The organism is Neisseria sp. 74A18 (assembly GCF_001308005.1).
GTDB classification, from domain to species: domain Bacteria; phylum Pseudomonadota; class Gammaproteobacteria; order Burkholderiales; family Neisseriaceae; genus Neisseria; species Neisseria dumasiana.
This window is the reverse complement of record NZ_LGZA01000015.1, coordinates 1-53,750: the sequence shown is the minus strand read 5'-3', so window position 1 is coordinate 53,750 and position 53,750 is coordinate 1. Positions and strand designations below refer to the sequence as shown.

General features: G+C 49.9%; 44 protein-coding genes and 1 pseudogene. 30 read left to right on the top strand and 15 right to left on the bottom strand.

Annotation, left to right across the window (positions count from 1 at the left end; all coding sequences use genetic code 11):
• The coding region (locus tag AKG43_RS06270; protein WP_054599707.1) for an IS5 family transposase at positions 1-670 on the bottom strand (670 nt) is incomplete at its 3' end.
• Positions 671-814: 144 nt separating this feature from the next.
• Between AKG43_RS06270 and AKG43_RS06265 the strand changes: the two genes are divergently transcribed.
• From AKG43_RS06265 to AKG43_RS06255, 3 genes are all read left to right on the top strand, one after another.
• The gene (locus AKG43_RS06265) at positions 815-1,189 is read left to right on the top strand and encodes a hypothetical protein (RefSeq protein WP_054599706.1); all 375 of its coding nucleotides are present in this window, start codon (positions 815-817) and stop codon (positions 1,187-1,189) included.
• A gap of 17 nt (positions 1,190-1,206) precedes the next feature.
• Positions 1,207-2,217 carry a restriction endonuclease subunit S gene (locus tag AKG43_RS06260; protein ID WP_197273127.1) on the top strand — a complete coding sequence of 337 codons (1,011 nt, stop codon included), beginning with the start codon at positions 1,207-1,209 and terminating at the stop codon, positions 2,215-2,217.
• Between the two features lie 115 nt (positions 2,218-2,332).
• Positions 2,333-3,349 carry a virulence RhuM family protein gene (locus AKG43_RS06255; RefSeq protein ID WP_054599705.1) on the top strand — a complete coding sequence of 339 codons (1,017 nt, stop codon included), beginning with the start codon at positions 2,333-2,335 and terminating at the stop codon, positions 3,347-3,349.
• A 126-nt stretch (positions 3,350-3,475) separates the two neighbouring features.
• Here AKG43_RS06255 and AKG43_RS06250 read toward each other — a convergent pair whose 3' ends face one another.
• On the bottom strand, positions 3,476-5,464 hold the full coding sequence (locus tag AKG43_RS06250) for a transglycosylase SLT domain-containing protein (protein ID WP_054599704.1): 1,989 nt from the start codon (positions 5,462-5,464) through the stop codon (positions 3,476-3,478).
• Positions 5,465-5,655: 191 nt separating this feature from the next.
• Here AKG43_RS06250 and AKG43_RS06245 point away from each other — a divergent pair, with 191 nt between their 5' ends.
• The 3 genes from AKG43_RS06245 (at position 5,656) to AKG43_RS06235 (ending at position 8,884) form a co-directional block, all read left to right on the top strand.
• Positions 5,656-6,339, top strand: coding sequence for a class I SAM-dependent methyltransferase (locus AKG43_RS06245; protein ID WP_054599703.1), 684 nt, complete (start codon positions 5,656-5,658; stop codon positions 6,337-6,339).
• Positions 6,340-6,554: 215 nt separating this feature from the next.
• Positions 6,555-7,145: a LemA family protein gene (locus AKG43_RS06240; RefSeq protein ID WP_054599702.1), complete on the top strand. Its 591-nt coding sequence runs from the start codon at positions 6,555-6,557 to the stop codon at positions 7,143-7,145.
• Positions 7,146-7,624: 479 nt separating this feature from the next.
• Entirely contained in the window at positions 7,625-8,884 is a 1,260-nt protein-coding gene (locus AKG43_RS06235) for a glutamate-5-semialdehyde dehydrogenase (RefSeq protein WP_054599712.1), read from the top strand.
• 183 nt (positions 8,885-9,067) lie between these two features.
• Here the strand turns inward: AKG43_RS06235 and tkt are convergent, their stop codons facing one another.
• Positions 9,068-11,059 (bottom strand): transketolase, encoded by a 1,992-nt coding sequence (gene tkt, locus AKG43_RS06230; protein WP_054599701.1) that lies wholly within the window; start codon positions 11,057-11,059, stop codon positions 9,068-9,070.
• Positions 11,060-11,371: 312 nt separating this feature from the next.
• Between tkt and tadA the strand changes: the two genes are divergently transcribed.
• Positions 11,372-12,088, top strand: a complete 717-nt coding sequence (tadA, locus tag AKG43_RS06225; RefSeq protein WP_054599711.1) for a tRNA adenosine(34) deaminase TadA — start codon at positions 11,372-11,374, stop codon at positions 12,086-12,088.
• Positions 12,089-12,281: 193 nt separating this feature from the next.
• Here the strand turns inward: tadA and AKG43_RS06220 are convergent, their stop codons facing one another.
• The 3 genes from AKG43_RS06220 to AKG43_RS06210 are packed head-to-tail and all read right to left on the bottom strand — an operon-like array spanning position 12,282 to position 15,391.
• Positions 12,282-14,453 (bottom strand): cation-translocating P-type ATPase, encoded by a 2,172-nt coding sequence (locus AKG43_RS06220; protein WP_054599700.1) that lies wholly within the window; start codon positions 14,451-14,453, stop codon positions 12,282-12,284.
• Between the two features lie 50 nt (positions 14,454-14,503).
• The gene (locus AKG43_RS06215; RefSeq protein ID WP_054599699.1) at positions 14,504-15,157 is read right to left on the bottom strand and encodes a YitT family protein; all 654 of its coding nucleotides are present in this window, start codon (positions 15,155-15,157) and stop codon (positions 14,504-14,506) included.
• An 18-nt stretch (positions 15,158-15,175) separates the two neighbouring features.
• Entirely contained in the window at positions 15,176-15,391 is a 216-nt protein-coding gene (locus AKG43_RS06210) for a heavy-metal-associated domain-containing protein (protein ID WP_054599698.1), read from the bottom strand.
• Between the two features lie 84 nt (positions 15,392-15,475).
• Between AKG43_RS06210 and cueR the strand changes: the two genes are divergently transcribed.
• Positions 15,476-15,862 carry a Cu(I)-responsive transcriptional regulator gene (gene cueR, locus AKG43_RS06205; protein WP_054599697.1) on the top strand — a complete coding sequence of 129 codons (387 nt, stop codon included), beginning with the start codon at positions 15,476-15,478 and terminating at the stop codon, positions 15,860-15,862.
• A 141-nt stretch (positions 15,863-16,003) separates the two neighbouring features.
• The gene (locus AKG43_RS06200; protein ID WP_054599696.1) at positions 16,004-16,648 is read left to right on the top strand and encodes a tellurite resistance TerB family protein; all 645 of its coding nucleotides are present in this window, start codon (positions 16,004-16,006) and stop codon (positions 16,646-16,648) included.
• Between the two features lie 301 nt (positions 16,649-16,949).
• On the opposite strand, the gene AKG43_RS06195 is transcribed toward AKG43_RS06200, so the two are convergent.
• Both AKG43_RS06195 and AKG43_RS06190 read right to left on the bottom strand, forming a co-directional pair.
• Positions 16,950-17,648, bottom strand: a complete 699-nt coding sequence (locus tag AKG43_RS06195) for a Sir2 family NAD-dependent protein deacetylase (RefSeq protein ID WP_054599695.1) — start codon at positions 17,646-17,648, stop codon at positions 16,950-16,952.
• Between the two features lie 136 nt (positions 17,649-17,784).
• Positions 17,785-19,317 (bottom strand): phospholipase D family protein, encoded by a 1,533-nt coding sequence (locus AKG43_RS06190; RefSeq protein ID WP_054599694.1) that lies wholly within the window; start codon positions 19,315-19,317, stop codon positions 17,785-17,787.
• Between the two features lie 497 nt (positions 19,318-19,814).
• On the opposite strand from AKG43_RS06190, the gene AKG43_RS06180 reads away from it, so the two are divergent.
• Complete coding sequence (locus AKG43_RS06180; protein ID WP_054599692.1) at positions 19,815-20,960, top strand: 5-(carboxyamino)imidazole ribonucleotide synthase; 1,146 nt, start codon at positions 19,815-19,817, stop codon at positions 20,958-20,960.
• Between the two features lie 179 nt (positions 20,961-21,139).
• Here AKG43_RS06180 and ppsA read toward each other — a convergent pair whose 3' ends face one another.
• Positions 21,140-23,527, bottom strand: coding sequence for a phosphoenolpyruvate synthase (gene ppsA, locus AKG43_RS06175; protein ID WP_054599691.1), 2,388 nt, complete (start codon positions 23,525-23,527; stop codon positions 21,140-21,142).
• A gap of 528 nt (positions 23,528-24,055) precedes the next feature.
• Between ppsA and AKG43_RS06170 the strand changes: the two genes are divergently transcribed.
• From AKG43_RS06170 to AKG43_RS06160, 3 genes are all read left to right on the top strand, one after another.
• Complete coding sequence (locus AKG43_RS06170) at positions 24,056-24,874, top strand: pyruvate, water dikinase regulatory protein (RefSeq protein ID WP_054599690.1); 819 nt, start codon at positions 24,056-24,058, stop codon at positions 24,872-24,874.
• 127 nt (positions 24,875-25,001) lie between these two features.
• Entirely contained in the window at positions 25,002-25,787 is a 786-nt protein-coding gene (locus AKG43_RS06165; RefSeq protein ID WP_054599689.1) for a basic amino acid ABC transporter substrate-binding protein, read from the top strand.
• Positions 25,788-26,018: 231 nt separating this feature from the next.
• The gene (locus tag AKG43_RS06160) at positions 26,019-27,617 is read left to right on the top strand and encodes a peptide chain release factor 3 (RefSeq protein WP_054599688.1); all 1,599 of its coding nucleotides are present in this window, start codon (positions 26,019-26,021) and stop codon (positions 27,615-27,617) included.
• Positions 27,618-27,753: 136 nt separating this feature from the next.
• Here AKG43_RS06160 and AKG43_RS06155 read toward each other — a convergent pair whose 3' ends face one another.
• Positions 27,754-28,926, bottom strand: coding sequence for a polyamine ABC transporter substrate-binding protein (locus AKG43_RS06155; RefSeq protein WP_054599687.1), 1,173 nt, complete (start codon positions 28,924-28,926; stop codon positions 27,754-27,756).
• A 241-nt stretch (positions 28,927-29,167) separates the two neighbouring features.
• Here AKG43_RS06155 and alaS point away from each other — a divergent pair, with 241 nt between their 5' ends.
• From alaS to hemF, 6 genes are all read left to right on the top strand, one after another.
• Positions 29,168-31,792: an alanine--tRNA ligase gene (gene alaS, locus AKG43_RS06150; protein WP_054599686.1), complete on the top strand. Its 2,625-nt coding sequence runs from the start codon at positions 29,168-29,170 to the stop codon at positions 31,790-31,792.
• 55 nt (positions 31,793-31,847) lie between these two features.
• On the top strand, positions 31,848-32,903 hold the full coding sequence (locus AKG43_RS06145; protein ID WP_054599710.1) for a DUF262 domain-containing protein: 1,056 nt from the start codon (positions 31,848-31,850) through the stop codon (positions 32,901-32,903).
• The gene (locus tag AKG43_RS06140) at positions 32,896-33,576 is read left to right on the top strand and encodes a hypothetical protein (protein ID WP_054599685.1); all 681 of its coding nucleotides are present in this window, start codon (positions 32,896-32,898) and stop codon (positions 33,574-33,576) included. The genes AKG43_RS06145 and AKG43_RS06140 overlap by 8 nt, the downstream gene beginning before the upstream one ends.
• Positions 33,577-33,739: 163 nt before the next feature.
• Positions 33,740-33,898, top strand: a complete 159-nt coding sequence (locus tag AKG43_RS12750; protein ID WP_156300629.1) for a hypothetical protein — start codon at positions 33,740-33,742, stop codon at positions 33,896-33,898.
• Between the two features lie 160 nt (positions 33,899-34,058).
• Positions 34,059-36,194 (top strand): polyribonucleotide nucleotidyltransferase, encoded by a 2,136-nt coding sequence (gene pnp / locus AKG43_RS06135; RefSeq protein WP_054599684.1) that lies wholly within the window; start codon positions 34,059-34,061, stop codon positions 36,192-36,194.
• 103 nt (positions 36,195-36,297) lie between these two features.
• Positions 36,298-37,203 (top strand): oxygen-dependent coproporphyrinogen oxidase, encoded by a 906-nt coding sequence (gene hemF, locus AKG43_RS06130; RefSeq protein WP_054599683.1) that lies wholly within the window; start codon positions 36,298-36,300, stop codon positions 37,201-37,203.
• Positions 37,204-37,278: 75 nt separating this feature from the next.
• On the opposite strand, the gene AKG43_RS06125 is transcribed toward hemF, so the two are convergent.
• Positions 37,279-38,154, bottom strand: coding sequence for a DMT family transporter (locus tag AKG43_RS06125; protein WP_054599682.1), 876 nt, complete (start codon positions 38,152-38,154; stop codon positions 37,279-37,281).
• Between the two features lie 131 nt (positions 38,155-38,285).
• Between AKG43_RS06125 and AKG43_RS06120 the strand changes: the two genes are divergently transcribed.
• Both AKG43_RS06120 and AKG43_RS06115 read left to right on the top strand, forming a co-directional pair.
• A complete protein-coding gene (locus AKG43_RS06120) occupies positions 38,286-39,851 on the top strand; it encodes a murein hydrolase activator EnvC (RefSeq protein ID WP_231718120.1) in 1,566 nt (521 codons plus the stop codon).
• A gap of 439 nt (positions 39,852-40,290) precedes the next feature.
• Entirely contained in the window at positions 40,291-41,754 is a 1,464-nt protein-coding gene (locus AKG43_RS06115) for a S41 family peptidase (protein WP_054599708.1), read from the top strand.
• Between the two features lie 45 nt (positions 41,755-41,799).
• Here AKG43_RS06115 and AKG43_RS13265 read toward each other — a convergent pair.
• A pseudogene (locus tag AKG43_RS13265) lies at positions 41,800-42,016 on the bottom strand (lipoprotein signal peptidase).
• Positions 42,017-42,179: 163 nt separating this feature from the next.
• On the opposite strand from AKG43_RS13265, the gene AKG43_RS12745 reads away from it, so the two are divergent.
• The 9 genes from AKG43_RS12745 to AKG43_RS06060 all read left to right on the top strand — a co-directional run bounded on the left by AKG43_RS12745 (position 42,180) and on the right by AKG43_RS06060 (position 49,994).
• Positions 42,180-42,722, top strand: coding sequence for a DUF2062 domain-containing protein (locus AKG43_RS12745; RefSeq protein ID WP_054599680.1), 543 nt, complete (start codon positions 42,180-42,182; stop codon positions 42,720-42,722).
• A complete protein-coding gene (locus AKG43_RS12740; RefSeq protein ID WP_231718119.1) occupies positions 42,712-43,308 on the top strand; it encodes a type IV secretion protein Rhs in 597 nt (198 codons plus the stop codon). Before AKG43_RS12745 ends, AKG43_RS12740 begins: the two co-directional genes overlap by 11 nt.
• 109 nt (positions 43,309-43,417) lie before the next feature.
• Positions 43,418-44,482, top strand: a complete 1,065-nt coding sequence (gene corA, locus AKG43_RS06095) for a magnesium/cobalt transporter CorA (protein ID WP_054599679.1) — start codon at positions 43,418-43,420, stop codon at positions 44,480-44,482.
• A gap of 103 nt (positions 44,483-44,585) precedes the next feature.
• Positions 44,586-45,083, top strand: coding sequence for an acyl-CoA thioesterase (locus AKG43_RS06090; RefSeq protein ID WP_054599678.1), 498 nt, complete (start codon positions 44,586-44,588; stop codon positions 45,081-45,083).
• A 93-nt stretch (positions 45,084-45,176) separates the two neighbouring features.
• A complete protein-coding gene (locus AKG43_RS06085) occupies positions 45,177-45,968 on the top strand; it encodes a polyamine aminopropyltransferase (RefSeq protein ID WP_054599677.1) in 792 nt (263 codons plus the stop codon).
• Between the two features lie 42 nt (positions 45,969-46,010).
• A complete protein-coding gene (locus tag AKG43_RS06080; RefSeq protein WP_054599676.1) occupies positions 46,011-46,343 on the top strand; it encodes a ferredoxin in 333 nt (110 codons plus the stop codon).
• 71 nt (positions 46,344-46,414) lie between these two features.
• Positions 46,415-47,059, top strand: coding sequence for an alpha/beta hydrolase (locus tag AKG43_RS06075; protein ID WP_054599675.1), 645 nt, complete (start codon positions 46,415-46,417; stop codon positions 47,057-47,059).
• 712 nt (positions 47,060-47,771) lie between these two features.
• Positions 47,772-48,593 (top strand): bifunctional hydroxymethylpyrimidine kinase/phosphomethylpyrimidine kinase, encoded by an 822-nt coding sequence (gene thiD, locus AKG43_RS06065; protein ID WP_054599673.1) that lies wholly within the window; start codon positions 47,772-47,774, stop codon positions 48,591-48,593.
• 201 nt (positions 48,594-48,794) lie between these two features.
• Positions 48,795-49,994 carry an amino acid aminotransferase gene (locus AKG43_RS06060; protein ID WP_054599672.1) on the top strand — a complete coding sequence of 400 codons (1,200 nt, stop codon included), beginning with the start codon at positions 48,795-48,797 and terminating at the stop codon, positions 49,992-49,994.
• A 443-nt stretch (positions 49,995-50,437) separates the two neighbouring features.
• Here AKG43_RS06060 and AKG43_RS06055 read toward each other — a convergent pair whose 3' ends face one another.
• From AKG43_RS06055 to AKG43_RS06045, 3 genes are all read right to left on the bottom strand, one after another.
• Positions 50,438-51,547, bottom strand: a complete 1,110-nt coding sequence (locus AKG43_RS06055) for a PoNe immunity protein domain-containing protein (protein WP_082402999.1) — start codon at positions 51,545-51,547, stop codon at positions 50,438-50,440.
• Positions 51,548-51,566: 19 nt separating this feature from the next.
• Entirely contained in the window at positions 51,567-52,994 is a 1,428-nt protein-coding gene (locus tag AKG43_RS06050) for a hypothetical protein (RefSeq protein ID WP_054599671.1), read from the bottom strand.
• Position 52,995: 1 nt separating this feature from the next.
• Positions 52,996-53,750, bottom strand: a 755-nt coding sequence (locus tag AKG43_RS06045) for a DUF2345 domain-containing protein (protein WP_156300628.1), incomplete at its 5' end; no start/stop codon positions are given.

Below are 53,750 nucleotides of genomic sequence, written 5' to 3'. Positions count from 1 at the left end.
GTAATGGCAGCAGGTGTTTGCACTCATGAGCATTGGCCGGGGTGATGTGCAGTTTCTCGATATAGCCGTCCGCATCGGTGCGGGTGTGTTGTTTGTAGCCCAGATGGAAGCGGCCGTCTTTTTTGATCCACCTGGCATCCGGGTCTTTGCTGGGGGTTGTTTCGCCACAGACAACGCCTGCTTCATCCACTTCGATGGCCTGACGCTGTTTGCCGCCGGCCGTCTGAATAATGGTGGCGTCAACGATGGCGGCGGATGCTTTCTCTACTTTTAAGCCCTTGTCAGTCAGTTGGCGGTTAATCAGATCCAGCAGTTCGGCCAGGGTGTTGTCTTGCGCCAGCCAGTTGCGGAAACGGCAGAGGGTGCTGTGGTCGGGAATGCAAAAGTCGTCGAAGCGGCAGAAGAGTTGGAAATCGATGCGGGTGATGAGGCTGTATTCGAGTTCGGGGTCGGAAAGGCTGTGCCATTGACCGAGCAGGATGGCTTTGAACATGGATAACAGGGGATAAGCGGGACGGCCGCCGTTGTCGCGCACATAGCGGGTTTTGCGGCCGGCGAGGTATTGTTCGATGGGTGTCCGGTCAAGAATACGGTCGAGTTTGATGAGTGGGAAGCGGTCGAGATGTTTTTCGATATGGTTGAGGGCATCGGTGTGCAAAAAGCTGCTCATGAACAAAATTCTCTAAATTCTCGGAGTTTGATGTGAGTGGGAATTTAGAGGATTTTTGAGGGTTTTGCAAAGGTCTCAGGCTGTATTACAACTGAATTAGATGCAAGCCTGCAAGAACAGAAAACAAAATTTGCCAAAGAGTGTATGGAAGAGGCAGAGCAATATAGAGAGCAGGCTCAAAAAAAACATCAATCAATTCTTAAAAAACTACAAAAAAACAAACATCAAGATGAGAAACAAGAATGGGAAGCGGCATTGGTAAATGCAGAGCAAGAATTGCAGGATGCGGAAGAGAGTTTCCGTGATGAGGAAAACAGGTATCAACAGGAAAACAGCGAATTACTTGCATTGCGTGCCCATAATGCAAAAGTAGGTGCCGACTGGAACCAAACCGCGCCCGTAGATACCCGCCCGACTTTGGCCGACTTCAAGAAAACCGTATCCGATTATCTGGCATGGGAAGTTTCGCAATTGCTTAAAAGGCCGTCTGAAAATCAGGACGAACATTTAAAAAAGTAGATGCCCGCTTAACCGAAATGCTGGAATCGGTTGAGTGGGGAGAGTTTAGGATTGAAGATATTTTTGATAGCTTTAATGGTGATTTTGACATTAAGAAAGAACATGTCAACGGATTGGGGAATTATGTTATTACTGCAGGCATGAGCAATAATGGCATCTTAGGAAAAACAGATGTTGAGGCTAAAATTTTTCCAAAAAATACAATTACGGTAGATATGTTTGGTACCGCTTTCTATCGTGATTTTCCTTATAAAATGGTTACTCACGCTAGAGTTTTTTGTTTGAAGGCAAATATAGAAATCAATGCAAAGCAAGGACTATTTTTATCGAGTTCACTACATTTTTTAAGTCGATTTTTTGGTTATGAAAATATGTGTTCATGGGCAAAAATTAAAAATAAAAAGATTCAACTTCCCATCAAAAACAGCCAATTAGCCCTTGACTTTATGGAAAATTTCGTGGCCGAGCTGGAAGCTCGACGTTCCGCCGAACTGGAAGCCTATCTTTCAGCCGCAGGACTGAAAGACTATACCCTGACGGCTGAAGAGCAGCAGGCATTGGCACAATTGGAATGCAATAAAACGATTTTCTCATCATTCAGTTTTGATAATGTATTTGACCAAATTAAGCAAGGACGCCGTCTGAAAAAAGATGATCAAATTGCAGGCCATATACCTTTTGTAATGGCAGGTGTAACTAATACGGGAGTGGTGGGATATATTGCAAATCCGGTTGCCAGATTTCCAAAGAATTCAATTACTTTAGATATTTTTGGTAATGCGTTTTACCGTAATTATAATTACGGTGCCGGAGACGATACCGGCGTATACTGGAATAGTGAGCGTAATTTTTCAAAAGAGATTATGTTATTTTTGACTACTTCAATGCAAAAAGCAGTAGAAGGGCAATTCTCTTACGGTAAAAAATTACGCAGTTCGCAAAGCTTGAAAATTAAAATGCAGTTGCCCCAAAAACATAACTCCCCTGACTATGCTTATATGCAGACCTTGCTTTCTGCAGTACAATAGCTGGTGATTAAGGACGTGGTTCAATATGCCGATAAAAAAATCGCGGCAACCCAATCCGTTATCCAGCAAAACAATCAAGAATCACGCTGATAAGGCCGTCTGAAAAGGAAAAAATATGACGACCGACAATACATTAATCCTCTACACCACTTCAGACGGCCTATCCCAATTTGTTTTACGCGAATTGGGCAATCAGCTTTGGCTGACGCAGTTGGAAATAGCGGAACTGTATCAAACCAGCAAGCAGAATATCAGCAAGCATATCTCCGCTGTTTTAGCAGAAGGCGAATTGTTGGAAGTGGCAACTGTCAACTTTCAGTTGACAGTTCAAATCGAAGGGGGGCGAGAAGTAAGCCGCGAAATCGCCCATTATTCCCTGCCGATGATTATCGCCATCGGCTATCGTGTGCGCTCTTCGCGCGGTACACAGTTCCGCCAATGGGCAACGCGTACTTTGGGCGAGTATCTGCAAAAAGGTTTTGTACTGGATGACGAGCGCCTGAAAAATCCGCCGGTGGGTACCTTGCCTGCACCGGATCATTTTGATGAATTGCTGGAGCGCATTCGTGATATCCGCGCCAGTGAAAAGCGGGTGTATTTACGTGTGCGTGAGATTTTTGCGCTGGCTGCGGATTATCAACTCAGCTTTAAAGAAACCACGCAATTTTTTAAAACCATTCAAAACAAACTGCATTTTGCAGCGACCGAGCATACTGCTGCGGAGCTGGTTTATCGGCGTGCGGATGCTTCCAAACCGTTAATGGGTTTAACGCATACAACAGATGGCGTAGTTCGTAAAAAAGATATTAAAACGGCCAAAAATTATTTAAACGAAAAAGAAATCAGCCAGTTAAACCGCATCGTCACCATGTGGCTGGATTTTGCCGAAGATCAGGCACAGAGAAAAAAGCAAGTATTTTTAAAGGATTGGACTGAAAAGTTGGATCAATTTTTAGCGTTTAATGAGCGCGAAGTGCTGCAAGGTGCAGGTAAAATCAGCAAAAAACAGGCCGATGCTAAAGCAGAAGCCGAATACGAACGCTATATGGCTGCACAGCGTCAAATCAAAGAACAGCAGGGTGAGGACGATATTACCGAATTATTGCGCTTAAAAGTTAAGCTTGAAAAATAACTGAACTCAGCTTGAAATTAACTATTTTTAGATTTAGTTATTTCTCAAATAAAGAACTAATCATGTCAAAAAAAGCACCTGAATTTTCAGGTGCTTTTTTTGATAGCTAAATAATGTGAGAGAAAATCAGCTACCCATCAATTTCAAACGTTGGCCTGGAGTCACTGTGCGGGTATTGCGGTTCCAACGGCGGATATCATTGATGTCCACATTGAAGCGGCTTGCAATGGTGTTCAAAGTATCACCTTTACGCACAGTATAAGAAACATTACGGACGGCATTACGTTGGGTTGATGCCGCAGTAACTTTCAGCACCTGGCCTTTACGGATGCTGTTACCTTTGATGTTATTTACCGTGATCAAATCAGCAACACTGAGATTGTAGCGTTGGGAAATATTAAATAACGTATCCCCTGCTTCTACGCGGTGAGTATTATTTGCCAGTTTCGCAGCGGCATTGGCACGAGCCAATCGGGTTTCAGTGCGTTGCTGTTGTTTTGCACGGCTGACAACAATTCGGTCGGTACGGGCTTTAGTAGCCGATTCCGCTTCAAATTGTGCCAAACTGTTTTTCACACTTTCAGCAGCATTTAAGCGTTGTTGTGCAGCATCATCCACTAAAGCAAGTAAAGGATCTTCCGCCTCTGAAGATGCTTGAGAACGGCTTGGCAAGGTGATGTTATTTTCGGCTACATCAACAGGCTCGTCCGAAGGAGCCGGTTTTTCAGGAGCAGGTGTGGCCGATGTTTGGGTGGGCAACGGCAAAGGCTCTGCTACGGCAACCTGAATAGCATCTGCTGGCAATGAATTTTCTGCAATCAGAGAAGCTGCAATTGAAATGGAAGCGGGAGATGCTGAAACTTCAGCAGTTTCTTTAACCGGCTCTGATTTAGCTGCCAAGATGGTAATCGGCGAAGAATTAGATTCTACTTGTTTACTGTCAGAAATACCGTTAATTTGCTGAACGGTCACTACATTAATTTCGTAGCGTTCGGGAAGTTGAATGTTTGTAGCTTGCGCAACCTGTAAGATTTCAGAAGTATGAACCTCTTTTTTGCTTGGTTGGGTTAATGCAGCAATATTGATGGCTGAATCAATAGCGGCTTTGCCTGTGAACTTGCGGTCGGTTGAGTCATTATCCCAAGCAAGCTGAATATCATTTCTAATGCTTCGATAGTTCTTCTCGAAAGTAGAAGTAGCATGAGCAGGTAAAAGAAGTTTACGGTTTTCTTTGGGGACAAATACAGAGCCATTAAACGCCGGGTTCAAAGCTAAGAATTCACTCTCGCTGATGTTGGCCATTTTGGCGATTGAATTTGTGTCAAGCGGCTTGTCCAGTGCAACTGCTTTAAAGTAAGGTTTATTTTCAATTTCACTCAACCCCATACCAAAGGCTTGGGGATTATTGACGATATTTCTTACAGCCAGCAATTTGGGAACATAATTGCGAGTTTCGGCAGGCATGCGAAGATTTTCGTAAACCGGGTTTAAACCTTGCGCACGGGCACGTTTGATTGCTCTACTTACGTTACCTTCACCCCAGTTATATGCGGCTAAAGCGAGCGACCAGTCACCAAACATGCCGTGGAGATATTGAAGATAATTTAATGCTGCGTTGGTAGCGGCATAAACATCATGACGTCCATCGTATTGAGAAGTTCTCTCCAAACCGAAATGGCGACCGGTAGCAGGCATAAACTGCCATAAACCAGAAGCGCCAACATGAGATTTGGCTTTGGTAACAAACGCGCTTTCAATAAAGGGAAGTAAAGCGATTTCCGCAGGCATATTGCGTTTTTTAACTTCATTGGCAATATGATACATATAAGGTTTGCTGCGGTTGATGGTGCGGTCGAAATAAGCTCGACCTGCAGAAAATTTGCTTTCATGGCGGCGAACCAATTCAGAATTAACTTCGGTCATGCGGAAATCTTTACGCATGACATTCCATAAGCTGCCTGAAGAAATATTTTTTTGCTCTTGGTCGAGTAGTGATGAGTTCAAACGCATCATCGCCATACCTGTTTGAGTAGAAGGTGCCGCATGAGTATAAGCAGCACCCGAAACTGCCGATACGCCGGTTACGGCTAAGGCTATTGATTTCAGTTTCGCCATAGTCTCAAATAATTCTAAATGGTTAATTTATAATGGGGGAGATGTTAATATTTTGAAAGAATACAGTCAAGAAGATATTGTAAAATATTTGAAACAATTTATATATTTACATGATAAATCATATTGGTCGGGAATATTTTTGAAGGTATATTCAAAACTTATTTTTGACTGTTTGGCAAGAGGTGCTGCAGATGGAATATGAGAAATTATTACACTGGTTCACAGATACTGAAATGGGGATTTACACATCGTCCTTAGAACGACATTTCTTCGAGCACATCTCAAGCTCTACTTTTTTAGGTAAATCCGTTCAATTCGGAATGGAAGAATGGTTGATGCCGTCTGAAAAATGCATATGCGTAGGTAGAGATATTCACATGCATTCGATGGCATGGCCTTGGGAACGGGGATCTTTAGATTTAATAGTCATGCCTCATACATTAGATAACAGTTTATCGACACCGTATATTCTTACAGAAGCTTTTCGCGCTTTATCTCCGGAAGGACAGTTGGTTTTGACCGGTTTCAATCCTTATTCCTTATGGCGTTTCCGTAATTGGTTTAATGGCAAATATTTGCCGGAAGCGCACTATTGCCATGCTCTTTCTGATTTGAAAAACCAACTTTCTAAAGCCGGATTTCAAATAGAACAGGGGCGATTTATGGTATATCTGCCTCCGGTGCAAACAAAGAATGCCATCAAATTATTCCATTTTATGGAAAACGCCGGAAACAGATGGTGGCCTCATGCGGCAGCCGTATATGGCTTAGTAGCAAGAAAACGGATAGCCAATATACGGATTTCGGGAGAATGGACTACAACCGAAGAAAACGACATGGAGATTGTTCTCGGCACCGCAAAAGTTGAGCCTTAGTTTGGAATCGGCAATTGGTAATTGCCATCTTAACTAATCGCAGTACACCGCCCTAGAAGTCAGCATACACACCAAAGTGTAATTAATTGTGAATTTCAGTAATAAAAAATATAAAATTTAAAAATTATTTACATTTTGTAAAAATTATTGTTATAATAACCACAGAAACAACATGTAACAAAGGCATTTACAATTATAAAAATGAAAGGTGTTTTATGATGGATTCTATACTCACTTTTTCTTTTGTTATCTTCTGTGCATTATTGTTGATCGTTATCAATCGGAAATTATTAAAAGGGAAAAAACAATATATTCATGCTTTCGCCAATATCCATGACCAGCTCAAATGCCGCCATGACATTATTCCAAACTTGGTAGATGCTTCAAAAATTTATCTGAAAAGGGATGAAGCTGCATTGTCTGCAGTATCCTCCGCTAGATTGCGCGCGCAAGCGGTTTTATCGGCGGCATCTGCCAATCTTGATGAAAGTTCGGTTTCTTCTTTAGGGGCGGTTGAAACTGAATTAAATGAGGCTTTATCCAATTTACAATCTGCCATTCAAACTTATCCCGAATTAAAAAAAGACAAGTTGATATCGGATTTAATTGATATTTTAGACTGCACAGAAAATCGTGTAGCTTACGCTAAACACAATTACAATAATTCTGCACGTTCATATAATGCGATGCGGCAATCATTTCCGGCCAATATTTTTGCAAGCCTTCTCGGACATAGCAGGAATGCCGCTTTATTGACTTTCGATGAGCATGCTGCAGTACGCATCACATCAAGAATTTTGCTGTGATTTATGAAGTCTATCGTCTGTAAATCAATAAAAAGCATCTTCCCTTCTCTCTGTGAAAAACCACTGAAGAATCCCCTACACATTCTAAATATCATAGGATGTGTAGGGGATTCTTCAGTGGTTTTGAAGTTATACAATGGTTCGATACTTCCATCGGGCTTTGCACAAAAGCAAAAACGACAACGAATGCAGTTAAGTTGATTGATGCTATATTATGTTAGAATGAATGGCTTGAAACCAAGCAAAAATCTTTGTTTTGCTTGGTTAAATATATATTTTCAGACGGAAACCTTTGCCCCTATCTATCTGCGGCGTATTTCTGCGTTGTGCGCTGCCCGCCCGCTTGTCTATTGTGTGAGCTTGTCTATTGTGTGATATGTCTGCGCCGGCTGTGCTGCTACTTTTTGGATCGCATCCGCATTTAGGATTTTGCAAAGATTTCAAACTTTATTATTTTTTAATTATTACAAATGATTATCATGAGTGCTATAAAAGAGTATGTCCGCAATACCGCAACATCTGCAAAACAGGCTTTCTACGAGCTGGCCGGCGCATCTACCGCACAAAAAAATTCTGCTTTGCTGCGTTTGGCAGAATTACTCAAACAGCATCAAGAAACTATTATTGCCGCTAATATTCAAGATATGAAGCAAGCTGAAGCCAAAGGTTTGGATTTTGCTTTGCTTGACCGTTTGAAACTAAGCAGCCAAACAATAGACGGCATGTGTGAAGGGTTGCTCCAGATTGCCGCTTTACCTGATCCCGTTGGCGAAATGGACGAATTCCGTATCCGCCCCAACGGCCTGCAAATCGGTAAAATGCGGGTGCCTTTGGGAGTGATAGGCATCATTTATGAATCCCGGCCAAATGTAACCGTAGATGCTGCTGCCTTGTGTTTAAAATCGGGTAATGCCTGTGTGTTGCGTGGAGGCAGTGAGGCATTTAACAGCAATATGGCCATTTCAAAATTGATTTCGCAAGCATTGGCGGAAAACGGTTTACCTACTGCCGCCGTATGTTTTATTGAAAATACCGACAGAGAGAGCGTAGGCGCCATGTTGCAGGCTCCCGACTTGATTGATGTGATTATCCCCCGGGGCGGTAAATCTTTGGTTGCGCGTATAAGTGCCGAGGCCAGAGTGCCTGTAATCAAACATCTCGACGGCATTTGCCATGTATATATTGACCAAGCTGCGGATACGCAAAAGGCCGTAGATATCGCTTTTAACGCCAAAACTTCGCGTTACGGCACTTGCAATACGATGGAAACATTGTTGATACACCAAGCGCGTGCGGTAGAAATCTTGCCGCTGTTGGCCGAGAAATATGCCGAAAAAGGTGTAGAACTTCGCGGCTGCCAGCGGACTTTGAATATACTGAGCAATATCAAAACCGCCACGGAAGAAGATTGGGACACCGAATATCTTGCGCCTGTGTTGTCAGTAAAAGTTGTAGATAATATTGCGGAGGCCGTTCAGCACATCAACCTGCACGGCAGTCATCATACCGACAGTATCGTTACAGAATCTTATACCGATGCACAATGGTTCTTGAGAATGGTGGACAGTGCCAGCGTGATGGTAAACGCCAGCACCCGGTTTGCCGACGGCTTTGAATATGGCTTGGGTGCGGAAATAGGCATTTCTACCGATAAAATCCATGTGCGTGGGCCGGTTGGATTACATGGCCTTACCGGGCAGAAATGGGTAGTGCTTGGTAATGGTCAAGTACGTCATTAGAAGGCATTTGTATAATCGCTTCCTAATTTAGATGAGCTTTGCATTTATTAGGTATTCTCTTGCATAAGCACGTCATTGAATAATCAGAACATATATTCTAGCGTATAGAAGTAAACGCTTTTTAAATCAGAAGGCCGTCTGAAAAATATTTTTCAGACGGCCTCTTTCACAACTAACCTGTACTTAACCTTTCAGCACGGCTTTTACGGTATTAACCACATTATCAACGGTGAAACCGAATTCTTTAAACAGCAGTTCCGCCGGAGCCGATTCGCCGAAGCGGTCGAGGCCGACTACGGCACCGTTCAGGCCGACGTATTTGTACCAACCGTCGGTAACGCCTGCTTCAACGGCGATGCGCGGCAGGTTTTGCGGCAGTACGCTGTTGCGGTAGGCGGCATCTTGCCGGTCGAATACGTTGGTTGACGGCATGGAAACGACGTTTACGGCAATGCCTTGTTCGGCTAATGCTTTTTGTGCATTCAGAGCCAACTCGACTTCGGAACCGGTGGCGATTACCACGGCTTGGGCTTGGCCGTTTTCGGCTTCGCTGATGATATAGCCGCCGCGTTTAATGTTATCCAACTGTGCTTGGTTGCGCGGGATAAACGGCAGGTTTTGGCGGCTGAAAATCAGGCAGCTCGGATGGTCGGCCGCTTTGGCGGCTTCTGCCCATGCTACCAGTGATTCGGCGGTGTCGCACGGCCGCCATACGGCCATGTTGGGAATCAGGCGCAGGGTGGCGGTTTGCTCGACGGGTTGGTGGGTGGGACCGTCTTCGCCTAGGCCGATGGAGTCGTGGGTGAACACGAAGATCGGATTGATTTTCATCAGCGAGGCCATGCGCAGGGCGTTGCGGGCGTATTCGCTGAACATCAGGAAGGTTGCGCCGAAGGGTTTTACGCCGCCGTGCAGGGTCATGCCGTTCATGACGGCGGCCATGCCGAATTCGCGCACGCCGTAGTGGATATAGTTGCCGCCGTTTGCGGCGGTTACGGCTTTGCTTGCCGACCAATCGGTAAGGTTCGACGGGGTGAGATCGGCGGAACCGCCTACAAATTCGGGCAATACTTTGGCCAGGATTTCAATGCTGTTTTGGCTGGCTTTGCGGGTGGCGATTTTTTCGGCTTTGTCGCACACTTCTTTTAAGGCCGTCTGAACATAGGCATCGAAGTTTTCCGGCAGTTTGTTATCCATGCGGCGCACGAATTCGGCGGCTTCGGCAGGGAATTTTTCTTGATAACGGGCGAATTTTTCGTTCCATTCGGCTTCGAGTTTCGCACCTTTTTCTTTGGCGCTCCACGCGGCGTAAACGTCTTGCGGGATTTCAAACGGGTCGTGGTTCCAGCCCAAATGTTTGCGGGTGGCTTCGATTTCTTCGGCTCCCAACGGTGCGCCGTGGGTTTTGTGGCTGCCTTCTTTGGTAGCCGCGCCTTTGCCGATTAAGGTTTTGCAGCAGATGATGGAAGGTTTGCCGGTTTCGGCTTTGGCCGCTTCGATGGCCGTCTGAATGGCGGCGGTGTCGTGGCCGTTTACGTTCGGCACCACATGCCAGCCGTAGCTTTCAAAGCGTTGCGGAATGTTTTCGGTAAACCAGCCGTCCACTTTGCCGTCGATGGAGATATTGTTGTCGTCGTAGAGCACAATCAGTTTGCCCAAGCCCAAAGTGCCGGCCAGCGAGCAGGCTTCGTGCGACACGCCTTCCATCAGGCAGCCGTCGCCCAAGAACACATAAGTGTGGTGGTCGACGATATCGAGGCCGTCTTTATTGAATTCGGCGGCGAGGATTTTTTCGGCCAGTGCCATGCCGACTGCGTTGGCAATGCCTTGCCCCAACGGGCCGGTGGTGGTTTCCACGCCGTCGGTGTAGCCGTATTCGGGATGGCCGGGGGTTTTGCTGTGCAGTTGGCGGAAGTTTTTCAGGTCTTCAATAGATACGTTGTAGCCGGTAAGGTGCAGCAGGCTGTAAAGAATCATCGATGCGTGGCCGTTGGAAAGGACGAAACGGTCGCGGTTGTAGAATTTGGGGTTGGCGGGGTTGTGGTTTAAAAATTTCGTCCACAGCACTTCGGCCATTTCAGCCATGCCCATCGGTGCACCGGGGTGGCCGGAATTGGCTTTTTGAACTGCGTCGGCGGAAAGAAAACGGATGGCATTTGCCAGTTGAGAAGCCATTTGGATACCTTTTCGAGTTTAGGGTAAAAACGTTTGGATTATCGCCCGATTTGCAAGGTGTTTCAAGGCGGTTTCAGACGGCCTGAGCCTTTGCAAAATCCTTGGATGCGAATGTTAACGGATTGACTATATCGCCGCAGTAAACGCAAAAATGTGCGCAGACAAGCGGTTTGAAAGGTTTCGGTTCCGCTTATTTCGGGCATGTTTCCCAAAGCGGGCGCCTTTAGCAACCGCAGCCAAAAACGCAAGCAGGTATCTTGCGCTTTCCATATCTTGTACAATCTTTACTCTTTTTTCAGACGGCCCGATCTGATGCAGCTTACCCATCCTCCGCTTTCGCTTACGGTGTTACACACCTTACACTCGCTCGACATCCGCACACTCGCCGATTTGCACGCCCACGGTTCGGTTGAAACCTTTTTGCTGTTAAAAGCGGCCGGATTAACCATTACCCGCAGCACCTTATGGCAGCTTGAAGCCATGATACGCGGTATTTCTGCTCAAAAGCTGCAGCCGTCTGAAAAAGCTGCGTTACTGGAAAAGTTGAAACAACACCCGCCTGTAAATGTTTTTCCGCCGTTAACCGAAATGGAACGTTTTATGCGGGAAGCTTTGGTACAGGCCGAACAATCAGCTTTGCTGGGGGAGATTCCCGTCGGAGCGGTAGTTGTGCATCAAAACCGAATCATTGCCGCCGCACACAATACCTGCATTACCGGCTGCAACATCAGCCAGCACGCCGAAATCAATGCTTTGGCCGCTGCGGGAAAAGCCTTAAACAATTACCGCTTGGACGGCTGCGACGTTTATATTACGCTGGAGCCTTGCAACATGTGCGCCAGCGCCTTGATTCAGGCCAGAGTGCAACGCGTGATATACGGCGCAAAAGAGCCGAAAACAGGTGCAGCGGGCAGCGTAACCGATTTATTTTCAGATATCCGCCTAAACCGCCATACCTCAATCAAAGGCGGCATTTTGGCGGATGAATGCAGCGACATGTTAAAACGGTTTTTCAGTAATCGGCGTTAATAAGAAAAAGAAAGCAGAAAAGTGTTCACTTTTCCGCAACGGTTCTTAATCTTTGTTTTCTCCCACACAGATATTCTGATGCTTTGATAAGCATTTTTCTTCCAATCATTTGGCTCAAAAATCCATGCCTTCTTGCGGATTTCAAAAACTTATTGAGCGGCAATAGCAGCCGTACTCTGCGCATCTTCATCCGTCATTCAATCTTCACGCGCTTTAATCTCAAGGCATTACCCAACACCGACACCGAACTCATCGCCATCGCCGCGCCCGCGATAATCGGGTTCAAAAAGCCGAATGCCGCCAGCGGTATGCCCAAGGTGTTGTAGATAAAGGCGAAAAACAGGTTTTGTTTGATGTTTTTCAAAGTGGCGCGGGAAATCAGCAGGGCATCGACCATTTGGTTGACGGAATGCTGCATCAGTGTGGCGGAGGCGGTGTGTTCGGCAACGTCTGCGCCGTCTTTCATGGCAAAGCTCACGTTGGCGGCGGCGAGCGCGGGGGCGTCGTTGATGCCGTCGCCGACCATGGCAACCACCTTGCCGGCGTTTTTCAATTTTTGCACTTCGGCGGCTTTGTCGCGCGGACTCATATTGCCGTAGGCGTGGGCGATGCCGAGCTGCCCGGCGATGTAGCCGACCACGTTTTGGTTGTCGCCGCTCATGATGTAAACGTCGATGCCGTGGTTTTTCAGACGGTCTACGGCTTCCTGCGTGTCGGTTTTGAGTGCGTCGGCTAGGGCGAATGCGCCGACGGGTTGGTCGTTGACCGACACGGCCACGATGGTGGCGATGCGCCATACGGAATCAAGGTTGTCGGGCAGCACGAGATTGCAGTAATCGGGTTTGCCCACTTTCACTAAGCCTGCGCCGTCAATCTCGGCGGAAATGCCTGCGCCGACGGCGGTTTGTGCGTTTCGGGCTTCGGGAATGTCTATGCCGCGCGACAAGGCCGTCTGAACAATAGCAGCGGCCAGCGGATGGGTGGCGTTTTGCTCGACGGCGGCGGCAAGGCGGTAGAGTTCGTTTTCGTCTATCGCGGCGGTTTTTTCAGACGGCCTCAACCACAACGCCGCTACCTGCGGTTTGCCTTGCGTGAGCGTGCCGGTTTTGTCCAACACCACCGCGTTCACATGGGCCGCTTCTTCCATGGCGGCGGCATCTTTAAACCAAATGCCGTGTTTCACCGCTTTGCCCATGCCGACCATCATTGCGGCGGGCGTGGCCAAACCGAGCGCGCACGGGCAGGCGATCACCAGCACGGCCACTGCGTTCATCAACGCAGTCACCCAATCTGCCTTCACATACCATGTAATCAAAAAAGTTAACACGGCAATTCCGACCACTACAGGCACAAACACGCCCGCTACTTTGTCGGCAATGCGCGCAATCGGCGCTTTGCTGCCTTGCGCTTCTGACAAAGCCGCCATCATGTCGCCAAGCAGGGTTTGGCTGCCGAGCTGTTCGGCGCGGTAAACCACGCTGCCGTCGGTCATCACCGCGCCTGCCAGCACTTTGCTGCCTGCGGTTTTGGCTTCGGGGTTGGATTCGCCGGTGAGATGGCTTTCGTCGGCCCAGCCGTTGCCGCTTTCCACCCTGCCGTCCGCCGCGATGCGTTCGCCGTGGTTGGCGCGGATTAAATCGCCGATCTGTACTTGGTCGAGCGGTGTTTCCTGCCATTGCCCGCCGCGCTGCACGTTAACCCGCTGCGGCGTGAGCCTCAACAACAATCCCAAACTGTTAAGGCTGTTTTTCTTGGCGCGGTGTTCGAGAAATTTGCCCAAGCTTACAAAGCCCACCACCATCACGCCCGCTTCAAAATACACATGCGCCATATCGCCGTGATGTGCGTGCGGGTGGAAAAACAGCATAAATACCGAGTAGAGATAAATCGCCGCCGTACCTACCGTTACCAGCACGTCCATATTCGCCAACCCGCCCCTGATGCTCGCCCACGCGCTTTTATAGAAAGGAATAGCCAGCCAAAGCTGCACGATACTCGCCAGCACAAACTGCCACATCGGCGGCATCATCCAATCGTGCCGCCCGATCATCATGCCCGCCATGCCGAACAAAAACGGCACGTTAATCGCCAGCAGCAGCCACAGCCGCCAGCCGATATGCGGTTCGGCTTCGATTCGCGGCAGAGCGTCGGTTTTCAGCACGGCCTTAAAGCCTGCTTTTTCAATGATATGAATCAGCGTATCGGCATCGGTGCGGCCGTCGTCAAACACGACCTGCGCTTCTTCACCGGCAAAATTCACCGAGGCCGTCTGAACAAAGTCTTTTTTGTTTAACACTTTTTCGATACGGCTGGCACAGGCTTGGCAGGTCATGCCGTCGATTTGGAAACGGGCTTTTTGTTGCATGGTTTCAGCCTTTCAGATTCAAAAACAAGCAGTCGCGGTTTTCAGACGGCCTAAATCGGATTTTGCGGATAACGTTTGGCAATCTGCTGCAAACTCAACTGCACCACCCAACCGACGCCGAACGCAAACAACAGCGTGCCCAATCCCACCACGCCGCCGAGCAGCCAGCCGATCAGACATACCGAACTTTCAATCATCGTGCGCACCACACCCACGCGCCAGCCGGTTTTTTGGCACAAGCCAATCATCAGGCCGTCGCGCGGGCCTGCACCCAAATAACAAGTCAGATAGAGAGACGAAGCAATGCCGATCACCACCACGCCGCCCACACATTGCAGCAGCCGCCAACCCAAAGCGGCAGGCGGAGACACCCACTGCACAAACACGCCCAACACCGCCGCAATCAGCACCATATTCAATACCGTGCCCAGCCCCGGCCGTTGGCGCAAAGGCAGCCACAGCATCAATACCGCCGCGCTGATTAAAAATGTTACCGTGCCGATATCGAGGCCGCTTTGCACCACAATACCTTGCGCCAATACCGTCCACGGCGTAGAACCCAAAGCAGCGTTTACCAGCATGCCCTCGCCCACGCCGAACAAAACCAGCGCAAAGCACAGCATCGCCAAAGATTGCGGCCGCAAAGACCACCACGCGGGCGCAGACCACGGCGTTTTCGGCAAAATACGTCGGGCTTGAGCCATAAAAACTACCTTTGCGCTTTATTGGGACAAAGAAGCGTCAAAGCCCGCATCTTCAATGGCTTCAACCAATTCGGCCGTTTGTACTCTAGACGGATCAAATGTAATTTTTGCAGAGGCAGAGGCCAAATCCACTTCGGCTTTTTCCACGCCGTTCAACGCTTCCAGCACTTTGGTAACGCTTTTTACGCAGCCGCCGCAGGTCATGCCGCCGACGTTGATATTGATGGTTTCCATGATTTTTCCTTTCGTAAACAATATGGGGTTATTTGCCATAACGGTGTTAATATAAACCTTTACCCACAGTTAAGGTCAAGCCTTATGAACATCAGCGAAGCCGCCCGCCAAACCGGTTTGTCTGCCAAACAAATCCGCGATTACGAAAAACACGGCCTGCTCGCCCCTGCCCCCCGCACCGAAAGCGGCTACCGCCGTTATGAAGAAAACGATTTGAAGCGTTTGAAATTCATCCGCCATGCCAGAGAGGTCGGCTTTTCGCTGCAACAAACCGCAGAGCTGCTCAAGCTGCAAGACAACCCCGAACGCAACAGCCGCGAAGTCAAAGCCATCACCGCCCGCCATATTGCCGCATTAAACGCACAAATCGTTACCTTGCAGCAGATGGTGGCCGAGCTTCAATCACTGCACGACACCTGTAAAGGCGACGACTGCCCGGAATGTTCGATTTTGGAAGGGCTGGGCAAATAACCGCCGCCCAAGGGTATCGTGCCTGCAAAACGGTAATGTAAGCCGTCTTTGCCCAATCCCTACATTCTCTAACACAAATCCTGCTTGTATTCCCCTCAAATAACGCCATATCAGCGCAGCCACATCAATGAAAGGACGCACATGAACTTCAACAACCTCTTAAACCAAGTTTTAAACACCGTACAAAAAGGCAGCAGCCATGCCGGTAGAAACAGCAGCCTGCTCGGAAAAATCGGCGGCGGCGCTGCCGTAACCGGTTTGGCTTCTATGCTGTTAAAAAGAAAAAGCTCTAAAAAACTGCTGAATGCAGGTTCGATGGCCGCATTGGGTATGCTCGCCTACCATGCTTACCAAAGCTGGCAACGCAACAACCAAAACGCCAACGGCAACAATCCGGCGCAACCTGTGCTGAACCAAGCTTCATTCGAGCCTACCGGCCAAGCAGCCGAAGATGCGGGACGGGTGATTCTGCGCACCATGATTGCCGCTGCCGCCGCAGACGGTGTGATCGAAGACGAAGAGCGCAACCTGATTCAGTCTGAAAGCGGAAATGATCCCGAAACAGCCCGATGGGTCGAGTCTCAAATAAACAGCCCCGCATCGGCCGCAGACATTGCCCGCGATATCGGAAACAACCCCGCGCTGGCCGCCGAAGCCTACTTGGCCGCCCGCATGGTGTGCGGCGAGCTTTCACGCAAAGAAATCGTGTTTCTTTCCCAACTGTCGCAAGCACTCAAACTGGACGACAAACTGGTTGAAGCCTTAGAACAGCAGGCAGGGTTTTAAGCATTTGATGTGATTAAACTTGCAATTGCACCAGCGTGCATGCCAATACATCGAGGCCGTCTGAAAATATTTTTCAGACGGCCTCGATGCAAAAGATAAACAACACTATATAGTCAATAGTCAATCAATTTAAAAACAGTATATTCGTCATGCTCGGGCTTTGCCCAAGTATGTCTTAAATTGGCTGAAACTCAAGATACTCGGGTCAAGCCCGAGCATAACGGTTTTGTTATTAAAATTAAGCAGCTTAACTCTAATGCAATAGTTCAAAACCATTGCTGATTTTGCAAGACATCAACCCCTAATCGTCATGCGCTTTTTCCGCCCGACGAATCAATTCTTCCACCAACTCGGGCACGCCTTCGCAAGCTTTTTTAGGCAAAATTTCCACCGGAGCGCCTGCATGCTGCGGATTCGGGTCAACCAAAAAACATTCTGCTTCGGGCGGAGCAAAATTCAATAAAGATGCGGCAGGATAAACCTGCAAAGACGTGCCCACCACCATCACTATATCCGCATCGCGCATTTCTTCCACCGCTTGCGGAAACAGCTGCACTTCTTCGCCGAACCATACGATATGCGGTCGTAAAGGCCGGCCTCGGCTGTCGGTGTCGTTTATAGTCAAATCGCCCGTCCAAGCCAATACTTCGCTTTCATCAACACAGCTGCGTACTTTGTTCAATTCGCCGTGCAGATGCAATACACGGCTGCTGCCTGCCCGTTCGTGCAGATCATCCACGTTTTGGGTAATGATATGCACGCGGTAATGCCGCTCCAAGCGTACCAATGATTCGTGCGCGGCATTCGGTTCTGCGGCATTGGCCTGCCTGCGCCGCATGTTGTAGAACGACAATACCGTTTGCGGATCGCGTTCAAAGGCTTGGGGCGTACACACTTCGCTGACTTTATAACCTTCCCACAAGCCGCCTGCGTCGCGAAATGTTTTTAATCCGCTCTCGGCACTTATGCCTGCGCCCGTTAACACCACACATTTTTTCATCATTGCCTTCTTTCGTGAAATGGGAGCTGTTTACGCCCGGGTTGAAATACACTCTGCCGATTGTAAGCACTTTGCTTAATGAAAGTATCGGAACCTGTTCGACGTTTCAGGCCGTCTGATTCAGACGGCCTGATGTTTATAGCAAACCTTCTATCGGCAACACCGAAAGTATCTTAACCGTTATCCGCTTCCAAAAGCCGGCTTCGGGCTCTTTTGAAGATACCGTGCCGTCTTCGGGGTCTTGCCATTGCAGCTTGTTGTTCGGATTCAGTGTAACTTTGTAAGCATAGGCAGGTGTGGTTTGTTGCAGTTTGCCCTGCATGGTTTTTGCCAAATCCGGGTTTTCGATCACAACGCCCATTTCTGTGTTGAGTCTGGCCGAACGCGGGTCGAGATTGAACGAACCGATAAACACCCTTTGTTTATCGACAATAAAATTTTTGGCATGCAAACTCGTTGACGAACTACCCGTCAAACCGCGGTCTTTGCTCTTGGGCACCGCATGGTTGGCTTTCAATTCGTACAATTCGACGCCTGCTTTAATCAATGGTTTGCGGTAGCGGGCATACCCGGAATGCACGGCGGCTACGTCTGTGGCCTGAAGCGAATTGGTCAACACCGTTACCTTAACACCCTGCCGCACCAAATCAGCAATCGCCTCGGTGCCTTCTTTGGTCGGCACAAAATAGGGAGAAACCAGATAAATTTCCTGTTCGGGCGAGCCTAGGGCTTCGTCGATTTTTTCGCTGATCTGCGGTTTGTTGCGGTCACGGTTCAGCCCTTTGGAAGGGTCGTCGCTTACGAGCTTGGTTTTAACGTAACGCCATTCCAGCTGATTGTTTTTAATGGCTTCAAAAAGCTTGGACTGCTCCAAGTCATGCCGGTATCCGGCCAGAATCCTGTTTTTGTCGTCGTCGCCTATCTCAAGAGCTTTCCAACCTTTGTCGATATTGGCACGACGCACGATGCGTTCGAGCGGATAAGCCGAATCGCTTGCCCAATAACGGTCGAAATCTTCGGAAACTTCCGAAACCACCCTTCCTGTGGCCAAAATATCCAAATCGGCAAACGCGGTGTCGGCACTGATGTTGAAATATTCGTCGCCGATATTGCGTCCGCCGAGAATGGTAGCGTGGTTATCGGCAGTCAATGTTTTATTGTGCATGCGCCGGTTGAGACGGGGAAAGTCGGTCAGATAACCGAGCGCGCGCCATTTGCGGTTGAGAAAAGGGTTGAACAAGCGGATTTCGATATTGGGATGGCTGTTGAGTGCAGCCAACACGTTATCCAAACCGTTTGTGTTGTTGTCGTCGAGCAGCAGCCGCACCCGCACGCCGCGCACGGCGGCTCTGTGCAGCATGTTGAACAGGATTTTGCCGGAAACGTCGTTGTGCCAAATGTAGTATTGCAAATCGAGGGTGTGGTCGGCCGAATCGATCAATGTGGCGCGGGCAACGAAGGCATCGTGGGCATCGTCGAGAATATAAATACCCGAAGTATCCTCTGCCCAATCTTGATTGCTTTTGGCTGTGGATTTGAGAGCGGCAGTCAACCGTTTGGAAGCCGGTACGTCGAGATATCGGCTTTCGGTGCGGTTTTCAAGCGACGGCAGGCTCAAACAGCCCGAGAGAAAAAATGTCAGCATGAAGCAGATAGTGTAATGTCTCATGTATGGATATCAATTGTTCAGACGGCCTTACCATACTGTTAAAAGAAACGGGCGGCGGTATAAAGTTCAACCTGCGCCGCTGCTTGCGGCGCGGCGGCGTATAACAAGCCGTCTGAAAAAGTTAAAACCAGCGGGGATTGTACCTGCATTTTTATGCAGTCGGCCTGCATCCGCCTGAGCGGTGCGATCATGCAATATAAGGCCGGTAGCCGTTCAATCGGTATAGAGCATCTGGCAGCAAACGCCGATTGCGCACAGTCGCAACCCAACCCTTGCAGCTGCACCCCGCCCGCGATTGTACGCCATGATTCCGTTGCAAAAAAGCAAACCTATGAAAAAGCTGTCAAACATCATCTCAAACAGTAGCGCCCGCAACTACACCTTGCTCGGCAGTTTCCCCACGCCGAAAATGCCACTCAAACCAACGCGATGGTTTATAATTCCGCTCCGTTCAACACAGTTTCCAACCGCTACGCCAACCGTTTTCCATAACAACCATGAATAAACACAATCCCATCCTTCCTCCCGCCAACCTCGGCATTCTCGGCGGCGGCCAGCTTGGCCGTATGTTTGCCGTTGCCGCCAAAACCATGGGCTACCGGGTTACCGTGCTCGACCCCGATCCCAACGCACCGGCCGCCGACTTTGCCGACCGCCATTTGTGCGCCGCTTTCGACGACGAAGCAGCCTTAAACGAGTTGTCCAAATGCGCCGCCGTTACCACCGAATTTGAAAACGTCAACGCCGACGCCATGCGCTTTCTGGCCCAACACACCGTAGTCTCGCCCGGCGGCGACTGCGTGGCCATCGCACAAAACCGCATTCAGGAAAAAGCATGGATTCAAAAAGCCGGCCTGCAAACCGCGCCTTATCAGGCCGTCTGTAAACCTGAAGATATTACCGAAGCCAGCGCCGCGTTTCTGCCCGGCATTCTCAAAACCGCCACATTAGGCTACGACGGCAAAGGCCAAATCCGTGTCAAAACCTTGAGCGAACTCAAAACCGCATTTGCCGAACACGGCGGCGTAGATTGCGTATTGGAAAAAATGGTGGACTTACGCGGCGAAATTTCCGTGATCGTATGCCGTCTGAACAGCGAGAACACACAAACCTTCAACCCCGCCGAAAACATCCACGAAAACGGCATTCTCGCCTACTCCATCGTCCCCGCCCGCTTAAGCGCAGACGTGCAGCAGCAAGCACGGCAAATGGCACGCCGCTTGGCCGACGAGCTGGATTACGTCGGCGTATTGGCGGTGGAAATGTTTGTGGTCGGCGACACCAACGAACTGATCGTCAACGAAATCGCCCCGCGCCCACACAACAGCGGCCACCACACCATCGATGCCTGCGCCGCCGACCAATTCCAACAGCAAGTACGCATCATGTGCGGCCTGCCGCCCGCCGATACCCGTTTATTGTCGAGCTGCTGCATGGCCAATATTTTGGGAGACGTTTGGGGCAAAAACGGTAGCGAACCCGATTGGCTGCCGCTGCAAAATCACCCGCGCGCGCACCTGCATCTATACGGCAAAAAATCCGCCCGCACCGGCAGAAAAATGGGGCATTTTACCGTGCTGGCCGACGATTCCGACGAAGCATTAAACACCGCTCGAACATTGCACAACGGTTTGTCTGCATAAATTCACAAACCGCCACAGGCCGTCTGAAACACTTGATTCAGACGGCCTGATTTCTTTCAATAAAAAACCTTCATACTCGGGCGTGACTGAAAACACCACGGCAATGAAATCTTCAAACAATGTCAATAAAAACGCCTTGTCTTAAAGCAGACAAGGCGTTTTTTCAGACGGCATCAAGCTTATTTATTCAGCTCTTTAGCCAGATACAGCCAAGTTTCAATCACGGTATCCGGATTCAGCGATACGGTTTCAATACCTTCTTCTACCAACCATTTCGCAAAATCAGGGTGGTCTGAAGGCCCTTGACCGCAAATGCCTACATATTTGTTGTGTTTACGGCAAGCCGAAATGGCCAAATGCAGCATCACTTTAACGGCAGGATTGCGCTCGTCGAACGTACCTGCGATCGGGCCGCCGCTGTCGCGGTCAACACCTAAGGTCAGTTGCGTCATATCGTTGGAGCCGATTGAGAAGCCGTCGAAATATTGCAGGAACTGCTCGGCCAGCAATGCGTTGCTGGGCAGCTCGCACATCATAATCAAACGCAAGCCGTTTTTGCCGCGCTCCAAGCCGTTTTCTTTCAGGGCTTTGATTACTGCTTCGGCTTCGTTGAGGGTGCGTACAAACGGAATCATGATTTCGACGTTGGTCAGGCCCATTTCGTCGCGAACGCGTTTCAGAGCTTGGCATTCCAAAGCAAAGCAGTCTTTGAAATCATCGGAAACATAACGCGCCGCACCACGGAAGCCCAACATCGGGTTTTCTTCGTGAGGCTCGTAAAGGTTGCCGCCCACGAGATTGGCGTATTCGTTTGATTTAAAATCCGACATGCGCACGATCACTTTGCGCGGATATACGGAAGCGGCCAAAGTGGCAACGCCTTCTGCGATTTTATCAACGTAAAATGCTACCGGAGAAGCATATCCTGCGATACGGTCGGAAATTTCATTTTGCAGTTCTGCATCTAAGCGGTCGAATTCCAACAAGGCTTTGGGGTGAATGCCGATTTGGCGGTTGATGATGAACTCCATACGCGCCAAACCAATGCCTTCGTTGGGCAGGCTGGAGAAGCTGAACGCCAATTCCGGGTTGCCCACGTTCATCATGATTTTTACCGGCGACTTGGGCATATTGTCCAAAGCCACATCGGTTACTTCCACATTCAGCAAACCGTCGTAAATCAAACCGGTATCTCCTTCGGCACACGATACGGTAACTTGCTGGCCGTCTGAAAGCACGGTGGTTGCATCTCCGCAACCGACAACGGCGGGAATACCCAACTCGCGGGCAATAATGGCTGCGTGGCAGGTACGTCCGCCGCGGTTGGTTACAATCGCCGACGCACGTTTCATTACCGGCTCCCAATCGGGGTCGGTCATATCGGTTACCAATACGTCGCCTGCCTGTACGCTTTCCATTTGCGAAGCATCTTTCACCAAGCGCACGACGCCCTGACCTACTTTCTGACCGATGGCACGGCCTTCGCACAATACTTTCTTGTCGCCGTTGATGCTGTAACGTCGCAAGCTGCGTGTGTTGTCTTCTTGCGATTTAACGGTTTCCGGACGCGCTTGCAGAATATAGAGTTTGCCGTCTGTGCCGTCGCGACCCCACTCGATATCCATGGGGCGGCCGTAATGCTCTTCGATAATCAAAGCATATTTGGCCAACTCGGTAATCTCTTCGTCGCTGATAGAGAAAGCTTTACGGTCTTCTTGAGGCACGTCGACAACCTGAACCGATTTACCGGCTTGCGCCTGCTCGGTAAAGGTCATTTTGATCAGTTTGGAACCCATGGTTTTGCGCAGAATAGCCGGACGGCCTGCTTTCAACGTAGGCTTGTGCACATAAAACTCGTCGGGGTTCACCGCACCTTGTACGACGGTTTCGCCCAAGCCGTAAGATGCGGTTACGAATACCACGTCTTCAAAGCCGGATTCGGTATCGATAGAGAACATTACGCCGGCGGCGCCGCTGTCTGAACGCACCATGCGCTGAACGCCGGCAGATAAAGCGACTACGTCGTGCGCAAAGCCTTTGTGCACACGGTAAGAGATGGCACGGTCGTTATATAAAGAAGCGAATACATGTTTCATCGCTTCTTTCACGTTTTCCAAACCGTTAATGTTCAGGAAGGTTTCTTGTTGGCCGGCAAAAGAGGCATCCGGCAGATCTTCTGCGGTAGCCGAAGAGCGAACCGCTACGGAAATTTTATCGGTACCCGCATCGGCAACCATCTTATCCCATGCGGTTTTAATATCGGCATCAAGCTGCTCGGGGAACGGCGTATCGAGAATCCATTGGCGGATTTCTTTACCCACGCGCGCCAACTCGGTAACGTCTTCCACATCCAGAGCCGCAAGTGCTGCAGAGATACGTTCGTTAAGGCCGTTGTGCGCCAAAAAAGCACGGTAAGCTTCTGCCGTAGTGGCGAAACCGCCGGGTACGCGCACACCTTTTTCAGTGAGCTGACTGATCATTTCGCCTAAAGAGGCGTTTTTACCGCCTACGCTTTCAACATCAGTCATGCGCAGGTTTTCAAACCAAATCACGTAATTTGCAGCCATTTTTAAATCCATTAAACAAGTTAAAAAAGAAATAAATCTCGCGGGGGTATTCTAACCACTCAAACCCGTAGTGTCATGTATTTTTATTGCCTGAGAATACACGCTGCCGTTTGAAAAATTGCGGGAAAAGGGCTGTGTAGTCAAATGAAAGAAATCATCACCACAAACCCGAAATCTTGTTAGCCCTTGTTAAACATAGGTTTTGATTTAAAACAATGCATTTTCAACAGACGCAAAAACCAAAACTATTGGCATTTTATTTCAATAAAAATATTTTCAAGACACAAAATGTGCGTTTAAATTTTTTTAATTTTGATTGTAGTGCAATGTAGTTAAACGGCGGGTATTGTTGCGCTCACTTCCGGTTTGACCCTATTTCCATGTTTCCGGAAAATGAAGGCTTGATGATGCAAACTCATTCGCATAACGATTTTCAGATGGCCTGCTGGAGCCGCTCTTGGTATGATATGGCCGTATTTTACAAAGGCAATCCGACAAATCGATCACTCACATAAAAAGGAACCGTAAATGGCTCGCCGTTCTGCTTTTTTTATTTCCGACCGCACAGGCATCACTTCTGAAAGCATGGGCGAAGCCCTGCTGGATCAATTTGAAGGAGTGAATTTCAAAAGAGCAACCTATCCTTTTGTCGATACCCCTGAAAAAGCCCGTGCCATGGTGCAAATCATCAATGCCGCCGCATCAGACAGCGGCCTGCGCCCCTTGGTATTTACCAGTATCATCAATGATGAAATCCGCACCATTATTAAAACCTGCCAAGGTTTGCACCTGAGCTTTTTCGATGCTTTCTTAGGCACAATCGAGCGCGAACTCGGCCTGAGGGCGCGGCACTCGGTGGGACGCACCCACGGCATCGGCGACACCGAGCGTTACGATGCGCGTATGGAAGCGGTTAACTTTTCACTCAATCACGACGACGGCATCAGCGGTAAAGATTTAAAAGATGCCGATGTGATTCTGATGGGGGTTTCCCGTTCAGGCAAAACCCCCACCTGCCTGTATCTCGCGCTCCAATACGGTATCCGCGCCGCCAATTATCCGCTCACCCCCGACGACTTGGAAAGCACCGATTTACCGCGCATGGTTAAACCCTACAAACACAAATTATTCGGTTTAACCATCCAACCCGAACGGCTGCAAGCCATCCGCCACGAGCGCCGGCCGGACTCAAACTATTCGCAACTCAATACCTGCCGCCGCGAAGTTGCCGACGCGCAAAGCATGTTCCGCACCCATTCCATTCCTTTTACCAACACCACAGACAAATCGGTAGAGGAATTGGCGGTGAGCATTATGCAGGCATGTCAGCTGAAACGCCGTTTTTAAACCCATGCTGCCTGCCTCCGGCCCGATTCCTGCCCGATAAAGTATTTTCAGACGGCCGCGGCAGGCAGCATTCTGGCGTATGTATGTTAGAATTAATTTTTTAACCGTTTCTATCAGGAAAACCCAAATGAACATGAAAAAATGGATAGCCGCCGCCGTTGCCTGCTCCGCTTTTGCTTTGAGCGCATGCGGCGGACAAACCGGAGAAAGCAAACAGGCTGCCGCAGACGAAAAAGTTTACCGCATTGCCACCAATGCAGAATTTGCCCCTTTTGAATCTATGGACAGCAGCAACCAAATTCAGGGTTTCGATATCGATTTGATGAACGCTATGGCTAAAGCGGGCAATTTCAAAGTGGAATACAAACACCAACCTTGGAACAGCCTTTTCCCCGGCTTGGCCAACGGCGATGTGGATATCTTGCTTTCAGCCATTACCATCAACGACGAACGCAAACAAACGATGGACTTTACCGATCCCTACTTCAAAATCACCCAAGTGATTTTGGTTCAAAAAGGCAAAGCCATTCAATCGGTTGAAGACCTGAAAAACAGCCAGAAAGTCGGCGTGGTAACCGGCCAAACGGGCGACCTTGCCGTTTCTAGAATTTTGGGTAAAGACAGCCCCAAAATCGCCCGTTTCGAGAGCCTGCCTCTTGTTATCAAAGAGTTGGAAAACGGCGGCTTGGATGCCGTAGTATCCGACAGCGCGGTTGTAAACAACTACATCAAAAACAACGGCAACAAAGGTTTCAATATGGTTGCACCGCGTGATTTTGAAGTAGAAAACTACGGTATGGCCGTGCGTAAAGGCGACACCGAAACCTTGAATATGCTGAACGATGCTTTGAAAAAAGTGCGCGAAAGCGGCGAATACGAAAAAGTGGAAAAACAATATTTCGCTCAACAATAAGCAAACTTGAGGCTCAGGCGTAAGCCCGCCTCAACCGAACCAGGCCTTTTCAGTTGGAAAGCAGCCGATTGAAAAGGCGTGGTTTTATATAGTCGATCAAAGGTTTCAGGCCGTCTGAACGCTGGTTCAGACGGCCTTTCGATAGCGATTGAACATTGAAAAAACAAGCGTTTTTCCGTATAATCCGCCGTTTTTTCAGGCCGTCTGAAACCCTTTGCCATACGAGAAGATATGTCCGAAATTTTAGAACAAGTGCGCCGCCGCCGCACCTTTGCGATTATTTCCCACCCCGATGCGGGTAAAACCACCTTAACCGAAAAACTGTTGCTGTTTTCCGGTGCGATTCAAAGCGCCGGTACGGTAAAAGGTAAAAAAACCGGCAAATTCGCCACTTCCGACTGGATGGAAATCGAGAAGCAGCGCGGCATTTCCGTTGCTTCTTCGGTGATGCAGTTCGAGTATAAAGACCACACCGTCAACCTGCTCGACACCCCCGGCCACCAAGACTTTTCGGAAGATACCTACCGTGTGCTTACCGCCGTCGACAGCGCGTTGATGGTGATTGATGCGGCCAAAGGTGTGGAAGCGCAAACCATCAAACTGTTGAATGTCTGCCGCTTGCGCAACACGCCCATCGTTACGTTTATGAACAAATACGACCGCGAAGTGCGCGATTCGCTCGAATTGCTCGACGAAGTGGAAAACATTCTCAAAATCCGCTGTGCGCCGGTTACTTGGCCGATCGGTATGGGCAAGAATTTCAAAGGTGTGTATCACATTCTCAATGATGAAATTTACCTGTTTGACGCGGGCGGTGAAAAACTGCCGCACGAATTTGAAATTATCGAAGGCATCGACAACCCGCGCCTAGACGAATTGTTCCCGCTGGAAATGGACAATCTGCGCGCCGAAATCGAATTGGTTCAGGCGGCATCGAATGAATTTGTGTTGGAAGAATTTTTGGCGGGCGAACTTACTCCCGTGTTTTTCGGCTCTGCCATCAACAATTTCGGCATTCAGGAAATTCTTAACTCGCTGATCGATTGGGCACCCGCTCCCAAAGGCCGCGATGCCACCGTGCGCGAAGTGATGCCGTCTGAAGAAAAATTTTCAGGCTTTGTCTTTAAAATCCAAGCCAATATGGATCCGAAACACCGCGACCGCATCGCCTTTTTGCGCGTTTGCTCCGGCAAATTCGAGCGCGGCATGAAAATCAAACATCTGCGCATCAACCGCGAAATTGCCGCCTCCAGCGTAGTTACGTTTATGTCGCACGACCGCGAATTGGTGGAAGAAGCTTTCGCCGGCGACATTATCGGTATTCCCAACCACGGCAATATCCAAATCGGCGACAGCTTTTCCGAGGGAGAGCAGCTGGCATTTACCGGCATTCCGTTTTTTGCGCCCGAACTGTTCCGTAGCGTCCGCATTAAAAATCCGCTTAAAATGAAGCAACTGCAAAAAGGCTTGCAGCAGCTGGGCGAAGAAGGTGCGGTGCAGGTGTTCAAACCGCACAACGGCGGCGATTTGATATTGGGTGCGGTAGGCGTTTTGCAGTTTGAAGTGGTTACTTCCCGATTGGCTGCCGAATACGGGGTAGAAGCGGTGTTCGACAACGCTAGCATTTGGTCGGCACGCTGGGTATCGTGCAACGATAAGAAAAAACTGGCCGAGTTTGAAAAAGCCAATGCCGTAAACCTTGCTATCGACGCGGGCGGCAATTTGGCTTATCTCGCACCCAACCGCGTGAATCTGAATCTTACCCAAGAACGCTGGCCAGATATTGTGTTCCACGAAACACGCGAACATTCGGTTAACTTAAATGCCTGACGTTCAGACGGCATAAGACCTGTGCCACCGAACGGTTTTTGCAAAGGTCTTTTCACTAAACTAACATCCTCTGCGCTTCAACCGCTCATCATGCGGCAGCACAGAGGATGTTTTTTAATACAACCAATCCGGCCTGTTATTTAGCCACTTTCAGTTGCTGCCACTGACGCACCATTTCCTTCAATGCTTCAGGCTCCAGCGGCACCATAATGAAGCTGTTGGCCAAATCCTCATCGCTCGGGAAAATCGAATTGTCGCTGCTGTATTCTTTTTCCATCAAGTCTCTCGCAGGCATCGACGATGGCGCATAAGTAACAAAGTTGCCGTTTTGCGCCGCCACTTCCGGCTCTAAAAAGTTGTTGATATAACGGTAGGCATTAAACACATTACGCGCATCTTTGGGAATCACAAACGAATCTACCCAAATGCCGACGCCTTCTTTCGGCATCATCACACGGACTTTTTCCTTACCGCCCGCTTCCGCCGCCCTGCGCTTGGCAATATTCAAATCGCCGCCGAAACCTACCGTTACGCAGGTATCTCCGCGCGCCAAAGCGTCAATAAAGCCGGAAGAAGTAAAACGTTTCACATTGGCACGGTTGGCTTTAAGCACATCCGTGGCCGCCTGAATATCTTCAAGCTTGCTGCTATTGGGATTTTTCCCCAGATAATTCAATACCATCGGATACATTTCCGCCGCACTGTTCAAATAACTGATACCGCATTTTTTCAGCTTGGCCGTGTATTCCGGGTTAAACACCAAATCCCATTGGTTATCGGGCAGCTTGTCCGTGCCCAAAGCGCGTTTAACCCGCTCCGTATTGATGGCAAAGGTATTCGTGCCCCAAAAAAACGGCACGGCGTATTCATTGCCGGGATCAACCTGCTTCATCAATTCCAAAAGTTTCGGGTTGATATGACGGTAGTTCGGAATCAGGCTTTTATCGAGCTTCTGATAAGCCCCTACCTTAATCTGACGGCTCACGAAAGCATTCGACGGCCCTACCACATCGTAACCGGATTTTCCCGTTAACACTTTCGATTCAAGCGTTTCATCACTTTCATACACATCGTAAGTAACCTTTACGCCAAACTGCTTTTCAAAATCCCTAACCGTTTTCGGATCAACATAATCCGACCAGTTATAGATTTTTAAAGCAGCCGTTTCGGGAAACCGGTTTTGCGGGGCAGCCACGGTTTCAGACGGCTTGGCCTGAACTTCGGCCTTTTCCGGCGTTTCTGAAGAACGCCCGCCGCAAGCAGCCAACAAAGAAAGGGAAAACACAAGAAAAGAAAGTTTCAGAGGCATTATCATTCCTTTAGGTAGTATTATTTTATTAGGGTAAAAACCATCATAAAGTTCCCGCCGTTAAAACAAACTTATCCCGGCAAACAGAGGTTTGCCCAAGTATAGGGCAGCGCACTGCTTTTGAGTAGGCGTAACATCAAATCTGCGGTAATATACGCAAGATTTTAATCCGATTTTTCAGACGGCCTCGAGCAAACCATCGGGCCGTCTGAAACCGTTTCAAACCTTAACTGTAAATATCATGAATACATCCGAACTCCGCCAAAAATTCCTCAAGTTCTTTGAAAGCAAAGGCCATCAAATCGTTCACTCGTCTTCACTCGTGCCGCACGACGACCCCACCCTGCTCTTCACCAACGCAGGCATGAACCAATTTAAAGACGTATTCTTAGGCTTCGACAAACGCCCCTACAACCGCGCCACCACCGCCCAAAAATGCGTACGGGCAGGCGGCAAACACAACGACCTCGAAAACGTAGGCTACACCGCCCGCCACCACACCTTTTTTGAAATGATGGGAAACTTTTCTTTCGGCGACTACTTCAAACGCGATGCCATCCATTTCGCTTGGGAATTTCTCACCGCTCCCGAATGGCTGAACCTGCCCAAAGAAAAACTCTTGGCCACCGTTTACGCCGAAGACGACGAAGCCTACAACATCTGGCTCAACGAAATCGGTATGCCGTCTGAAAAAATCATCCGCATCGGCGACAACAAAGGCAGCCGCTACGCCAGTGACAACTTCTGGCAAATGGGCGACACCGGCCCCTGCGGCCCCTGTTCCGAAATCTTCTACGACCACGGCGACCACATTTGGGGCGGCCCTCCGGGAAGCCCCGAAGAAGACGGCGACCGCTTTATCGAAATCTGGAACTGCGTATTCATGCAGTTCAACCGCGACGAACAAGGCAATATGAACCCGCTGCCCAAGCCTTCGGTAGATACCGGCATGGGCTTGGAACGCATGGCCGCCGTGATGCAGCATGTGAACAGCAACTACGAAATCGACTTGTTCCAAAACCTGCTCAAAGCCGCCGCCTGCGAAACCGGCACCGAATTCAGCATGGACGTACCCAGCCTGAAAGTGATTGCCGACCACATCCGCGCCTGCTCGTTTTTAATTGCCGACGGCGTGCTGCCGAGCAACGAAGGCCGCGGCTATGTGCTGCGCCGCATCATCCGCCGCGCCGTTCGCCACGGCTACAAACTCGGCCAAAAAGGCGCGTTCTTCCACAAACTCGTGCCCGATTTGGTGGCCGAAATGGGCGAAGCCTATCCCGAACTGAAAGAACGCCAAAGCCAAATCGAAGAAGCCTTGAAAAACGAAGAAACCCGCTTCGCCCAAACCCTCGAAACCGGCATGGCTTTGCTAGAAAATGCTCTTTCAGACGGCCGTAAAGTGCTGGACGGCGAAATCATCTTCAAACTCTACGACACCTACGGCTTCCCCTACGACCTTACCGCCGACATCTGCCGCGAGCGCGGTATCGACATGGACGAAGACGGCTTCAACCGCGAAATGGAAGCCCAGCGCGCCCGCGCCCGCGCCGCACAAAGCTTCAAAGCCGACACCCAAATCACCTACGACGGCCAAGATACCGAGTTCAAAGGCTATACCCAACGCCAAACCGAAGCCAAAGTATTGGCCTTATATAAAGGCAGCGAAGCCGTAACCGAACTGAACGAAGGCGAAAGCGGCATCGTTGTGCTCGACCAAACCCCTTTCTATGCCGAATCGGGCGGACAAGTGGGCGATGTCGGCCATATCGTTTCAGACGGCCTCAACTTCCGCGTGGAAGACACACAAAAAATCAAAGCCGCCGTTAACGGCCACTTCGGCAGCGTCGTAACAGGCCGTCTGAAAGTAGGCGACAGCGTCAGCGCACAAGTCGATAACGCCATCCGCGACGCCATCACCAAAAACCACAGCGTTACCCACCTGATGCACCAAGCCCTGCGCGACGTGCTCGGCACCCATGTCGAACAAAAAGGCTCGCTGCAAAACGCCGACATCACCCGCTTCGACATTTCCCATCCGCAAGGCATCACCGCCGAAGAAATCGCCGAAGTCGAACGCCGCGTCAACCACGCCATCATGCAAAACGTGCCCGTAGAAGTCAAAACCATGAGCATGGAAGAAGCCCAAAAAACCGGAGCCATGATGCTGTTCGGCGAAAAATACGGTGATTTCGTGCGCGTTGTTGTTATGGACGAATACTCCACCGAACTGTGCGGCGGCACCCACGTTACCCGCACCGGCGAAATCGGCTTCTTTAAAATCATTTCCGAAGGCGGCATCGCAGCAGGCATCCGCCGCGTCGAAGCCATCACCGGCCAAAACGCCCTGCAATGGGCGCAAAACCAAGAGCGGTTGATCAAAAACATCATCGCCGAAGTCAAAGCCCAAACCGAGCGCGACGTATTGGCCAAAATCCAAGCCAACGCCGCCCAAACCAAAGCGCTGGAAAAAGATTTGGCCAAAGCCAAAGCCGAGCTTGCCGTACACGCCGGAGCCAAACTTTTGGATAACGCCAAAGACGTAGGCGAAGCCAAACTCGTGGTGGCACAAATCGAAGCCGACGCAGCCGCCTTGCGCGAAATCGTTACCGACCTTACCGGTAAATCCGATAAAGCCATCGTACTGCTCGCCGCCGTAAACGACAGCAAAGTTTCCCTGTGCGCAGGCGTTTCCAAACCGTTAACCGCCAAAGTGAAAGCAGGCGACTTGGTGAAATTTGTCGCCGAGCAAGTAGGCGGCAAAGGCGGCGGCCGGCCGGATTTAGCGCAGGCCGGCGGTACGGATGCCGCTAAACTGCCCGATGCTTTAAATAGCGTGAACGATTGGGTTGGCGGAAAGCTGGCTTGAGATAAATCAATTTGTTGTTAATGACAATATTTTAACTTTTAGGAATTTTAAATATATGAAGATAATTAGAAATACTATGCCAATAGCTGATATTTATAATTTGATGAAAGCTAAAGAGTTAATAATTAATCGCCAATATCAGCGTTCTCAAGGATTATGGCCGAATAATGCAAGAGCCTATTTTATTGATAGTGTATTGAATGAATTTCCTTTTCCCAAAATTGTATTAAGACAAACGATTGATTTAAAATCAAAATCATCTCACAGAGAGATTATAGATGGTCAACAACGATTAACCACTATCTGTGATTTTATAGATAATAAATTCACTTTAACGTCAGTTAGTGAAAAATATAATGGCCAAACTTTTAAAGATTTGGAAGATGATATTAGAAGTAATTTCTTGGCTTATGAAATCTCAGTTGATAATATTATTTCTGCAACTGAAGAAGAAATTTTAGAAATTTTTCGTAGAATCAATTCATATACTTTACCACTAAACCCTCCTGAAAAACGACATGCTACTTATCAAGGAGAATTCAAATGGTTTATAGCAGGTTTAACTGAAGCTATTACTCCCTTTCTAAATGCAAATGAAATTCTTACTGTTAGACGTATAGCACGAATGGAAGATGCAGATTTGTTAACAGAGTGTTGTCAATTGATAATTGATGGCATTCAGGCAAGAAGTGACAAAAAACTAGATGATTTATATAAAAATTTTGATACAAGTTTTCCTGAAAAACAAAATATTGAAAATATAGTCATGGAGACATTTCATTTTTTGAAAAACAATATGCTAAGTGTTTTCACGGAATGTAAGGTGCAACCCTATCAATTTTATTCTTTAATGTCAGCTTTAATATTTAATAAATATGGACTACCTAATACAGAAAACATTTTTGATTTGAAACCAATAGGTAAATTTGTAGAAAATTTAAATGACTCAGTATATAAGATTATTGATTTATTCTCAAAAGCTGAAATGAAAGAAACTGGAGGAGAAAGTAACGATTTTGTAGAGGCATCAATGTCTACTACTCATGGTTTAAAAAATCGTACTACTAGATTTAAAGTGTTAGTTGAGGCATTAAGGATAAAAAATGCTTAATTTATACAAACAAAAACAAAGTTTTTGTAAGATGAATTATATTATTCAGAAAAAATTTTATCCCAACCTTAACAATACTTCCTCTAAGGAAAGTTTAATTTATTGTTCTGGTTTAATAAATACTATATGGAATAGATGGAATTATTTTTGGCGAAGTTATTGGATCGCTAATTCAATAGGTGGTATAGATTTATATAATCGCAGCATTGTACCTATAAAGAATAATTCAAGAAGGTATACAGATTTGCAAGCCTGTCATTATATTATTAAACATGTTATACAAGGTAGAAGGCATTTGTTTGGAGAAGAATTGTTAGGTAGCCACCAAGAAATTACATGGGGTGACCCCAATAAAATAGAAGAAATTGCATCAAAATTTTTAAATATTTCTACTATTTCTTCTTTTCATTCTGGTCAAATGAGTATAATTCTTAATTTATTGCCTTTGTATAAAATAGACATTATGCATTGCCAAAAGATTAGAAATGTTTATATGCACCTAACTAATGATAATATTAAAAATATTTTGATGCCTATTTCAAATTACTATAGTTTTTCTGATACAGCTAATAAGGATATACTTCATATTCTAAAAGCTATTCATATCCAAAATCATAAACCTTGTGTTTTGAATATATCACAGCAGATGACAGCTATGATTTTATCTATTTAACTTAAAATGCGCTTGCAAGTTAACTTAAAATGCGCTTGCAAGGGGCGGTGCTATATTTTATCCAAATGTTTTGAATTTGAGTTTTGACAGTTACTTGAATCCGAGTAACATGTATTTTCACTACATGTTTTATATTTTGAAATAACAACATAGACTCCATCACATGATAGATGGCCGTCTGAAAATGCTTTTTCAGACGGCCTTATCAAAAATCAAAACCGACGCGCTCCCCACTACCCAACACCTATTTCAAACCTGCCCAATCACCCTTACCTTTTCGCCGCTATTTGCCTTATCCCCGCTGGATGCTGTCGGCTTTTAAGGCTATAATCCGCTTTCAGACGGCCTGAGGCAATGCAGGCCGTCTGAAAACGTATCTAACCTGAGCCAAAGCCCGCCTGAAACCCTAACCATGCACATATATTCAGCTTGTGTGCATCATTAGTGTTTTAGTGGCTGCGGCTCTTCTTGAAAGGAACGAAATGTTCAACAAACACGTTAAATCTTTCCAATACGGCGAGCACACCGTAACCCTCGAAACCGGCGAAATCGCCCGTCAAGCCGCGGCGGCCGTGAAAGTTTCGATGGGCGACACCGTGGTTTTGGTGGCGGTTACCGCCAATAAAGACGTTAAAGAAGGCCAAGACTTTTTCCCCTTAACCGTTGATTATCTTGAGCGCACTTACGCTGCGGGTAAAATCCCCGGCGGTTTCTTCAAACGCGAAGGCAAGCAAAGCGAAAAAGAAATCCTCACCAGCCGCCTGATCGACCGCCCCATCCGCCCGCTGTTCCCCGAAGGTTTCTACCACGACATCCAAATCGTAGCGATGGTGGTTTCTGTTGACCCTGAAATCGATTCCGACATCCCCGCCATGATCGGTGCTTCTGCCGCACTGGTGTTGAGCGGCGTGCCGTTTGCCGGCCCGATCGGTGCCGCGCGCGTGGGTTATGTGAACAATGTTTATGTGTTGAACCCGACCAAAGCGCAACTGGCGAAATCGCAAATGGATTTGGTGGTTGCCGGTACGCAAAAAGCCGTGCTGATGGTGGAATCCGAAGCGCAAGAGCTGCCCGAGCACGTGATGTTGGGCGCGGTGGTGTACGGCCACGAGCAAATGCAGGCCGTGATTAATGCCATCAATGAATTTGCCGACGAAGTCAACCCCGAAGTTTGGGATTGGAAAGCGCCGGAAACCAACGAAGAATTGGTGGCCAAAGTTCGTGAAATTTCCGGCACCACGATTGCCGAAGCGTTCAAAATCCGCCAAAAACAAGCCCGTTCCGCCAAATTGGACGAAGCTTGGGCAGCCGTGAAAGACGCTTTGATTACCGAAGAAACCGACACGCTCACCGCCAACGAAATCAAAGGCATTTTCAAACAACTGGAAGCCGACGTGGTGCGCGGTCAGATTTTGGACGGCCAACCGCGTATCGACGGCCGCGACACCCGCACCGTGCGCCCGATCAACATCCAAACCGGCGTATTGCCGCGCACCCACGGTTCCGCCCTGTTTACCCGCGGCGAAACCCAAGCTTTGGCAGTAGCCACTTTGGGCACTCAGCGCGACGAGCAAATCATTGATGCTTTGAGCGGCGAATACACCGACCGCTTCATGCTGCACTACAACTTCCCGCCGTACTCTACCGGCGAAGTGGGCCGCATGGGTGCGCCGAAACGCCGCGAAATCGGCCACGGCCGTTTGGCCAAACGCGCGCTGGTTGCCGTGCTGCCTTCACCGGAAGAATTCAGCTACACCATGCGCGTGGTTTCCGAAATTACCGAGTCTAACGGTTCGTCTTCTATGGCTTCCGTGTGTGGCGGCTGTTTGAGCCTGCTGTCTGCCGGTGTGCCGCTGAAAGCACACGTTGCCGGTATCGCCATGGGCTTGATTTTGGAAAACAACAAATTCGCCGTATTGACCGATATTCTGGGCGACGAAGACCACTTGGGCGATATGGACTTCAAAGTGGCCGGCACCACCGAAGGCGTTACCGCACTGCAAATGGACATTAAGATTCAGGGCATTACCAAAGAAATCATGCAGATTGCTTTGGAGCAGGCCAAAGAGGCGCGTCTGCACATTTTGGCGCAGATGAAAGAAGCCGTTGAAGGCCCGCAAGAGCTGTCGCAACACGCTCCGCGCCTGTTTACCATGAAGATCAACCAAGACAAAATCCGCGATGTGATCGGCAAAGGCGGTGAAACCATCCGCAGCATCACTGCCGACACCGGCACCGAAATCAATATTGCCGAAGACGGCACGATTACCATTGCCGCCACCACTCAGGAAGCGGGCGATGCGGCGAAAAAACGCATCGAAGAAATCACCGCCGAAGTGGAAGTGGGCAAAGTGTACGACGGCACGGTATTGAAACTGCTTGATAACAACGTCGGCGCCATCGTTTCCGTGATTCCGGGTAAAGACGGCTTGGTACACATCAGCCAAATCGCCCACGAGCGCGTGAAAAACGTGAGCGACTACCTGCAAGTCGGCCAAAACGTGAAAGTGAAAGCGCTGGAAGTGGACGACCGCGGCCGTGTGCGCCTGTCGATGAAAGCCTTGATCGAAGCGCCTGAACGCGAGCCGCGCCAAGAGCAACCGGTAAGCGGCGAATAAGCGTTTAACTGCATAAAGGCCGTCTGAAAATCATTCAGACGGCCTTGTTTCCATCTATTTCTTTATTGAGGCCGTCTGAAAAAAACGGCAAAAGAGAACAATCATGCATACAGAATCCGTATTGGCCGTTTTGAAAACGCTGCAAAACCAAATCTGTGAAGCCTTGGAAGCGGAAGACGGCGAAGCCCGTTTCGTTGCCGACCAATGGCAAAGCAAACTCGGTATCGGCGAGAGCCGCGTATTGAAAAACGGTAAGGTATTCGAGCAGGCCGGTGTTAATTTTTCGCATGTGAAAGGCGATGCCATGCCCGCATCCGCCACCGCACACCGCCCCGAATTGGCGGGAGCACGCTTTGAAGCGATGGGCGTGTCGCTGGTTATCCATCCGAAAAACCCTTATGTGCCCACCAGCCATGCCAATGTGCGCTTTTTTATCGCCTATCCCGAAGGCAAAGAGCCGGTGTGGTGGTTCGGCGGCGGCTTTGATTTAACGCCGTTTTACCCGTTTGAAGCAGACATTCTGCACTGGCATCAAACCGCCGCCGCCGTGTGTGCGCCTTTCGGCGAAGATGTTTATCCGCACTACAAACAGTGGTGCGACGAGTATTTTTATCTCAAGCACCGCGGCGAAACGCGCGGCGTGGGCGGGCTGTTTTTCGACGACTTGAACCGCTGGGATTTCGATACCTGCCTGAATTTCATCCGCGCCGTCGGCGAAGGCTATATCGAAGCCTACCGCCCCATCGTTGCCCGCAGAAAAGCCGCAGCATACGGCGAGCGCGAACGCCAATTCCAACTTTACCGTCGCGGCCGCTATGTGGAATTTAATTTGGTATGGGACAGAGGCACGCTGTTCGGCCTGCAAAGCGGCGGGCGCACCGAAAGCATTTTGATGTCGATGCCGCCGCTGGTGCGCTTTGAATACGCCTACGAGCCGGAAGCGGGCACGCCCGAAGCGCGCTTGAACGAATTTCTGAAACCGCGCGATTGGTTGCAAGAATTGGCTTAAGGCGAATCCTTATAACGAGAGAGGCCGTCTGAAAAAAGATTTTCAGACGGCCTCAATGATATCTGCCTCAAACCGCTATATGCCCAACCAACCCGACACCACCGGCCAATAAAACAGACAAGCGATGGCACACACCGCCACTACGATACCGGCCGCATTGATGGTGCTGATTTTTTCTTTAAACGCCAACGCACCCACCAGCGTACCCAGCACAATCACACCGATGTTCATACCCGCAAACACCAGCGTAGGGTTGCTGCTCATCACCTGATGCGCCCGCACATAAGTAAAAATGTTGGCAAAATTCAAACAGCCCAACACCAAACCGCCCAACACGCCTGCCGCAGTCCATTTGGTGGATTTGGAAAACAGATAGGCAAACATCAACACCGCCGCCAAACAGAATGCAATCAACAAGTTGCCCGAAAAAGCCGTGCCGCTTTTCGCCACCTGTTTAAACAGAATATCAATCACACCATAGCCCGCCCACACGCCGAGCAGCAACAGCGCACCGGCGGCGAAGCCTGCCGATTTCTTACCGCCATCCGACTTCCACAGCAGGCAAAACAAAGCCGTAAACGCCAACGCCAAGCCGATCAAACGGCCTTGCGTCAATTGCTCGCCAAACAGCGTAAACGAGGCCGCCACCGGCAAAAACAGCGACAGCCGCTGCGCCGCGTCCGACTTCACAATACCCGTTTTATCTACCGCTCTGCCCATAATGATGAACACCACCGGCAGCAGCACGCCCAAAGCCGCAAACAGCCACCACGTCGGCAGATAAGCCTTCCAAGCATAAAGGTCGGGCTTGAGAAAATACATGCACAAAGCAATGGCCGCGATATAGTTCACCGCCACCGCCTGCTCGATATCGATCTTTTTAGAACGCGCTATCTTCAGCAAAACCGACACCGACACGCTGCACAGAATACTGATAATCAAATAAATCATAAGGAATACATCCACCCGTCAAAAAGCCGGAACCGCCCGCCGCCACCTGTAAAACCTATCGCAGCCGAACGCGTTTTCCGGCAGGTTCAAACCAACCGTCAGCCGCGGATTATACCTGCCGCCGCAAAAAAATGTCCTGCCGCAACAGCCTCAATCAAAGCCAAACCCAGCCGTCCTTGCCCGCCATCGCGCCCGCAAACCCAAGCATCACCGCATGTTACATCAAACGGCAACTCAGGCCGTCTGAAAAGCCAACCGCCAAAGCAAGCACATTTTCAGACGGCCTGCCAATCCGCTATAATTGCAGCTTTCATAAACCGTATCCTCCATACGCCATGTCTTTCAAACCGCTGCTGCTCTCAACCGCCCTACTCTGTTTTTCCGCCGCTGCTTTTGCCCAGCCCGAATCACCACCGGCTACGGCAGCCGAAGCCGCCGGTGACTTGAAAGACGTTCAACAAGCCATCAACGCGGCACAGGCCGATTTAAAGCAAAAACAGACCGCCCGCAAAAATGCCCGCGCCACGCTTGAGCGCACCCGCGCCGCCCTTGCCAAAGCCCAGCAAGAGCTTGCCGCCGTCAACAAGCAGCAAAACGACGCTTGGCAAAGGCTGCAAAAGCTGCAAAACGAATTAGGCCGTCTGAAAACCGAAGTAACCGGCACCAAAGCCCAGCTTGCCCGCCTGCTGTCCAGCCAATACAAAAACCGCCAGCCCAACGCCGTGGTGCTGTTTTTGAAAAACGCCGAGCCGGGCCAGAAAGCACGTTATCTGCAATACAGCCGCTACATTAACGAAGCGAACCAAAAAGTGATTCAAGATTTGGTACGCCAGCAGGGCGAGCTGCAAAAGCAGGAAGCCGCCATCGACGCCGAATTGGCACGGCTGAATAAAATCAAAGCCCAAAAACAAGCCGCGATGAGCAAACTCGGCCGCGCCAACACCGCCGCGCAACGCGAAAGCCGCCAGCTTACCGCCCAAATCGACAACCAAAACAAACGCATCGCCAACCTGCGTGAAAACGAACAGCAGCTCAACCGCCTCATTGCCGACATTGCCCGCCGCAATGCCGAAAAGCGCAGGCAGGAAGCCGCGGCGCGCAAAAAAGCCGCCGAAGAGCGTTTAGCCGCCGCTGAAAAAGCACGCAAAGCAAAAACCAAAACAGCCAAAGCGCAAAACAAAGCTGACAACAAAGCCAACAAGCGCGACAACAAACCTACTCAAACCGCGCGCGCGCCGCAAGCACCCCGCTCCACCCTCACCGCCGAAGACCGCGCCTTGCAAGCCCCGGCAGAGAATGCCGAACCGTCCGGCGGCTTCAGCCGTATGCACGGCCGTCTGAACCGTCCGGTAAGCGGCAGCATCAGCGGACGCTTCGGCCAACCGCGCCCCGGCGGCGGCACATGGAAAGGTGTGTTTTTCGCCACCGGCGGCGCGGCAGTGCAAAGCATCGCCCCCGGCATCGTCGCCCACGCCGGCTCGCTTGAAGGCTACGGCAATATGGTGGTCATCGACCACGGCAACGGCTATGTCAGCGTGTATTCAGGTTTGAGCGGCATTTCCGTCTCCGGCGGCAGCAGCGTCAGCGCAGGGCGAACCATCGGTACCAGCGGCAGCCTGCCTTCCGGCGAACAAGGTTTGTATTTCGAAATCCGCCGCAACGGCCAGCAGATGAACCCCTTATCGTGGATACGCTGACAAACCGGCTTTTGCCCGCACAAACCTTTTTCAGACGGCCTCAACCCAATGCTTTCATCACAGGTACAAAGGCCGTCTGAAAAATGAAAAGGCATACTGTGAAACATACCTGAAAGCCCGATCGGCAAAGCCATGACAAGCAAACTTTAAAGATATGGCACAGTCGTCATACTCGGGCTTGACCCGAGTATCTAGCGTTCCGATAAGCTCAAGAGATAACCCGATCAAACCAGAGCATGACGAAACCATGACAAAAACCGTTTATCTGTGCTATCTATCTGTTTCAAAATAGCACTTAAATCTTGTTTAACCTACCTGAATTAGTATTTTTTTACGCGGATAAGGTTGCCCGACGCCGATAAATCACATAAAGTTTCGCCATTATCCTAACAGGCCGTCTGAAAGCCTGATGCTTACAGAAGAAAGAGAAAGCAACAAGATGTCTAATTCCACTTTGAAAAAAGTCGCACTCTACACACTCGGCGCCCTCAGCGGCGTTGCCTTGAGCCTGAGCGTACAGAGTTACGCCGCGGGCGAAAAAAACAACGAAGCCCTACCCGTTCAATCCATCCGCACCATGGCGGAAGTTTACGGTCAAATCAAAGCCAACTATTATCAAAACAAATCAGACGAAGACCTCATCGAAGGCGCCATGAAAGGCATGGTAGCCGGTCTCGACCCCCATTCCGAATACATGACCAAAAAAGACTACGCCGACCTGAAAGAATCCACCAGCGGCGAATTCGGCGGTTTGGGTATGGAAGTCGGTGCCGAAGACGGTTTTGTGAAAGTCATTTCACCGATTGAAGACACACCTGCCGAACGCGCGGGCGTGAAAAGCGGCGATTTCATCGTTAAAATCAACGGCGTATCCACCCGCGGCATGACGGTTAACGAGGCCGTGAAAAAAATGCGCGGCAAACCCGGAACCGACATTGTGTTAACCCTGTCGCGCAAAGATGCCGCCAAACCGATTACGGTTAAAATCACCCGCGCCATCATTAAAGTGAAGAGCGTGCGCCACCACCTGCTCGAACCCGGCTACGGCTACATCCGTATCAGCCAGTTCCAAGAGCGCACCGTGCCCGCACTCAACGAATCGGCACAAGCGTTGGTAAAACAGAACAAAGGCGCACTCAAAGGCTTGGTGCTCGACCTGCGCGACGACCCCGGCGGCCTGCTTAACGGAGCGGTAGGCGTATCTGCCGCATTCCTGCCTGCCGATTCCACCGTGGTCAGCACCAAAGGCCGCGACGGCAAAGGCGGCATGAGCTTGAGAGCCGTTCCCGAAGACTACATGCTCTCTTCCGGCAAAGACCCGCTTTCCGGCCTGCCTGCCGAACTGAAAACCATCCCCGTAACCGTGCTGATCAACTCAGGTTCTGCATCGGCTTCCGAGATTGTGGCCGGTGCACTGCAAGACCACCGCCGCGCAGTGGTGGTGGGTACGCAAAGCTTCGGTAAAGGTTCGGTGCAATCGGTATTGCCGCTTTCCAACGGCAGCGCCATCAAGCTGACCACCTCTTTGTATTACACGCCCAAAGACCGCTCGATTCAGGCGCAAGGCATCGTGCCCGATGTGGAAGTGAAAGACAAAGACCGTTTATTTGAAAGCCGCGAAGCCGACCTGCTCGGCCATATCGGCAACCCGCTCGGCGGCGAAGAAGTGAACGGTAACGATTATGTGCCGTCTGAAAGCGCACGGGAAGCAACCGAAAGCAAAGGCAAAAAAGAAAAAGCGAAAGATGAAGACTTATCTTCGCGCCGCATTCCCAACCCCGCCAAAGACGATCAGTTGAGAAAAGCGCTGGAGCTGGTGAAATCTCCCGACCAATGGCAGAAATCGCTGGGCTTGGCGGCCAAAAAACCTGCGCCTAAAAAAGAAAACGGCGAAAGCAAATAAACCTTAAGCCACCCTCTCAGGCCGTCTGAATATTTTCAGACGGCCTCAATATTGAACGCATCCGAAACGGCTACGCAAACCGAATTCATTGCAAACCTGAAATCGTGCCGGATAAAAAACACGCTGAGACCTTTGCAAAACCCTCAGATGTGGATGCAGTTCAAGGCGTGGCAGCACAACGAGTGCAGACATATCATATTAGATAGGCAAACGAGCGGGCAGCGCACAACGCAGAAATGCGCCGTAGATGGGGGTTTTGCAAAGGTCTCAGGCTTCAAATCCGCTTAAAACGGGCATATACAGCCGATCAACTTAACTTTACCGCACATATTTGCACACAACCTGCCTGCCGCACACTCTGGAAATATCCGCTTCCGCCTTCATTTAGATTGTATACCTGATTTATTTTCCGACCGTTTACCGATATGACCGAACCACGCCGCACATCCTACCGTCAGAAACTCCCCAAACGCGAACAGATTTTCGCATCGCGCTGGAGCAAGCCTTTTGCGCCGCTGTTCGACAAACCTTATTTCTGGACACTCAACCGCCGCCAAGCCGCCGTATCGGTGGCGGTGGGAATGTTTTGCGGTTTGATGCCCGGCCCCACACAGATGATGAGCGCGCTGATTGTGGCCTACTTTCTCCGCACCAATCTGCCGGTTGCCGTATTCTCTACTCTCTACACCAACCCGCTCACCTACATGCCGCTTTACTACACCGCCTATAAAATCGGCTCACTGATTTTAGGCACCAACGGCGGCGACCTGACGTTCCCCTCGTGGAACAGCGGCAACTTTTTTTCAGAAGCCGCCGCTTGGCTTGCCGGCGCGGGCAAACCGCTGTTGGTCGGCGTTCCCGTTTTAGGTGCGGTATTATCCTTTGCCGGCTACTTCGCCGTATTGGGCATTTGGCGTTTACGCACCGCCAGACTTTGGCAGAAGCGCAAGGAAAGCCGTGAACAATAACCGCAAACGCCCGCTTACCCACGGGGAAATCGAAACCGCCCGCTTGGTGTTTTCAGACGGCATCGACTACTCCCGCGTTCACATTTCTCGCGGCATTCCGCTTATGCCCGCACTTAAAGTTGCCATGGTGCCGAACGGCAACATCTATTTTCCGCCCGATGACTGCCCTTGCGACTTTACCGAATCGCCGGAACATTACCGGGTATGGCTGATTCACGAGTTAACCCATGTTTGGCAATACCAGCTGGGCTACCGCACATGGCTGGGCGGTATGTTGCTCTCGACCAAAGGCGGTTACATCAACCGCAGCGCGTATGCCTATCCGCCGCCTGCCGAAGTGAAGGCATTTTCCGAGCTGAATATGGAACAGCAAGCCGATTTTGTTGCCCACTATTACGCTGCCCGCTACTTGAAATGGGCGGCCTACTTGCCTGACTTGCCCCATTATGAAAGGGTGCTGAAGCCCCTGCTCGAAAACCCGCACCGACGTTCATTGCTGCCTGCCTACGCCAATAAGCTGCCGTGGTTCGGCTTGGCAAAAGAACTTTCCACATCCATTGAAACCAAGTTTTCCAAACCGAAATAAGCTGTTGCAGCATTGAGTGGCAAATTAGGTATAAAATAAACCCTTGAGCCAACCGCAGCGCCATGATTGTGCCAACGGCTTTAAGGCCGTCTGAAACGCTTTAACGACAATGAATCCGAACGAAACCGACACCCTTTCCGCCCACGCCGACCTTGCCGCACCGCGCAGCAGTATTTCCGGCGCACCGAAACATGCCCTGCATCAAACCGTTTATTCTGCCGACAGCTTTTTCCAACACGATTACCTGCCGCAAGAAGGCATACCCGCCCTACGCCGCGCCGAAGCGCACGAAACCAACTGGCTGCATTTTGTGGGCATCAACGACGGCACGCTACTGAAAACCCTGCTCGCTCCCTACGGCATACACGATTTGGTGCTGGAAGATATTCTCAGCCGCCGCCAACGCCCGAAAATCGAAGACTACGGCCATTATGTGTTTATTGCCGGCCGCGTTTACCAATACACCTCTGGCAGGCTGCAATCCGATCAAGTGTATCTGATTGTGGGCGAGCAATTCGTGTTTACCTTCCAGCAGAAACCTTTGGGGCTGCTCAGCAGCATCCGCAGCCGGATGAACAACGCTCACGGCGACATCCGCAGCAAAAACGCCGCCTTCTTCGCCTACCGCATCATCGACCGTTTGATAGACGATTATTTCATCACGCTCGACCAATACGACCGCCGCGTAGAAAGCATAGACAAAACCCTGTTCAGCGCAGACAGCGGCAGCAGCGACCTGCTCGGCCGCATCCACAAACTCAAACGCGACGCCACCCGTCTGCGCCGCACCCTGCAAGCCCTGCGCGACGTGCTCTACCGCCTCACCCACGGCGACTTTGCCATTTTTAAAGGCGAACCGGTAATCTACCTGCGCGACGTGTACGACCACACCATGCAGCTTACCGAATCGCTCGACGCCTCGCGCGACACCGTATCGAGCATGATGGACGTGCATTTATCGTTCCAATCCAACCGCCTCAACCAGCAAATGCGCATGCTTACCGTGATTACCATTCTGTTTATGCCGCTCACCGTCATCACCGGCATTTACGGCATGAATTTTGAAAACATGCCCGAATTGCGCTGGCATTACGGCTACTACATGGTGCTCGGCCTGATGGCCTGCGTGATCATCGGCCTGCTCGTTTTCTTCTCGCGCAAAAAATGGCTGTAAACCTTTTCAGACGGCCTCAAACCCGACAGGCCGTCTGAAAACCGACTTTAACAGGCTTTGCTAAAACACCAATCTAAAAAACACATCAAAAGGACACCCAACCATGAGTTCAAACCACCCCGTAGAAATCCAACACGAACTGCAAATGTCGGTATTGATGATGCCCGACATGGCCAATTTCAGCGGCAACGTACACGGCGGCGACCTGCTCAAACTGCTCGACCAAGTTGCCTACGCCTGCGCCAGCCGTTACAGCGGCCACTACTGCGTAACCCTCTCCGTCGATAAAGTAACCTTTAAAGAACCCATTCATGTGGGCGAACTCGTTACCTTTTTCGCCAGCGTCAACCATGTCGGCCGCACTTCGATGGAAGTCGGCATCCGCGTTGAGGCCCAAAACATCCGCGAACGCACCGTGCGCCACACCAACAGCTGCTTTTTCACCATGGTTGCCGTAGAAAACGGCCGCCCCGTTGCCGTGCCGCCGCTCGAATTGAAAACCGAAGAACAGCGCTGCCGCTTCGAAGCCGCCGAACAACGCAAACAGCTCCGCCTGCAAGCCGATAATGTCGTCGGTTGCGCCGCTGCCGAAAAAGGCTGAAGCAACCGCCCTTGAACGCACAGCCGTCTGAAAGCCGTTCGGACGGCGGCAAACTGTATTAAAATAACGCACTTTCACACCCGATATTCCAACATGGCCAACCACCCCTACCGCCGCCTGCGCACTCAAAAAACCGAATTGCCCGAAGTGGGCATTTCCGAAACAGGCAACATCCGCTCGCTGCATCTGGGCAGCAGCACCGTACAAAGCTCCATGAATCTCGACCATCCGGCCGAACTGGTGCTTTCGTACAGCCGTGCCATGATGGGCTGGCTGCTGTTTACCGAACAGCCTCCCAAACACATTACCCAAATCGGCTTGGGCGGCGGCTCGTTTGCCCGTTGGATAGACGCCTATCTGCCCGAAACCCGCCAAACCGCCATAGACATCAACCCGCAGGTTATCAACATCGCCCGCAGCCTGTTTGAGCTGCCTTTTGAAGACGAACGGTTTGAAATCATTGAAGCCGACGGCGCCGAATACATCAAAACCCTGCGCGGCAGCACCGACGTGATTCTTACCGACGGTTTCGACGGCCACCAGATTATCGACGCCTTGGTAGAAGAACCTTTCTTCTGCGACTGCCGCCAAGCACTCTCGCCCAACGGCATTTTCGTTACCAACTGGTGGAGCGGCGACAGGCGTTACCAACGCTTTGTCGAACGCCTGCTCAACGTCTTTGAAGGGCGCGTTTTAGAACTGCCTGCCGAAAGCCACGGCAACGTTGCCGTAATGGCTTTTCAAAGCACGCCCAAAGAGCAGCGTCTCGACACCCTTAAAAAAAGAGCCGAAAAACTCAGCACGCAATACGGTCTCGATTTCAAACGCATGCTGTCCGATCTAAAGGCCGCCAACCACAACAACGGAAAACATTTTTACCTCTAACGCCCGGGCCGTCTGAACCACGCCCCGGCAGAAAGCAACATTATGACCTACTTCAACCGCCATCTATTCATCTGCACCAATGCCCGCCACGACACCTGCAAACAAAGCTGCAACGACAACGGCGAAGGCACCGCAGCCGTGGATTTTCTTAAAGGCAACGCCAAAAAAATGGGCTTGATCGGCCCCGGAAAATTACGCATCAGCAGCACAAGCTGCCTCGGCCGCTGCGAATCCGGCCCCGTAATGGTCATCTACCCCGAAGGCCGCTGGTACACTTATGTCGATGAAGAAGACTTAAAAGACATTCTCGAACAAGACCTTGCGGGTGGAGAAGCCGTCGAACGCCTGCTGGTTGACGAACCCGAATCCGAATAAACATTCCCGCCACAGGCCGTCTGAAACCTTTCAGACGGCCTCCCCGCAACCCTTTCCATCCCAATCCGATTATGCTGAAAATTGCCAACCAACACTTTATCGAAGGCCCTGCCGGCCGCTTGGAAACCATCTATCTGCCTCCGCAAGGCACGGAACGCGGCGTAGCCGTTATCAACCACCCCAACCCGCTGCAAGGCGGCACCAATACCAACAAAGTCATCCAAACCGCCGCCAAAGCCCTGAATAAATTAGGCTTCCACTGCTACCTGCCCAATCTGCGCGGCGTAGGCGGCAGCGACGGCGAACACGATTACGGCCGCGGCGAAACCGAAGACTGCATCGCCGTCATCGACTACGCCCACGCCCAACACCCCGAAGCCAAGCAGTTCGTACTCAGCGGCTTCTCGTTCGGCGGCTACGTTTCCCTCTTTGCCGCCCAACAACGCCAACCCGATCTACTGCTGCTGCTCGCCCCCGCCGTCAAACACTACAACCGCATGCCCGAGCCAAACGCTCCCGATATGGCCAAAACCCTATTGATACACGGCGAACAAGACGAAGTCATCGAGCTAGACAAAGCCTTGCGCTGGGCAGCGCCGCAAGACCTGCCCGTGGTCGTGCTGCCCGAATCCTCGCACTTCTTCCACGGCAAACTGATTCCCCTGCGCGACACCATTTTGCGCTTCGCCCCTTCCATACTCGACCGTGAAAACTAAAATTTTGCGTCGCCAGTCAGTTTGCGGAGCGGTATTTTGAGAGAAAATTCACAAATGCAACAATCACAGCAAATATCCAATGGTTATTTTGCAGGTATTTGATTGCGGAGTTCTCCCCGAATACCGCAACGCCGACTGACACCCCCAAAACCGTCCACCGCGGTTCGCAGCCCATATCCGCCGCGCTCACAATAATTATCATCGCAGATAAAGTATCCAACGGAACCATCCTGCTAAAAATCTATCCATGCAGAAGCATGGCTGAAACTTTTGCCACGGCAAACCTTTCAGCCCTTACCCCATCCTGCCGAAAGCGCACAAAACAATATTTTCAACAAAATATATAAATAACAATCAGATATGCGTTTTTAGGCAAAAATACCGCCAAGCGGAATATACAGTCATCGTAAAAAAATACCAAACAGCATTTTTATATCCTGTATAACCCCCATACCTCTATAATTCAGCCCCGCTAAAAAAAGGGCAAACCGACACCTTTACAAAACCCGCCCGATGTGGATGCTGTTTAAGGCGTAACAGCACAATTAAGTACAGGCATATTAAACAAACATATCAAAATAGATATGCATACGGTTAGCCGCCAACACGGAAATGCGCCTCCGTAAAGTTTACACAGGTGTCTCAAGCTTTCATTCAATGCCCTACTGCGAAGCGCAGCCGCGCACATTATCGACAGAAATGAGGATATTTCATGGCCAGCAAACCCCTTGTCCGCGCATTAACCATCGCAGGATCAGATTCCGGCGGCGGTGCCGGCATTCAGGCTGATTTAAAAACATTCGGTGCGCTCGGTGCATACGGAGCCAGCATCGTTACCGCCGTAACCGCCCAAAATACCCGAGGCGTGCAGGCCGTTCACGTTATCCCGCCCGAAATCATCGCCGCACAATGCGAATCGGTTTTTTCCGATATCCGCATCGATGCCGTCAAAATCGGTATGCTGCCCGATGTAGAATCCATCAAAACCGTTGCCGCCGCCCTGCGAAAATACAGCGGCGCATTTGTCGTGCTCGATCCCGTGTTGGTAGCCACATCGGGCGACCGGCTTTCCGTAGAAGACACCGTAGAAACACTTTGCAGCGAGCTTCTGCCGTTGGCCGACGTAATTACCCCCAATTTAGAAGAACTGGCCAAACTCACCGGCAACAGCCTCGCCAAAGACGAACAGGAAATGCTGGCACAAGGCAAACAATTAATGGAAAAAGGCGCGGCTGCGGCCCTTTTAAAAGGCGGCCATTGGGAAAACAGCAAAGAAGCCCGCGATTGGCTGCTTACCGAAGATTACGACCCCCAATGCTTCCGCAACAGCCGCATCGATACACCCAATACCCACGGCACAGGCTGCACCCTAGCCGCCGCCATCGCCGCCCTCCGCCCGCAACGCTCTAATTTAGGCACTGCCGTTGCCGCCGCCAAAAATTATCTGCACGGAGCCATCGAAGCCGGCGCCGGTTGGCGCGTGGGCAAAGGCGCAGGCCCTCTAGCCCATTTTTGGCGTCAATACCGCGACTAATCAGCCCAAATGCACACAGGCCGTCTGAAAACATTATTTCAGACGGCCTGAAACCTTTGCCAATGCCAACCATCTCAATTGTAAACAATCGGGCTTTATGCCAAAATCTGCCCTACCTTTACACCCAAATTTGCACATCCGAAGCAAAATCATTTGCCCAATGCAAGTCTATCCGCTTCAAAATACAAAGGAAATCCAAACATGTTCCAGCACGTTGCATTTTATCCCGGCGATCCGATTCTCAGCTTGGTCGAAACCTACAATAACGACCCCCGCGCCCACAAAGTCAATCTCGGAATCGGCATTTACTTTGATGAAAACGGCAAACTGCCTGTATTGGATTCCGTGCGCACAGCCGAAGAAAAACGCGCAGCCACAGCCCTGCCGCGCCCTTATCTGCCGATGGAAGGCCTAGATACCTTCCGCCGCGCCGTACAAAACCTGCTTTTCGGCACAAACAACCCCGCTTTGCAGGAAAACCGTATCGCCACCATCCAAACACTTGGCGGTTCCGGTGCCTTGAAAGTGGGTGCGGACTTTTTACACCGCTGGTTTCCTAAAGCCAAAGCCTATGTGAGCGACCCGACTTGGGACAACCACAAAAGTATTTTTGAAGGCGCGGGCTTTGAAGTCGGCACCTACCCGTATTACGACCCGGCTACCGGCGGCGTAAAATTTGAAGAGATGCTGGCGTTTTTATTAGGCTTGCCCGAAAACAGCGTTTTGATTCTGCACCCCTGCTGCCACAATCCCACCGGCGTGGATTTAACCGCCGCACAATGGGATGCGGTGCTGGAAATCGTGCAAACCCGCAAGCTGATTCCGTTTATGGATATTGCTTACCAAGGCTTCGGCGATGATTTGGACAGCGATGCCTACGCCATCCGCAAAGCCGTTCAGATGGGCTTGCCGCTGTTTGTAAGCAATTCGTTCTCCAAAAACATGTCGCTCTACGGCGAGCGTGTCGGCGGTTTGTCGGTGGTGTGCCCGAATGAAGAAGAAGCCGCATTGGTGTTCGGCCAATTAAAATTCAACGTGCGCCGCATATACTCCAGCCCGCCCGCACACGGCGGCTATGTGGCTGCCGACGTGATGAACACGCCGGAACTGTTTGCACAATGGCAAACCGAAGTGTGTGCCATGCGCGACCGCATCCGCGCCATGCGCCAAAAACTGTACGATGTATTAACAAACAAAGTGCCGGGTAAAAACTTCGATTACTTCATCACCCAACGCGGCATGTTCAGCTACACCGGTTTGACACCCGAACAGGTGCAGCGTTTACAAAATGAATTTGCCGTTTACCTCATCGGCTCCGGCCGTATGTGCGTGGCCGGGCTAAACGAATCGAATATCGATTATGTAGCCGACGCTTTTGCCGAAGTGCTGAAATTGAGTTAATCAACACGTTTTTAATACCAAGCAGTAAGCCGTAGAGAGAACAGTTAATAAAAAAACCGATTGCGTGAGCCGTTAAAGCGGCTTACACAATCGGTTTTTTTGAACTGAAGCCAAACGCCGCAGTAAAAGTTAATTGGATTGACCATATCATCCCAACCGGACAACTTACAGATATACGCCCTGCCCGACCACACCCTATCGTCCATTTCGGCAAACACCCCCTACCGGAAGGCATCGTTTGGAACAGTATCGCCTTACAAATCATGCCCCTGTCCACAATTGCCGACATACCCCAAGAGCAAAAATAATGCCCATCCATCAAATTCATGGACAGGCATACAAAAAACGGAAAGTGTAAACAACGCTAGAATTTCCTACATCTCAGCCTTACAGTCAGGAAAAGCAATCAGTTCTTTGTTTTATCAATTAATTTTTCTCCATATCTAGTAATTGTTTTGTAACCGTTGCAACTCTTCTTCTTCAAACCGAACATTTCCTCCATCTTCCCGTTGCAACAACCGCCATACCGTATCTTCACGGTATAACGGTTCACCATTTTCATCATATTGCGCGCTTACACGTCCGGCAGGCAAGCGCTCGCCTTGTTCTACCATGATTTCATGGCCGATAAAGTTATCTATGCCGTATTTCCCAGCGAATGGGGCGGTAGTTCCCTTGGGCAGCAGTAGAGGCAAACGGTTATCCCGTTCTTCGCTTTGTTTGATTCCGCGTTGCTCTCTGGCCCAATCGACCATATCTTTGGGATAGTAGAGATATTGGCGCAATTCGGTATCGTCGATGTCTTTCAGATAAGCCACCGCAGCGGACTCAAAGCTCCAGTAGCCGTAGTAGCCGCCCCATTCGGGGTCTTGGTCGAGGTGGCTGTCTATTATACCGTCGCCTCCTTGAATTTTTCGGTTTCCCTCATACCAGCCTGCGAGGTAGGCATTCAAATGTTTTAGGGTTTCTTTTTTGCTGTCGGCCATAATTGCCTGCAACAGGGGTTTGCGGAAGTTGAAGCCGCCGCGCGGGAATTTCTGCTTGGGGTCGAATTCCGTGGGAATGACCAGATTGATTAGTGCGCTGAATGCGGGGTCGTCCCAATCGGCAATCAGGTAGCACTCTCTGACGATATTCAGCCAGTCGGTGCGGTCGAACAGGATACACAGACCGATGGCGTTGGGCAGGTTTTCCGTTAAAGAAATGCCGTTGCCCCAAACGGACATGGTCCAGCCGTCGGCCAGCAGTTCGGGATCGTCTACGGGGTGTTTGGCATTGATGTCCAAACACAGCTGGCTGTATTCGACGGCCTGTTCGAAGCGTTGACGGACGGCTTCTATGGGATAGCCCACAGTATATTCAGTCATTACTAATAAATAAATAAATGCAGGTACTTGAGAGGGAGCATCATTTGGATAATTAGAAATACTATTAATGGCGAGCTCCACAACTTCTAAATTATCTTTGTAAGACCGTTTGAAAAATATTTCATCGAATAATCCTTGCCTATCTTTACTGAGGTCGTATTCGATTTTGATATTTGGGTATTCCATGGTTGACGTCCTTTCCTGTCTATTTGGTTTTGCCTTTGGCTTTATGCCGTTTTTCGGCGGTTTCCGCACTGTTCTTGGCTATTTGGATAACGCTGTTGATTTCACGCTCGTTACTTATATGTCTGGTTGGTTGATGGCTGCGGTGTCTGCTTTCGTCGTGCCCGTTTAACAGTGCATCGGCATGTTTCCAGCCGTCCGTTTCGGGTATTTGCAGAGCGGTAAAAATAATATGGCGACGGTATTTTAATTTCCATTTATGTGGAGGTAATGTGCCAAAATCTTTTTTTACCGAATCGGGCAATCGGGGCATCATTTTCTCCAAGCGTTGCTGAATCCACACATGATCCATCTGCACCACATGTTTTCCGTTTTCTTTAGCTGCCAACACCCCCATCATCTTTGCCAAATTCGATTGTTGTCCCATATGCGACATCGAAGCCTTTGCTTCCACTACTGCATACGGTTTTCCGCCGTTGGTTGCAGGATTAGCCTTCCAAAAACCGTCTATACCTATATCGTTACCTATCGGCTGTAACTTCTTCAATTTGCCTCTGTCATTCAATTTTCTGGCATCGGCACCTGCTTTCCATTTGCCGTTGGTGTATTCATCATGGCGTATCCAGTTGCCTTTACCCCAACCCAAAGTTTCAAGACAGTAGTAGTCGGCGATGTGCTCACCGACCCCACCGCCAAAAGAATTGGCGAGTTTGGGATACGCTGTTTGAATCCGCTCTTTCATTTTCCCCGCGCTGACTGTTTTAGTCGGTCGATCCTGACCGCTTTTCTCTTGGGCTTTCGGTGTGTTTTGTTGAGCTTTGGGTGTGTTTTTATCAGGAATCCGGTGCATGGCTGAATTATTGACCCGAGCCTTACTTTTTGTAATAGCACCTAAAACATGCGGTCGCAATAGTTGGATACAGCTGATTAGATTGCTTTCTAAAAAATCAAAACAAGTATTGATTGTACCCGACACGTCAAACCATCGGCCGAACACACTGTCTTTAGCCGATTTCAATGCGGCCTGTCTGCCTTGCTCGAGATAGCTTTTCAGACGGCCTGTATCAACCATTTGGTTCAATAGTGCTTCAGGGTTGAATGCAATAGGTTGTATTCCGTTTTTTTTGAGTTGTACATTCGCTTTTTCAATAATCAACGTGATGATTTCAAACATCAACGGTGCATAAACATCGGGATTGCGTATCAGTTGCTTAAACGTTGTTCGGACAGGGGCACCGGCACCCGGTATCAGGCAAATAGTACCTAATATCAATTCGACTTTAAGCGCGTTTTCCTCTTCTTTGTTCTTATAGTTTTTACGGTATAAATCCCAGCCTACCGAAGTAATGTCTTTAATACCCATAGCGATATTTAAGGGTGGAACAACGGCAACCATATCCACCAACAGCGATTGGATAGTTTTTTGTTCTTTTTCAGTCAAAGCCATCATATTACTCCGTGTAATCCAAATCCGTATCTAGGAAAGCTGAAAGTATTGCGTCCAAATCCGAGCCGGGTATATCCGCATCCATTTCTGCCAACTGTTGCCTGATGCCTTCTTCAGAATAATCCAGCCCAACATCAATTTCTGGTAGTTTCACTTCATCTTCCGAATAGCCGAAATACACTTCTGCTTCGCTGGCGTTGATATTTTTCAAAACTGCCTTGCCATCTTTATCCAGTTTTCCGCTATATTCCTGTCCGTTTGCCAATACAACCCTGTATGGCGCATTGCCTATCGGCATGAGGTTTGCATCATGGTAAAACAGCTCAAAATCATTTTTGTGCATGGAAAATTTAGCCATATCCATCGTCCATGAACTCGGCCCCATCACCTGAAACCCCGCACACTTCACCCACACCATCTTCGGGCAGCCCAGTTCGATATTGCCATCCTTAATCTTGATGTACGCCCCGCCGCTGGTGAGCAGGATTTCGTCTTTTGCCGCTACGGTCACTTTGCCGGCGCTGCTGGTAATGGTGGCGTCTTTGAGGGCATTGATCTGCATCTCGTCGTTCTGGGCCTGAATCTCCACCTTGCCCTGATTGGCCTGTAACTTCGCCCCGTTGCTCTGCGCGAACAGGTTGACGCTTCCGACCGCATGGGCGGTGAAGTTGCTGCCGGCGCTGATGTCGGTGTCGCCGCCGCTGATGTGGTGGATGTGTTGGCCGGCGGTGTGCAGCTGGCTTTGCGGGGTAGCGGTGG

Bases quoted from the DNA above. Each gene is read 5' to 3' on its own strand.
- AKG43_RS06265 (WP_054599706.1), top strand. From the start codon at position 815: ATGGAAGAGGCAGAGCAATATAGAGAGCAGGCTCAAAAAAAACATCAA.
- AKG43_RS06260 (WP_197273127.1), top strand. From the start codon at position 1,207: ATGCTGGAATCGGTTGAGTGGGGAGAGTTTAGGATTGAAGATATTTTT.
- AKG43_RS06255 (WP_054599705.1), top strand. From the start codon at position 2,333: ATGACGACCGACAATACATTAATCCTCTACACCACTTCAGACGGCCTA.
- AKG43_RS06250 (WP_054599704.1), bottom strand. From the start codon at position 5,464: ATGGCGAAACTGAAATCAATAGCCTTAGCCGTAACCGGCGTATCGGCA.
- AKG43_RS06245 (WP_054599703.1), top strand. From the start codon at position 5,656: ATGGAATATGAGAAATTATTACACTGGTTCACAGATACTGAAATGGGG.
- AKG43_RS06240 (WP_054599702.1), top strand. From the start codon at position 6,555: ATGATGGATTCTATACTCACTTTTTCTTTTGTTATCTTCTGTGCATTA.
- AKG43_RS06235 (WP_054599712.1), top strand. From the start codon at position 7,625: ATGAGTGCTATAAAAGAGTATGTCCGCAATACCGCAACATCTGCAAAA.
- tkt (WP_054599701.1), bottom strand. From the start codon at position 11,059: ATGGCTTCTCAACTGGCAAATGCCATCCGTTTTCTTTCCGCCGACGCA.
- tadA (WP_054599711.1), top strand. From the start codon at position 11,372: ATGCAGCTTACCCATCCTCCGCTTTCGCTTACGGTGTTACACACCTTA.
- AKG43_RS06220 (WP_054599700.1), bottom strand. From the start codon at position 14,453: ATGCAACAAAAAGCCCGTTTCCAAATCGACGGCATGACCTGCCAAGCC.
- AKG43_RS06215 (WP_054599699.1), bottom strand. From the start codon at position 15,157: ATGGCTCAAGCCCGACGTATTTTGCCGAAAACGCCGTGGTCTGCGCCC.
- AKG43_RS06210 (WP_054599698.1), bottom strand. From the start codon at position 15,391: ATGGAAACCATCAATATCAACGTCGGCGGCATGACCTGCGGCGGCTGC.
- cueR (WP_054599697.1), top strand. From the start codon at position 15,476: ATGAACATCAGCGAAGCCGCCCGCCAAACCGGTTTGTCTGCCAAACAA.
- AKG43_RS06200 (WP_054599696.1), top strand. From the start codon at position 16,004: ATGAACTTCAACAACCTCTTAAACCAAGTTTTAAACACCGTACAAAAA.
- AKG43_RS06195 (WP_054599695.1), bottom strand. From the start codon at position 17,648: ATGAAAAAATGTGTGGTGTTAACGGGCGCAGGCATAAGTGCCGAGAGC.
- AKG43_RS06190 (WP_054599694.1), bottom strand. From the start codon at position 19,317: ATGAGACATTACACTATCTGCTTCATGCTGACATTTTTTCTCTCGGGC.
- AKG43_RS06180 (WP_054599692.1), top strand. From the start codon at position 19,815: ATGAATAAACACAATCCCATCCTTCCTCCCGCCAACCTCGGCATTCTC.
- ppsA (WP_054599691.1), bottom strand. From the start codon at position 23,527: ATGGCTGCAAATTACGTGATTTGGTTTGAAAACCTGCGCATGACTGAT.
- AKG43_RS06170 (WP_054599690.1), top strand. From the start codon at position 24,056: ATGGCTCGCCGTTCTGCTTTTTTTATTTCCGACCGCACAGGCATCACT.
- AKG43_RS06165 (WP_054599689.1), top strand. From the start codon at position 25,002: ATGAACATGAAAAAATGGATAGCCGCCGCCGTTGCCTGCTCCGCTTTT.
- AKG43_RS06160 (WP_054599688.1), top strand. From the start codon at position 26,019: ATGTCCGAAATTTTAGAACAAGTGCGCCGCCGCCGCACCTTTGCGATT.
- AKG43_RS06155 (WP_054599687.1), bottom strand. From the start codon at position 28,926: ATGCCTCTGAAACTTTCTTTTCTTGTGTTTTCCCTTTCTTTGTTGGCT.
- alaS (WP_054599686.1), top strand. From the start codon at position 29,168: ATGAATACATCCGAACTCCGCCAAAAATTCCTCAAGTTCTTTGAAAGC.
- AKG43_RS06145 (WP_054599710.1), top strand. From the start codon at position 31,848: ATGAAGATAATTAGAAATACTATGCCAATAGCTGATATTTATAATTTG.
- AKG43_RS06140 (WP_054599685.1), top strand. From the start codon at position 32,896: ATGCTTAATTTATACAAACAAAAACAAAGTTTTTGTAAGATGAATTAT.
- AKG43_RS12750 (WP_156300629.1), top strand. From the start codon at position 33,740: ATGATAGATGGCCGTCTGAAAATGCTTTTTCAGACGGCCTTATCAAAA.
- pnp (WP_054599684.1), top strand. From the start codon at position 34,059: ATGTTCAACAAACACGTTAAATCTTTCCAATACGGCGAGCACACCGTA.
- hemF (WP_054599683.1), top strand. From the start codon at position 36,298: ATGCATACAGAATCCGTATTGGCCGTTTTGAAAACGCTGCAAAACCAA.
- AKG43_RS06125 (WP_054599682.1), bottom strand. From the start codon at position 38,154: ATGATTTATTTGATTATCAGTATTCTGTGCAGCGTGTCGGTGTCGGTT.
- AKG43_RS06120 (WP_231718120.1), top strand. From the start codon at position 38,286: ATGTCCTGCCGCAACAGCCTCAATCAAAGCCAAACCCAGCCGTCCTTG.
- AKG43_RS06115 (WP_054599708.1), top strand. From the start codon at position 40,291: ATGTCTAATTCCACTTTGAAAAAAGTCGCACTCTACACACTCGGCGCC.
- AKG43_RS12745 (WP_054599680.1), top strand. From the start codon at position 42,180: ATGACCGAACCACGCCGCACATCCTACCGTCAGAAACTCCCCAAACGC.
- corA (WP_054599679.1), top strand. From the start codon at position 43,418: ATGAATCCGAACGAAACCGACACCCTTTCCGCCCACGCCGACCTTGCC.
- AKG43_RS06090 (WP_054599678.1), top strand. From the start codon at position 44,586: ATGAGTTCAAACCACCCCGTAGAAATCCAACACGAACTGCAAATGTCG.
- AKG43_RS06085 (WP_054599677.1), top strand. From the start codon at position 45,177: ATGGCCAACCACCCCTACCGCCGCCTGCGCACTCAAAAAACCGAATTG.
- AKG43_RS06080 (WP_054599676.1), top strand. From the start codon at position 46,011: ATGACCTACTTCAACCGCCATCTATTCATCTGCACCAATGCCCGCCAC.
- AKG43_RS06075 (WP_054599675.1), top strand. From the start codon at position 46,415: ATGCTGAAAATTGCCAACCAACACTTTATCGAAGGCCCTGCCGGCCGC.
- thiD (WP_054599673.1), top strand. From the start codon at position 47,772: ATGGCCAGCAAACCCCTTGTCCGCGCATTAACCATCGCAGGATCAGAT.
- AKG43_RS06060 (WP_054599672.1), top strand. From the start codon at position 48,795: ATGTTCCAGCACGTTGCATTTTATCCCGGCGATCCGATTCTCAGCTTG.
- AKG43_RS06055 (WP_082402999.1), bottom strand. From the start codon at position 51,547: ATGGAATACCCAAATATCAAAATCGAATACGACCTCAGTAAAGATAGG.
- AKG43_RS06050 (WP_054599671.1), bottom strand. From the start codon at position 52,994: ATGATGGCTTTGACTGAAAAAGAACAAAAAACTATCCAATCGCTGTTG.